53 protein-coding genes and 2 pseudogenes (2 of these 55 running past the window's edge) are annotated in these 57,671 nt (G+C 45.4%); 42 read left to right on the forward strand and 13 right to left on the reverse strand.

Going from position 1 to position 57,671, the window contains the following annotated elements:
* Both WA325_RS14025 and WA325_RS14030 read left to right on the forward strand, forming a co-directional pair.
* On the forward strand, positions 1 to 114 hold the final stretch of the coding sequence (locus tag WA325_RS14025) for an ABC transporter permease (protein ID WP_105955400.1). It extends 1,047 nt beyond the left edge of the window; the window shows 114 of its 1,161 coding nt (coding positions 1,048-1,161); its start codon lies beyond the left edge, outside the window; its stop codon occupies positions 112 to 114.
* A gap of 135 nt (positions 115 to 249) precedes the next feature.
* Complete coding sequence (locus tag WA325_RS14030) at positions 250 to 1,182, forward strand: aldo/keto reductase (protein ID WP_336183817.1); 933 nt, start codon at positions 250 to 252, stop codon at positions 1,180 to 1,182.
* Positions 1,183 to 1,219: 37 nt separating this feature from the next.
* Here the strand turns inward: WA325_RS14030 and WA325_RS14035 are convergent, their stop codons facing one another.
* Together WA325_RS14035 and WA325_RS14040 are read right to left on the reverse strand one after the other, a co-directional pair.
* Positions 1,220 to 2,284 (reverse strand): DUF4352 domain-containing protein, encoded by a 1,065-nt coding sequence (locus tag WA325_RS14035; RefSeq protein ID WP_105955398.1) that lies wholly within the window; start codon positions 2,282 to 2,284, stop codon positions 1,220 to 1,222.
* A gap of 23 nt (positions 2,285 to 2,307) precedes the next feature.
* Positions 2,308 to 2,438, reverse strand: a pseudogene (locus WA325_RS14040) (hypothetical protein).
* A 164-nt stretch (positions 2,439 to 2,602) separates the two neighbouring features.
* On the opposite strand from WA325_RS14040, the gene WA325_RS14045 reads away from it, so the two are divergent.
* Positions 2,603 to 4,021 carry a YcdB/YcdC domain-containing protein gene (locus WA325_RS14045; protein ID WP_202852468.1) on the forward strand — a complete coding sequence of 473 codons (1,419 nt, stop codon included), beginning with the start codon at positions 2,603 to 2,605 and terminating at the stop codon, positions 4,019 to 4,021.
* Between the two features lie 185 nt (positions 4,022 to 4,206).
* A complete protein-coding gene (locus WA325_RS14050; protein ID WP_105955397.1) occupies positions 4,207 to 5,568 on the forward strand; it encodes a YcdB/YcdC domain-containing protein in 1,362 nt (453 codons plus the stop codon).
* A 5-nt stretch (positions 5,569 to 5,573) separates the two neighbouring features.
* Here WA325_RS14050 and WA325_RS14055 read toward each other — a convergent pair whose 3' ends face one another.
* Entirely contained in the window at positions 5,574 to 6,077 is a 504-nt protein-coding gene (locus tag WA325_RS14055; protein ID WP_336183818.1) for a M15 family metallopeptidase, read from the reverse strand.
* A 120-nt stretch (positions 6,078 to 6,197) separates the two neighbouring features.
* Here WA325_RS14055 and WA325_RS14060 point away from each other — a divergent pair, with 120 nt between their 5' ends.
* The 6 genes from WA325_RS14060 to znuB all read left to right on the forward strand — a co-directional run bounded on the left by WA325_RS14060 (position 6,198) and on the right by znuB (position 12,641).
* Positions 6,198 to 7,319 (forward strand): Rap family tetratricopeptide repeat protein, encoded by a 1,122-nt coding sequence (locus WA325_RS14060; RefSeq protein ID WP_336183819.1) that lies wholly within the window; start codon positions 6,198 to 6,200, stop codon positions 7,317 to 7,319.
* Between the two features lie 110 nt (positions 7,320 to 7,429).
* On the forward strand, positions 7,430 to 8,206 hold the full coding sequence (locus WA325_RS14065) for an SDR family oxidoreductase (protein WP_227599061.1): 777 nt from the start codon (positions 7,430 to 7,432) through the stop codon (positions 8,204 to 8,206).
* 26 nt (positions 8,207 to 8,232) lie between these two features.
* Complete coding sequence (locus WA325_RS14070; RefSeq protein WP_336183820.1) at positions 8,233 to 9,921, forward strand: glycoside hydrolase family 13 protein; 1,689 nt, start codon at positions 8,233 to 8,235, stop codon at positions 9,919 to 9,921.
* 192 nt (positions 9,922 to 10,113) lie between these two features.
* Positions 10,114 to 11,088: a metal ABC transporter substrate-binding protein gene (locus tag WA325_RS14075; protein ID WP_185848323.1), complete on the forward strand. Its 975-nt coding sequence runs from the start codon at positions 10,114 to 10,116 to the stop codon at positions 11,086 to 11,088.
* Between the two features lie 57 nt (positions 11,089 to 11,145).
* Positions 11,146 to 11,841, forward strand: coding sequence for a zinc ABC transporter ATP-binding protein ZnuC (gene znuC, locus WA325_RS14080; RefSeq protein WP_024120122.1), 696 nt, complete (start codon positions 11,146 to 11,148; stop codon positions 11,839 to 11,841).
* Positions 11,799 to 12,641 (forward strand): zinc ABC transporter permease ZnuB, encoded by an 843-nt coding sequence (gene znuB, locus WA325_RS14085; protein WP_044162037.1) that lies wholly within the window; start codon positions 11,799 to 11,801, stop codon positions 12,639 to 12,641. Before znuC ends, znuB begins: the two co-directional genes overlap by 43 nt.
* A gap of 40 nt (positions 12,642 to 12,681) precedes the next feature.
* On the opposite strand, the gene WA325_RS14090 is transcribed toward znuB, so the two are convergent.
* Positions 12,682 to 13,677 carry an LLM class flavin-dependent oxidoreductase gene (locus WA325_RS14090; RefSeq protein WP_248337567.1) on the reverse strand — a complete coding sequence of 332 codons (996 nt, stop codon included), beginning with the start codon at positions 13,675 to 13,677 and terminating at the stop codon, positions 12,682 to 12,684.
* 287 nt (positions 13,678 to 13,964) lie between these two features.
* On the opposite strand from WA325_RS14090, the gene WA325_RS14095 reads away from it, so the two are divergent.
* The 11 genes from WA325_RS14095 (at position 13,965) to niaP (ending at position 25,119) form a co-directional block, all read left to right on the forward strand.
* A complete protein-coding gene (locus WA325_RS14095) occupies positions 13,965 to 14,564 on the forward strand; it encodes a TerD family protein (RefSeq protein WP_010332925.1) in 600 nt (199 codons plus the stop codon).
* Between the two features lie 22 nt (positions 14,565 to 14,586).
* Entirely contained in the window at positions 14,587 to 15,168 is a 582-nt protein-coding gene (locus WA325_RS14100) for a TerD family protein (RefSeq protein ID WP_010332926.1), read from the forward strand.
* A 35-nt stretch (positions 15,169 to 15,203) separates the two neighbouring features.
* The gene (locus tag WA325_RS14105; protein ID WP_010332927.1) at positions 15,204 to 15,782 is read left to right on the forward strand and encodes a TerD family protein; all 579 of its coding nucleotides are present in this window, start codon (positions 15,204 to 15,206) and stop codon (positions 15,780 to 15,782) included.
* A 51-nt stretch (positions 15,783 to 15,833) separates the two neighbouring features.
* Positions 15,834 to 16,607: a TerC family protein gene (locus WA325_RS14110; RefSeq protein ID WP_024120125.1), complete on the forward strand. Its 774-nt coding sequence runs from the start codon at positions 15,834 to 15,836 to the stop codon at positions 16,605 to 16,607.
* Between the two features lie 62 nt (positions 16,608 to 16,669).
* On the forward strand, positions 16,670 to 17,830 hold the full coding sequence (locus WA325_RS14115; protein ID WP_336183873.1) for an HpcH/HpaI aldolase/citrate lyase family protein: 1,161 nt from the start codon (positions 16,670 to 16,672) through the stop codon (positions 17,828 to 17,830).
* Entirely contained in the window at positions 17,820 to 19,130 is a 1,311-nt protein-coding gene (locus WA325_RS14120) for a phosphoribosyltransferase family protein (RefSeq protein WP_248337703.1), read from the forward strand. The genes WA325_RS14115 and WA325_RS14120 overlap by 11 nt, the downstream gene beginning before the upstream one ends.
* Positions 19,131 to 19,136: 6 nt before the next feature.
* Positions 19,137 to 20,246, forward strand: coding sequence for a cysteine protease StiP family protein (locus tag WA325_RS14125; protein WP_202852422.1), 1,110 nt, complete (start codon positions 19,137 to 19,139; stop codon positions 20,244 to 20,246).
* Complete coding sequence (locus WA325_RS14130) at positions 20,243 to 21,043, forward strand: HAD family hydrolase (protein WP_105955389.1); 801 nt, start codon at positions 20,243 to 20,245, stop codon at positions 21,041 to 21,043. The genes WA325_RS14125 and WA325_RS14130 overlap by 4 nt, the downstream gene beginning before the upstream one ends.
* Positions 21,044 to 21,074: 31 nt before the next feature.
* Complete coding sequence (locus WA325_RS14135; RefSeq protein ID WP_336183825.1) at positions 21,075 to 22,688, forward strand: YceG family protein; 1,614 nt, start codon at positions 21,075 to 21,077, stop codon at positions 22,686 to 22,688.
* A gap of 15 nt (positions 22,689 to 22,703) precedes the next feature.
* Positions 22,704 to 23,795: a toxic anion resistance protein gene (locus tag WA325_RS14140; protein ID WP_010332934.1), complete on the forward strand. Its 1,092-nt coding sequence runs from the start codon at positions 22,704 to 22,706 to the stop codon at positions 23,793 to 23,795.
* A 121-nt stretch (positions 23,796 to 23,916) separates the two neighbouring features.
* Positions 23,917 to 25,119: a niacin permease NiaP gene (gene niaP / locus WA325_RS14145; protein ID WP_336183826.1), complete on the forward strand. Its 1,203-nt coding sequence runs from the start codon at positions 23,917 to 23,919 to the stop codon at positions 25,117 to 25,119.
* Positions 25,120 to 25,132: 13 nt separating this feature from the next.
* Here the strand turns inward: niaP and WA325_RS14150 are convergent, their stop codons facing one another.
* Positions 25,133 to 26,314 carry an MFS transporter gene (locus tag WA325_RS14150; protein WP_305934657.1) on the reverse strand — a complete coding sequence of 394 codons (1,182 nt, stop codon included), beginning with the start codon at positions 26,312 to 26,314 and terminating at the stop codon, positions 25,133 to 25,135.
* A gap of 66 nt (positions 26,315 to 26,380) precedes the next feature.
* On the reverse strand, positions 26,381 to 26,683 hold the full coding sequence (locus WA325_RS14155) for an ArsR/SmtB family transcription factor (RefSeq protein ID WP_081638228.1): 303 nt from the start codon (positions 26,681 to 26,683) through the stop codon (positions 26,381 to 26,383).
* A gap of 290 nt (positions 26,684 to 26,973) precedes the next feature.
* Here WA325_RS14155 and opuAA point away from each other — a divergent pair, with 290 nt between their 5' ends.
* Genes opuAA through WA325_RS14170 form a run of 3 tightly spaced genes read left to right on the forward strand, consistent with a single transcriptional unit; the run spans position 26,974 to position 29,961 of the window.
* On the forward strand, positions 26,974 to 28,230 hold the full coding sequence (opuAA, locus tag WA325_RS14160) for a glycine/proline betaine ABC transporter ATP-binding protein OpuAA (RefSeq protein ID WP_105955385.1): 1,257 nt from the start codon (positions 26,974 to 26,976) through the stop codon (positions 28,228 to 28,230).
* 1 nt (position 28,231) lies between these two features.
* Complete coding sequence (opuAB, locus tag WA325_RS14165; RefSeq protein WP_202852426.1) at positions 28,232 to 29,080, forward strand: glycine/proline betaine ABC transporter permease subunit OpuAB; 849 nt, start codon at positions 28,232 to 28,234, stop codon at positions 29,078 to 29,080.
* On the forward strand, positions 29,080 to 29,961 hold the full coding sequence (locus WA325_RS14170) for a glycine betaine ABC transporter substrate-binding protein (RefSeq protein ID WP_305934656.1): 882 nt from the start codon (positions 29,080 to 29,082) through the stop codon (positions 29,959 to 29,961). Before opuAB ends, WA325_RS14170 begins: the two co-directional genes overlap by 1 nt.
* Positions 29,962 to 29,998: 37 nt before the next feature.
* Here WA325_RS14170 and WA325_RS14175 read toward each other — a convergent pair whose 3' ends face one another.
* Positions 29,999 to 31,150, reverse strand: coding sequence for a M20 peptidase aminoacylase family protein (locus WA325_RS14175; RefSeq protein ID WP_105955382.1), 1,152 nt, complete (start codon positions 31,148 to 31,150; stop codon positions 29,999 to 30,001).
* Positions 31,151 to 31,276: 126 nt separating this feature from the next.
* Between WA325_RS14175 and WA325_RS14180 the strand changes: the two genes are divergently transcribed.
* The 5 genes from WA325_RS14180 to WA325_RS14200 all read left to right on the forward strand — a co-directional run bounded on the left by WA325_RS14180 (position 31,277) and on the right by WA325_RS14200 (position 38,375).
* On the forward strand, positions 31,277 to 32,710 hold the full coding sequence (locus WA325_RS14180) for a YfcC family protein (RefSeq protein WP_105955381.1): 1,434 nt from the start codon (positions 31,277 to 31,279) through the stop codon (positions 32,708 to 32,710).
* A 128-nt stretch (positions 32,711 to 32,838) separates the two neighbouring features.
* Positions 32,839 to 33,330, forward strand: a complete 492-nt coding sequence (locus WA325_RS14185) for a DUF6773 family protein (protein ID WP_024120139.1) — start codon at positions 32,839 to 32,841, stop codon at positions 33,328 to 33,330.
* 265 nt (positions 33,331 to 33,595) lie between these two features.
* On the forward strand, positions 33,596 to 35,575 hold the full coding sequence (amyE, locus tag WA325_RS14190) for an alpha-amylase (RefSeq protein WP_336183829.1): 1,980 nt from the start codon (positions 33,596 to 33,598) through the stop codon (positions 35,573 to 35,575).
* Between the two features lie 176 nt (positions 35,576 to 35,751).
* A complete protein-coding gene (locus WA325_RS14195) occupies positions 35,752 to 36,717 on the forward strand; it encodes an L-lactate dehydrogenase (protein WP_336183830.1) in 966 nt (321 codons plus the stop codon).
* Between the two features lie 32 nt (positions 36,718 to 36,749).
* The gene (locus WA325_RS14200; protein WP_336183831.1) at positions 36,750 to 38,375 is read left to right on the forward strand and encodes an L-lactate permease; all 1,626 of its coding nucleotides are present in this window, start codon (positions 36,750 to 36,752) and stop codon (positions 38,373 to 38,375) included.
* Between the two features lie 41 nt (positions 38,376 to 38,416).
* Here WA325_RS14200 and bmr3 read toward each other — a convergent pair whose 3' ends face one another.
* On the reverse strand, positions 38,417 to 39,955 hold the full coding sequence (bmr3, locus tag WA325_RS14205; RefSeq protein ID WP_105955378.1) for a multidrug efflux MFS transporter Bmr3: 1,539 nt from the start codon (positions 39,953 to 39,955) through the stop codon (positions 38,417 to 38,419).
* A 112-nt stretch (positions 39,956 to 40,067) separates the two neighbouring features.
* Here bmr3 and WA325_RS14210 point away from each other — a divergent pair, with 112 nt between their 5' ends.
* From WA325_RS14210 to WA325_RS14220, 3 genes are all read left to right on the forward strand, one after another.
* The gene (locus WA325_RS14210) at positions 40,068 to 40,532 is read left to right on the forward strand and encodes a MarR family transcriptional regulator (RefSeq protein ID WP_336183832.1); all 465 of its coding nucleotides are present in this window, start codon (positions 40,068 to 40,070) and stop codon (positions 40,530 to 40,532) included.
* 74 nt (positions 40,533 to 40,606) lie between these two features.
* Positions 40,607 to 41,236: a LysE family translocator gene (locus WA325_RS14215; RefSeq protein WP_105955376.1), complete on the forward strand. Its 630-nt coding sequence runs from the start codon at positions 40,607 to 40,609 to the stop codon at positions 41,234 to 41,236.
* A 69-nt stretch (positions 41,237 to 41,305) separates the two neighbouring features.
* Entirely contained in the window at positions 41,306 to 42,067 is a 762-nt protein-coding gene (locus tag WA325_RS14220) for a YqcI/YcgG family protein (RefSeq protein ID WP_105992140.1), read from the forward strand.
* 1 nt (position 42,068) lies between these two features.
* Here WA325_RS14220 and WA325_RS14225 read toward each other — a convergent pair whose 3' ends face one another.
* On the reverse strand, positions 42,069 to 43,409 hold the full coding sequence (locus tag WA325_RS14225) for an amino acid permease (protein ID WP_105992139.1): 1,341 nt from the start codon (positions 43,407 to 43,409) through the stop codon (positions 42,069 to 42,071).
* Between the two features lie 129 nt (positions 43,410 to 43,538).
* Here WA325_RS14225 and WA325_RS14230 point away from each other — a divergent pair, with 129 nt between their 5' ends.
* Positions 43,539 to 44,135 (forward strand): DUF1989 domain-containing protein, encoded by a 597-nt coding sequence (locus WA325_RS14230; protein ID WP_044161986.1) that lies wholly within the window; start codon positions 43,539 to 43,541, stop codon positions 44,133 to 44,135.
* A gap of 133 nt (positions 44,136 to 44,268) precedes the next feature.
* A complete protein-coding gene (gene nadE / locus WA325_RS14235) occupies positions 44,269 to 45,087 on the forward strand; it encodes an ammonia-dependent NAD(+) synthetase (RefSeq protein ID WP_336183834.1) in 819 nt (272 codons plus the stop codon).
* Between the two features lie 78 nt (positions 45,088 to 45,165).
* On the opposite strand, the pseudogene WA325_RS14240 reads toward nadE, so the two are convergent.
* Together WA325_RS14240 and WA325_RS14245 are read right to left on the reverse strand one after the other, a co-directional pair.
* Positions 45,166 to 45,710 (reverse strand): annotated as a pseudogene (locus WA325_RS14240) (tunicamycin resistance protein).
* A 54-nt stretch (positions 45,711 to 45,764) separates the two neighbouring features.
* Complete coding sequence (locus WA325_RS14245) at positions 45,765 to 46,553, reverse strand: sugar phosphate isomerase/epimerase family protein (protein ID WP_336183835.1); 789 nt, start codon at positions 46,551 to 46,553, stop codon at positions 45,765 to 45,767.
* Positions 46,554 to 46,946: 393 nt separating this feature from the next.
* On the opposite strand from WA325_RS14245, the gene WA325_RS14250 reads away from it, so the two are divergent.
* Positions 46,947 to 47,507: a shikimate kinase gene (locus WA325_RS14250; RefSeq protein WP_024120152.1), complete on the forward strand. Its 561-nt coding sequence runs from the start codon at positions 46,947 to 46,949 to the stop codon at positions 47,505 to 47,507.
* Between the two features lie 28 nt (positions 47,508 to 47,535).
* On the opposite strand, the gene WA325_RS14255 is transcribed toward WA325_RS14250, so the two are convergent.
* Positions 47,536 to 48,297 carry a class I SAM-dependent methyltransferase gene (locus WA325_RS14255; protein ID WP_095714444.1) on the reverse strand — a complete coding sequence of 254 codons (762 nt, stop codon included), beginning with the start codon at positions 48,295 to 48,297 and terminating at the stop codon, positions 47,536 to 47,538.
* 115 nt (positions 48,298 to 48,412) lie between these two features.
* On the opposite strand from WA325_RS14255, the gene WA325_RS14260 reads away from it, so the two are divergent.
* The 7 genes from WA325_RS14260 (at position 48,413) to putR (ending at position 56,939) form a co-directional block, all read left to right on the forward strand.
* Positions 48,413 to 49,363: a LysR family transcriptional regulator gene (locus WA325_RS14260; RefSeq protein ID WP_336183836.1), complete on the forward strand. Its 951-nt coding sequence runs from the start codon at positions 48,413 to 48,415 to the stop codon at positions 49,361 to 49,363.
* Positions 49,364 to 49,520: 157 nt separating this feature from the next.
* Positions 49,521 to 50,477 carry a cephalosporin C deacetylase gene (cah, locus tag WA325_RS14265; RefSeq protein ID WP_336183837.1) on the forward strand — a complete coding sequence of 319 codons (957 nt, stop codon included), beginning with the start codon at positions 49,521 to 49,523 and terminating at the stop codon, positions 50,475 to 50,477.
* An 81-nt stretch (positions 50,478 to 50,558) separates the two neighbouring features.
* Entirely contained in the window at positions 50,559 to 51,341 is a 783-nt protein-coding gene (locus WA325_RS14270; RefSeq protein ID WP_024120156.1) for a nucleotidyltransferase domain-containing protein, read from the forward strand.
* Positions 51,342 to 51,529: 188 nt separating this feature from the next.
* A complete protein-coding gene (gene putB / locus WA325_RS14275; protein WP_081638229.1) occupies positions 51,530 to 52,441 on the forward strand; it encodes a proline dehydrogenase PutB in 912 nt (303 codons plus the stop codon).
* 16 nt (positions 52,442 to 52,457) lie between these two features.
* Complete coding sequence (pruA, locus tag WA325_RS14280; protein ID WP_044161972.1) at positions 52,458 to 54,005, forward strand: L-glutamate gamma-semialdehyde dehydrogenase; 1,548 nt, start codon at positions 52,458 to 52,460, stop codon at positions 54,003 to 54,005.
* 91 nt (positions 54,006 to 54,096) lie between these two features.
* Positions 54,097 to 55,551, forward strand: a complete 1,455-nt coding sequence (gene putP / locus WA325_RS14285; protein WP_442895284.1) for a sodium/proline symporter PutP — start codon at positions 54,097 to 54,099, stop codon at positions 55,549 to 55,551.
* Positions 55,552 to 55,703: 152 nt separating this feature from the next.
* A complete protein-coding gene (gene putR / locus WA325_RS14290; protein WP_336183839.1) occupies positions 55,704 to 56,939 on the forward strand; it encodes a proline utilization transcriptional regulator PutR in 1,236 nt (411 codons plus the stop codon).
* A gap of 36 nt (positions 56,940 to 56,975) precedes the next feature.
* Here putR and WA325_RS14295 read toward each other — a convergent pair whose 3' ends face one another.
* On the reverse strand, positions 56,976 to 57,671 hold the 3' portion of the coding sequence (locus tag WA325_RS14295; protein ID WP_248337540.1) for a TIGR03943 family putative permease subunit. 162 nt of this gene lie beyond the right edge of the window; the window shows 696 of its 858 coding nt (coding positions 163-858); its start codon lies off the right edge, out of view; the stop codon is at positions 56,976 to 56,978.

Consider the following 57,671-nt stretch of genomic DNA (forward strand, 5'->3'; position numbering starts at 1 on the left):
ATAAATCCGGCTGCCATTCTATACACGTGCGGAACCATCGTCGTGCTCATCGTCATTTTCTTTTTACTGGCCAGAGCCTGCTTCTTAAAAGACAAATGGGTTCTGCCAAAATAAACTTGCAAAAGGAGAAATACACTTTCTCCTTTTTGTGTATGCTGAAAAAAGAAGGAAAATAGAAAAAGGATATCTAATACAGAAAGTGGAACCTGCGCTATTTTTCATCAAATCATTTCGGAAGGAGAAGGGACAATGGATCAAACACGTGCACTTGGGCAAACGAATTTACAGGTGAAACGGATCGGATTCGGCGCAAATGCGGTCGGCGGGCATAATCTGTTTCCGAATCTGAATGATGAAACTGGCAAGGACTTGGTTCGCACGGCATTGGACGGCGGCGTGAACTTTATCGATACCGCCTTTATATATGGATTGGGGCGATCCGAAGAATTAATCGGTGAGGTTGTTCAGGAACGCGGTGTCCGGGACCAGCTCATTATCGCCTCTAAAGGAGCCCATAAAGAAGTAAACGGCAGCATTGAATTTGATAACAGCAAGGATTTTCTTCGCGGCGAGGTGGAAAAGAGCCTGAAGCGGCTGAAGACAGATTACATCGATCTGTATTATGTTCATTTTCCGGATGGCAAGACACCTCTTGCGGAAGTCGCGGGCACGCTGAAGGAACTGAAGGATGAAGGGAAAATCAAAGCGATCGGGGCTTCGAATCTCAATTATCAGCAATTGCAGGAATTTAATGCGGACGGCTACTTGGAGGTCTTTCAGTCAGAATACTCTTTAATTCAGCGTGAGGCTGAGAAGGAGCTGCTCCCATACTGTGAAAAACACGGGATTTCCTTTATTCCGTACTTCCCGCTCGCATCCGGGCTGCTGACCGGAAAGTTTACAAAAGATGATACCTTTGACGACACTCGAAAGGACAAGCCGCAATTCCAGGGAGACACCTTTATTCAAAACCTGAAAAAAGTGGACAAGCTCAAAGCGGCAGCTGAGGAAAAGAATGCGGAAACGGCTCATGTCGCCTTGGCTTGGCTGTTAACGAGACCGGCTGTAGACGCCATCATTCCAGGTGCTAAGCGCCCGGAACAGCTGAAGGCTAACCTGAAAACCTTAGATGTTGAACTGACGGATGATGAAGCAGATTTCATCAGCAGGATTTTTAAATAAAAAAGGAAATAGCCACAGGGCTATTTCCTTTTGGTGTTTATTCTTTAATGAATGCTTCAACTAATTCTGCTGCTCTGTAATCGTCCATATCAAGCTGCCACTGGTCGATGTCATTTTTCTTCATTTTCACTTCAACCGTTTTTTCACTTGAAGCCGGGCCAAGCTTTTTGAACTCTTCTGGATAGACTTGAAGTGCATATTTTACAGCATCTTCATAGCTCGCACCTGAATTCTTGCTGTAGTAGTCTTTCATTCTGTCCTCGATGCGGTCGGAGAGAGAAGAAGCGTCGACTGGTTTAATTGTAGCTTCTACAATGGCTTCATCTTTTGAGATTGAAGTAGTTTTCGCTTGAATCGATGAGTTTTTGCTTAATCCCGCTTTAATACCGTTCACGATATTATCAAGCGCTTTGCTGTCCGCATATGTGCTTGAAAGGCCTGAAGCTGAGAGATAGCCGTCTTTTGCTGACTCGTTAAAGTCGTTTACAATCTCATTTTTGTTAGCGCCGGTGATTTTTTCGAAATCTTTGTTATCTTTACCGAAAAGAAGGACATCTATATATGCCGATAAAGCTTTCGCAGAGTCTTGGAGCTGATCTGCTGTCGCAAGGATTTTTTTGTCTTTTCCATCAATGTTGAATGTAACTGATTTTGGCTTCTTATCACCGTAAGATTCCGGCGTATAATTCAGCTCGTATTTTTCGCCTTTATCTACAACGAAGAAAAGATTTCCTTCAACAGATTTGTCAGTGTTAATCGTGCTGCCCTGCAGCTTTTCGTTATAGTCTTCAGGATCTGTGTCAGACATTTTGGTATCACCCTGGTACAAAGTGAAATCCATATTGTCTACATTAAGCGGTTCTTTCCCTGTGTTTTTCACAGCGACATTTACCTTTAACACGAGCTGATCATCTGAAGTTGACTTATCATACTGAGACGGAAGTGTATAAGAGACATCTTTGATCTTAACTTGAGCTATATCTGCGCTTTTTTCTGTTTCTGAATTTTTCTTCTCCGCGCTTGTTTTACTTCCGGAACAAGCAGCTGTAAACAGCATCAACAGGAGAACAAGGAAAACAGCGTACGTTTTTTTCTGAAACATTCATTTTTCCTCCTCAAATGGTTTTAGGAAAGGGGAGTCTTTTGTCTTTGAGAATTGGATCTTTTTGAATGGATTGACATCATGCAGCCAAAAAAATCGGTTCTTTTCTCACGGTTTTACCCAGATTTCTGGAAACTCCGTCCTTCTTTGCGATTGATGACCTATAAAAAGTTGCAACGGAATTAATTTTAAGATTATTAGCTTTTATATTGAATAGGTTCATCATACTATTTTTGGTGAAAAATGTTCTGGTAAAACTGGAAAACACAGAAATTTGTGTATATTAGACTATTACTTTATGATCATTCGGAGGGTGACATTCGAACGAAGAAGGGGGCCGCCTTGGTGAAAAAAGAGGAATTGAAACAAAAAGCACTGGAAATCGGCCGTGTGCCGACACACTTAAAGCTGGAAATTGAAGATTATGGTGATGAACAGAAAAGGTCGTATTTTTGCTGGATAGATCCGCAGGATGAACACAAAGGGATCATCGTAGAGCTTGGACCGGACGGACAGCTGGAAGGGCTTTCTCGTGATGTTGAGCTTGAAAGCGATGAGAAGCTGTCCGAAGACCAAATAGAGGATATCTTGATTCAGTTCGTGAACTCTCATTATCCTGAAGCTCCGTCTGCGTTTGTCCGTGAAGAAAATGATGAGGCGTATGATGATAAAGTAAGGTTTTCATATGTTCAAATGGAAGACGGGCTGCCGCTTCCTATGAGCGGATTTATGGCTGATGTCTCCTTATCAGGGGAGGTGGTGTATTTTCGGTATTACGGGAAAGCGTGCAATATAATCAAGCCGGAACAGGTCGCAGATGAAAAAGAAGCACTGGCTTATTTCAAGAAAGATGTAGATGTCACTCTCCTGTTTGAGATCCTTCATCGCTCTGTCTACAAAAACGGAGACGATCAGCCGCATTTGGTGTATGAGTTTGAAAACGCGGGCATTGCTGTGCCTGCAGATGTAAGTGAAAAAAAAGAAGTATTGGATGATGATTACGTGGAGTCAGAAGGCTTTCCTCTTCCCTTATTCGAAGGTATTCACGAAAATGCAGACCTTGGCAGCATGATCGGCTTGAACAGCGGACTGGTAAAAGTAAGGGAAGCAGATATAGGAAATGGAAGAATCGGGATCGTCTGGCGGAAACCGGATGTTCCTGTGTATCATCCGGCGGATAAAAGCATGGACAGCTGGTTAAGAGGACGGATTCACCAAGTGCTGAAAACCATCCATAACAAAGAAACCGGAAAACTCGAAGGTGTTATGTCGTTTATAGACGAAAAAGGGCCGAATACCGTAAGCGAGGAAGAGTGCGAAAAAATCGCCATTCGTTTTCTGTTCGCGTTATTCCCGAATGCTGATCAATATTTTAAGATCAAATACGATAAACAGGGTGAAGAAGGTTCGTCAGCCGGCTTTACGTTTGACGTGCACTGTAACGGAGTTCAGCTTCGGTTTGGGCAGGTGAGAATCTGCGTCAGCCGCCAGACTGGGCGCATTACCGTTTATATGGGACCGGACATTGACCCTGAAGTGCTCCAAGCTGTTGACCCAGTTCCCTCCATTTCACCGGAACAAGCCAAGTCTATCTTTTGGCGCCATTTTAAAGTCGAGCTTGGCTGGGAGAGAGAATACGAAGAAGATGAAGAAAACAGCTATCGTCTCGTCTACAAGCCGGTATATCCGAGATTGATTGATGCCCATACTGGTGAGGCTGTCATAAGTGCATTGTAAAACAGTCAAAAGTCACACATTTTCGGCATGTGTACTGGCTGATGTATGAAAAAAGTAATAGAAAGAATGTGGAAATCCAGTTTCCTTAATAGAAAAGGACCTTTCTTCACTTTCAAAGAAGAAGGGTCTTTTTATATAATAAACAAGGTTCTCTTTGTCGTAGACTCTTTGAAAGGATGACTTCATTGGTAAACAAACAGCTGAAAAAGAAGGCGCAAGAGATCGGAAATGTACCGCCGCATTATGAGCTTGAGATCGAAGATTATGCTCAAAAACAAAAGAAGAAGGGGCATGCATACTTCATTTGGAAGGACCCCGAAGATCCGGAAAAGCAAATTATCGTGGAACTCTCGAACGACGGCGCTCTGCTCACATTTTCAACAGCCGCCGGCCTCGAGCAGGACAAAAAGCTCCCAGATGCCGAGCTGAAGCTGACAGCTCTTCAGTTTGCCGCAGCCCACCATCCGGCCACATTTATGAAATTTCATTTTCAAGCCAAGGAAGAACGAGGGCATCACATCCGGTTTGTTTATACAAAAAAACAGCTGGGCCTCTCGCTTCCTAATTCAGGATTTTTAATAGATATCACCCGCAGCGGACAGATTGTCCATTTTTTATATTACGGAGAAGGGAACAAAGCCGACATCCCAAAGGAATTCGTAGAGAAAGAGAAGGTCATTTCCCATTACGTCAATACCATGTCTTTACGGCTCATGTATGACGTCATTGATGATGAACAGTCGCCCAGACTCGTCTATGAACCGATTTTGCCCGGTTACAGCTATCCAGCGGATGTAGATGAAATCGTGCCTGACCAGCATATATCGGATGAAAGAACGGAAAACGGGGCGCCTCTCCCGCTGCTTGAAAAAAAAGAAGAAACCGATATATATGGAATGCTGGGATTTACCCCTGATATGAAAAAAGTCGGTGAAAAGGACTTCGGAGAGGAACTTGGAAGCACTTGGCGCAAAGGCAGTGCGCCGGAGCGAAAGGATTTAAGCATAGGAAGCTATTTTGCAACGAGAAATAAAAATACAATCAAAATGAAGACTGATAAAAAAACAGGAAAATTAAAAGCAGCTATTTCTTTTATGGAACAGCAGGGTTCTGCACATTACTCAATGGAAGAATGCCAAGAGACAGCGCTTCAGTTTTTGTACGCACTCTATCCGAGAGCTGATGAGTTTTTCAGAGTGAATCCAATCCGAATCGACGAAAGAGGCAGGGTCCGCAATCATTTTTCTGTCTGGTATAAAGGAATACCGCTGCGGTTCGGCGCTGCCCGCATCATCGTCAACCCGGAAACCGGAAAAGTTGACGCTTTTATGGCTCCGGATATAGACCCAGAGCAATTAGAAACAATCAACCACAAACCGGATGTTTCAGCTGACGAAGCGAGAGAAGCATTTTTATCAGCGTTTGATGTGAAGCTGGAGTGGCAGCCTGATTTTTCAGCAGGCAGCCATCAGCATTATAAGCTTGTGTATAAGCCGATTTATCCTTCATATATTGATGCGCATAAAAGAAAAAAGAAGAGGCTGTGAGGTGTCTAGTCAGGAATCATCTGCAAGTGAGGGTAATCCTTGAACCGTTCCCAATCCCCGCCCCACTCAAATCCGAGTTTTTTAGCGATGGTGACGACCTCCAGCCAATCTGATTTCCCGTTTTGATTGCCGTCGTAATCCATATCCCATAAGATGCTTCCATCCTTTTTCTGAAGAGCAAAATCAATCGCCAAACCATAGTTATGATACGAATCCCCTCCTTTTGCATAGGTGACAATATTCCCTTTTTTTGTACGTCCTTGCTTATATAATTCGTCTTGTTCCTTGAAGGATCTGAATCCTTCGGTAATCACGATGGAGATGCCTTTATTCGCAGCGGCAGCCTTGAGGGTATCGGCATTCTGCTTCACAATCGGATCAAGAGCAGACGGAACAGGCCTGTCCTGCAGGGCGGTTTGAGCGTGCCATGCGTGCCGCACATATGAAAAACAAAGGTCCGCCACAAACAGGAGGCATAAGATGAAGGATGTTTTTGCTATTAATTTCATATCGGTCTCACTTTCTCATGAGGTGCTGAATGTTATGTTTTAAGCCATTGACTCTCTCTAAAAGAGAATAGCTATGATAAAATATAACATAAATAGTAGCAGGAGGAAGGAGGCAGAACAATGAGAGCAAAGATTCCATCTGAAGAAGTGGCGGTAAAACTAAACGAATGGTACAAACACATTCGTGCGTTTGAAGCAGATAAAGCAGAAGCGTTAAAGCAGGAGATCGAGTACGAATTAGAAGACATGGAAGAAAATCAGGATTTGCTATTATATTTTTCTTTGATGGAATTTCGGCATCGGATCATGCTGGACAAGCTGATGCCGGTGAAAGACAGCGACACCGAGCCTCCGTTCTCTGACATGCTGAACGAAATTGAAAGCAATCAGCAAAAACTGACGGGCTTATTAGAATATTATTTTTACTATTTCAGAGGGATGTACGAATTTAAGCAGAAAAATTTCATTTTAGCCATCGATCATTATAAGCACGCCGAGGAAAAGCTGGAGTATGTGGAAGATGAGATTGAAAAAGCTGAATTTCTTTTTAAAGTCGCAGAAGTGTATTATCACATCAAACAAACGTATTTTTCGATGAATTATGCAAGCCAGGCGCTTGATATCTATACGAAATACGAACTGTACGGCCGCCGCCGTGTGCAGTGTGAATTTATCATTGCCGGAAATTTGACGGATGTCTACCATCATGAAAAGGCGCTCAAGCACTTGTGCAGCGCTTTGGATCATGCAAGGCAGCTTGAGGAAGCATATATGATTGCCGCCGCTCATTATAACGTAGGCCACTGTAAGTACAGCTTGGGAGATCTTAGCGAAGCGGAGGGCTTTTTCAAGAAGGCCGCCGCCATTTTTGAAGAGCACAAATTTCAGCAGACCGTTCAAGCTGTATTTTCACTGACACATATCTACTGTAAAGAAGAAAAATATGAGAAAGCAATAGAGACGTATCAACACGGGGTAAAATGCGCGGCAGAATGGGCGGATGACATGTACTTAACAAAATTCCGCCTTATTCACGAGCTTTATCTTGGCAGCGGCGACAGGAAGGTACTCGAAGAATGCTTTGACCTTCTCGAATCCCGCCAGCTTCTCGCTGATGCAGAGGAGCTGCTGCTGGACGCGGCAGAACGCTTCAATCAGCAGCAAAATTACGAGTCCGCCGCTTTCTTTTACCGCAGGCTGATGGACATAAAAAAGACACTTGCCGAGCAGCGCTTCCAATAAGAGATGGCAGAGAACCGAAAAGGTTCTCTGCTTTTTTTATGCTGTTTTCAACCCGGAAAAATGGGGTATTTTCCAGATACACAATGGAAAATCAGAGGAGGACATCATTTATGTATAAAGATTTAATTGGAAAAACAGCCATCGTAACAGGCTCTTCAAAAGGAATCGGGAAAGCCATTGCGGAACGCTTTGGCCACGAGAAAATGAATGTGGTGGTGAATTATCACAATGACCCGTCAGGAGCCGATGAAACAGTGGACATCATTAAGCAAAATGGAGGGAAAGCCGTCGCAGTCGAAGCGGACGTGTCAAAGGAAGAAGGGATTCAGGCGCTGATGGATGCCGCTTTAGAACACTTTGGCACGCTTGATGTAATGGTGAATAATTCAGGCTTCAACGGTACAGAAGCCATGCCGCATGAGATGAACCTTGAAGATTGGCAAAGGGTCATTGATGTAAACGTAACGGGAACCTTTATGGGGGCAAAAGCCGCGCTCAATCACATGATGAAGAACAATATCAAAGGCAATGTGCTCAATATCTCAAGTGTTCATCAGCAGATTCCGCGCCCAGTTAATGTTCAATACTCAACTTCTAAAGGCGGCATCAAGATGATGACAGAAACGCTGGCGCTTAACTATGCAGACAAGGGAATTCGCGTCAACGCGATAGCACCGGGCACCATCGCCACAGAGTCCAACGTCGACACGAAAAAAGAAGAAAACAGACAAAAACAATTGAAAAAAATTCCGATGAAAGCCTTCGGTAAACCGGAAGAGGTGGCTGCTGCAGCGGCTTGGCTCGTATCGGGAGAAGCGAGTTACGTCACCGGCACAACACTGTTTGTAGACGGCGGAATGACACTTTATCCGTCTCAGCTCGAGTAGAAAGAAAAAAACAGGGGGCGTGCGGGATGAAAAAAGACTGGTGGAAGGATGCAGTCGTCTATCAAATATATCCAAGAAGTTTTCAGGACAGTAATGGAGATGGGATCGGGGATTTGCGGGGAATGATTTCCCGGCTGGACTACATAAAGGAGCTTGGGGCAGATGTGATTTGGATATGTCCCATCTACCCTTCTCCAAATGTTGATTACGGTTATGATGTGACTGACCATAAGACGATTATGGAGTCTTACGGCACGATGGAGGATTTTCATGATCTGCTTGACGAGGTGCACCAGCGCGGCTTAAAGCTTGTCATGGATTTTGTCCTAAATCACACCTCAGTCGAGCATCCGTGGTTTAAAGAAGCGGAGCTGGACAAAAACAGCAAGTACCGCAGTTATTACTTTTGGCGCCCCGGAACCGAAGATGGCCCGTCGACAGACTGGGTGTCAGACTACGGACGTCCGGTTTGGCAATATGAGGAGCACACTGGCGAATATTATCTGCACATGAATGCCGTCAAACAAGCTGATTTAAACTGGGAAAACCCTGACGTTCGCCAAGCGGTATATGACATGATGAAGTTTTGGCTCGATAAAGGGGTCGACGGCTTGCGTATAGACCAGCTTCATCTGATCTCAAAGAAAGAGTTCCTTCCTTCATATGAGGACTACGTCAATCAGTGTGCAGAACCGAAACCCTTCCAGCCGAACGGCGAACGCATCCATGACTATTTAAAAGAGATGACAGACGAAGTATTTTCACAATACGATGTCATGTCGGTCGGCGAGGTTGGCTCTGTCACACCGGAGGAAGGCTTGACATATACAGGAACTGATAAGCATGAACTGAATATGATTTTTCACTTTCAGCATATGGAGCTTGACCAGCAGCCGGGAAAAGAACATTGGGATCTGAAGCCCTTGGAGCTTTCTGATTTAAAATCTGTATTAACAAAGTGGCAGAAGACGCTTGAACATAAAGGCTGGAATACTCTGTTTTGGTGCAACCACGACCAGCCGCGGATCGTTTCCCGTTTCGGAGATGAAGGGAGATATCGCAAAGAATCTGCGAAAATGCTTGCCACTGTCCTTTATTTTATGAAAGGCACGCCGTATATTTATCAAGGAGAAGAAATCGGCATGACAAACGCGCCGTTTACGAGAATTGAGGACTACAAAGATATCCAAACGATTAATATGTATCATAAACGGGTGTTTGAGAACGGCTATGATCCTGAAGAAGTGATGACTTCTATCTTGGCCAAAAGCCGGGATCACGCCCGGACGCCGATGCAATGGAGCAGCGGAAAGAATGCCGGATTCACGGACGGAACGCCATGGCTGAAGGTCAATCCGAACTATACATCCATCAATGCCGAGGAAGCGGAGGCCGACCCCGATTCCATTTTAGCCTATTACAAAAAGGTGATCAGCCTGAGAAAGCAGTATGCAGATCTCATAAAAGGAAGCTACGATCTCTTGCTCCCTGATGATCCGCAGCTGTTTGTATACGTCAGAGAGAACGGCCGGCAGAAGCTTTTGGCGGTGAATAATTTTTCAAAAGAGCAGGCTGTATTCCAATGGCCGGAGTGCTGTAGCAAGGATCAGGCGTCCCTTTTACTCAGCAATTATAAAAACAACGGTGATACTGCTGATGAAATGGTGTTTCAGCCTTACGAGAGCAGAGTATATCTTTTGAACACAAGAGAATAAGAAGTCAGCCCGGCGCAGTTTGCCGGGTTTTTCAGTACATATATCCGCGCTGCACGCGGGAAGAATAAAAACATAGCGTCAACATAAAATTAATCTTGCAAAACGTAATGACTTCGGTTTATTATTATTAAGGATTACAAAATCGTTATCATTTTGATTTAAAGTCATTGTGAAAAAGAGGGGATATTCGTTATGTTTAAAAAATGGAGCGGTTTGTTTGTGATTGCAGCGTGCTTCTTATTGGTTGCGGCATGCGGCAACTCATCAACAAAAGGGTCAGCGGATTCAAAGAGTGATAAACTGCACATTGTCACGACGTTCTACCCGATGTATGAATTTACGAAACAAATTGTGAAAGATAAGGGCGATGTGGATCTTTTAATTCCGTCTTCTGTCGAACCGCACGACTGGGAGCCGACGCCGAAGGATATTGCAAGCATTCAGGACGCAGATTTGTTCGTTTATAATAGCGAATACATGGAAACTTGGGTTCCTTCAACTGAAAAAAGCATGGGCCAAGATCATGCGGTTTTCGTAAATGCGAGCAAGGGCATTGATTTAATGGAGGGCTCTGAAGAAGAACACGAACATGAACACGAGCATGAACACGGAGATCACGAAGAGCATGAACACAGCCATGAAATGGACCCTCATGTATGGCTCAGCCCTGTTTTAGCGCAAAAGGAAGTTGAAAATATTACTGCGCAAATCGTGAAGCAAGACCCGGATAACAAAGAATACTATGAGAAAAATAGTAAAGAATATATTGCAAAACTGCAGGATCTTGATAAACTATATCGTACAACCGTAAAAAAAGCGGCGAAGAAAGAATTTATCACACAGCACACAGCTTTTGGCTATTTGGCAAAAGAATACGGCCTGACTCAGGTTCCGATTGCAGGGCTTTCTCCTGAACAAGAGCCGAGTGCAGCTGACTTAGCAAAACTGAAAACGTATGCCAAAGAGCATGACGTGAACATTATATATTTTGAAGAAATTGCATCCTCCAAGGTTGCAGATACACTGGCCAGTGAAATCGGCGCGAAAACAGAAGTGCTGAATACGCTGGAAGGCTTAAGCAAAGAAGAACAGGATAAAGGTATAGGGTACATCGACATCATGAAGCAAAACCTCGATGCCTTGAAAGATTCACTATTGGATAAATAAAAAGATAGTGTGCGCCGGAGGGTGCACACTATTTCTTTGTGAGAAAGGAAGATTGACATGAATCTCGTCTCATTGAAAGATATCGTTTTTGGCTATTCCCACACGCCTGTGTTGGATAAAGTATCTCTTGATATTGAAAGCGGCGAGTTTGTCGGCATCACAGGTCCAAACGGCGCTTCTAAATCAACGCTGATAAAAGTGATGCTCGGCATGCTGAAACCGTGGGAAGGCAAGGTAACAATCAGTAAAAAGAATGCAGAAGGAAAACGTCTGACTATAGGGTATGTCCCGCAGCAAATCTCTTCATTTAATGCAGGTTTTCCGAGCACCGTGCTTGAGCTTGTCCAATCCGGCCGGTACACAAAAGGGAAATGGTTTAAACGTTTGAATGAAGAAGATCATATCGAAGTAGAAAAAGCCCTGAAAATGGTGGAAATGTGGGAGCTTCGCCATCGGAAAATCGGGGACTTGTCGGGCGGCCAGAAACAGAAAATCTGTATTGCCAGAATGCTTGCCAGCAATCCCGATCTCTTAATGCTGGACGAACCGACGACAGCGGTTGATTATGACAGCAGAAAAGGGTTTTACGAATTCATGCACCACTTGGTGAAAAATCATAACCGCACAGTTGTGATGGTCACTCATGAACAAAATGAAGTACAGCAATTTTTAGATAAAGTGATTCGATTAGAGAGAGGAGAAAAAGGCGGATGGAAATGTTTGACTTGGAATTCATGCGACGAGCTTTTCTAGCAGGCGGTATGATCGCCATCATGGCTCCGATTTTAGGGGTATATCTTGTGCTTAGAAGGCAGGCCTTAATGGCTGACACACTCTCGCATATTTCACTGTCGGGTGTTGCCATCGGCTTTTTCCTCAGTACCAATATTACCGCGGCGAGCATAGTCGTTGTGACCGTCGGCGCGGTCGGAATTGAATACATGCGGCGGGCATATCGGACATATTCGGAAGTATCCATTGCCATCTTAATGGCGGCGGGTTTGTCCTTCGCGATGTTTTTAATCAGCCTTTCGAAAGGCGCCGCCAATATGAGCATTGATCAGTACTTATTCGGGTCGCTCGTAACGGTTAACCAGCAGCAGGTCTATATTATCGGCATCATTACATTGTTGATCCTGCTTTATTTTATCGTGCTGAAAAGGCCGCTCTATCTGCTGACATTTGATGAAGCAACAGCCAAAACGTCCGGAATCAATACAAACATTCTGTCGATGTCATTCAGCATTGTCACTGGTCTAGCGATCTCAGTTATTATTCCGATTATCGGCGTACTGCTCGTATCGGCACTGCTCGTATTGCCGGCAGCTTTCGCCATTAGAATCGCAAAAGGCTTTAACATGGTATTTATGTCAGCCATACTCATTTCCTTATTCAGTGTATTTATGGGACTGACATCATCTTATCAGCTCGGCACACCGCCAGGTCCTTCCATTACCCTGCTGTTAATTGTTCTGCTCCTGATCGGATTTGCAGTTCAGGGGATATGGACGTTTATCAAAAAAGAAACCCAGCGTAAAAAAGGGCGCAGGTAAAAATAAAAAGCAGTTTTCCCTTTGGGAAAAACTGCTTTTTTTATAGAAATAAACCTGCAAGACGTTCATATGATTCTTTTTTCGCCTCAAAATCAAACACATTGCAAAGAACCATGATTTCATTTGCTTCATAGCGGTCCGCCAGCTCTAGAAGCTGCTGTTTTACAGTGCTTGGAGAACCGATGACCATGCGCTTTCTGTTTTCTCGTATTTGGTTTTTGTCTGATTCAGTATAGTGGTATGCTTTCGCTTCCTCAATGCTTGGCACCCTGCTGTCCAAGCCTTTCCCGACGCGAAGAAGCCACAAATCCTGGCTTAACGCGAGCTCCTCTGCCTCTTCATCTGTTTTTGCGCAAATGACAAAGATCGTAAACAGTGCGGCCGGAGATGTGAAATGGGCTGATGGCTGAAAGTTTTCACGATAGATGCGAAACGCGCTTTCCCCTCGTTCAGGGCTGATAAAATGTCCAAACACATATCCGATTCCCTGATGGGCCGCTCGCCTTGCGCTGTTCTCCCCTAATCCAAGCACCCAAAGCTCCGGTGCTGTGTCAATAAGAGGAGCCGCTTTGATCCCGGCATACGGATGCCCGGCGGGAAGCAAATCGGTCAGAAAATAAGAGACATCCTGAAGCTGTCTGTTAAAATCGGTTAAGCTTTTTTTGATGCCGTCGGTTAGTGCGAGCCGGGTTTTCGTCGTTCCGCCCGGCGAACGCCCGAGGCCAAGGTCAATCCGGTTCGGATACAAGGCCTCAAGCTGGCGAAAGGTCTCGGCCACCTTAAACGGGCTGTACTGAGGCAGAAGCACACCGCCAGACCCGACACGAATCTTGTTTGTGTGAGCCGCGATGCGGGCGATCATAATTTCCGGTGCCGTGCTTGCCAGTCCTTTCGTGCTGTGGTGTTCGGCAAACCAATAACGCTTATAGCCCCATTCTTCACTTCGTCCGGCCAGCTCGACCGAATGCTGAAGGGTTGTCACGGGGCTTTCTCCTTTAGAAACAGGTGCCTGATCAAGTATGCTTAAATGAATCAAAAGGCCGCTTCCTTTCCGTTGCTTTTTAGAATGTGATACAAGAATAGGCAAAATGACTCGCTCACGTCAAATGGTTTGTTTAAGATCCGCCATTCATATGATTTGAAAAACATATATCAAATATGGGAGATTTTTTTCGAGGATTTTCGTCAATTATTCTTAACTTTTACGAAACTTTGATATAATAAAAAACGTATATATTAATAATTTACGGCATACTCAAGTTACGTTTGTACGTAAAAATAAATGTGACTATATTCACATTTCGATGATTAGGAGTGAATCGTGTGGCAATTTCTTTAGAAAAAGGTCAGCGAATTGATTTAACAAAAGGAAAAGCGGGTCTGTCAAAATTGATGGTCGGTCTCGGCTGGGACCCGGTTTCATCAGGCGGCGGCTTTTTTGGAAAGCTGCTCGGCGGAGGCGGACCAAATATTGACTGTGACGCATCAGTGCTGATGCTGGAAAACGGCAAATTCACTGATAAGAAAAATGTCATTTATTTTGGAAACCTGAAAAGCCGCTGCGGCAGTGTCAAGCACACAGGTGACAACCTGACAGGCGACGGAGCGGGCGATGATGAGCAGATTTTAATTGATTTGGCGAAAGTGCCTGCCAACATTAATAAGCTTGTATTTGTTGTGAATATTTATGATTGCGTGAGAAGAAAACAGGATTTCGGCATGATTCAAAATGCTTTTATCCGTGTTGTTGATCAATCGAATCATGAAGAAATGCTCAAATACAATTTGAAAGACAATTATGCCGGCAGAACAAGCCTAATTACGGCTGAAATCTACCGCCAGGACGGCGAGTGGAAATTCGCGGCGGTCGGCGAAGGCACAAACGATACGAGATTAGAAGATATTGTCAACCGGTACGTATAAAAGAAAAAGGAGTGGATGAAACATGGCAATTTCATTGGCAAAAGGACAAAAAGTAGATTTAACAAAAACAAATCCGGGTCTTTCAAAGGTTGTTGTCGGTTTAGGCTGGGATACGAATAAGTATGACGGCGGACATGACTTTGACCTTGACTCAAGTGTATTTCTTTTAGATGCGTCTGGAAAATGCGCATCTCAAAATGATTTTATTTTCTATAACCAGCTTGAAGGCGGAAACGGTTCAGTCGTTCATTCAGGCGATAACCTGACAGGTCTTGGCGAGGGTGATGACGAGAATGTAAAAGTCAATCTCAGCGCCGTACCTGCGAATATCGACAAAATCTCATTTGTTATCACGATTCACGAAGCGGAAGCGCGCAGCCAAAACTTTGGACAAGTGTCAAACGCGTTTGTACGCATTGTCAATGAAGAAACAAATGAAGAGCTTATTCGTTACGATCTTGCGGAAGATTTCTCTATTGAAACGGCAATTATCGCTGGAGAGCTTTACAGACACAACGGCGAATGGAAATTCTCTGCTATCGGCTCAGGCTACCAAGGCGGTCTTGCCCGCATCGCAACAGACTACGGCTTGCAAGTCGGTTAAGACATATTACGAAGAGCAGAAAGGAGAGAGGCAGTATGGCCATTCAATTAGCAAAAGGACAGCGTGTTGACTTAACGAAAACAAACCCGGGACTCACAAAAGCGGTGATCGGTTTAGGCTGGGATACAAATAAGTACTCAGGCGGACACGATTTTGACCTGGATGCTTCAGCCTTTTTAGTGGATGCGCATGATAACTGTGTGAATGATCTCGATTTCGTCTTCTATAATAACCTTGAGCATCCGAGCGGCGGTGTCATCCATACGGGTGACAACCGCACCGGTGAAGGCGACGGAGATGATGAGCAGATCATCGTTGATTTTTCAAAAATCCCTGCTCACATTGAGAAAATCGGCATCACAGTTACAATTCATGACGCGGAAGCACGCAGCCAAAACTTTGGACAAGTGTCAAACGCGTTTGTACGCGTTGCAGATGAAGAGACTCAAAATGAGCTTCTTCGCTTCGATTTGGGAGAAGATTTCTCCATTGAAACAGCCGTTGTCGTATGTGAGCTGTACAGACACGGAAACGAGTGGAAGTTCAATGCGATCGGCAGCGGTTTTTCCGGCGGCCTTGCTTCATTATGCCGGAACTACGGTTTGCAGGTGTAAGCGAGTGACAAATAAAGCAGTCACCGTTTTCAATTAATAGGAGGAAAAAACTTGGAATTTTTACATCACATCATGTCTACGTATGCTTCATTTTTCGATTGGAAAATGTGGGGGGAAGTTCTGACTGACCCGGTTTCTTGGGGTCTGATCGGTTCCCTTGTTGTACTGGAAGGCCTTTTATCGGCCGATAATGCGTTAGTTCTTGCGGTTATGGTGAAACATCTTCCGGAAAAACAGCGTAAAAAAGCGTTAACGTATGGTTTATTCGGAGCGTACATTTTCCGATTTATATTCATCGGACTCGGTATGCTTCTCATTAAATTCTGGTGGATCAAAGTGCTTGGCGCGCTTTACCTGGCTTGGCTCGTCATTAAGCACTTCTGGATCGGCGAAAAAGAAGAGGAAGCAGACGGTATTAAGAAAAACTCTTGGATGGTCCGTACATTCGGTATCTTCTGGGCAACTGTTATTTCAGTTGAACTGATGGACCTTGCCTTTTCTGTGGACAGCATCTTGGCCGCGTTTGCGGTATCTGAAAAAGTATGGGTTCTTTTGATCGGCGGTATGCTGGGTATTTTAATGATGCGTACAGTCGCAAAAGTATTCCTTGTGCTGATCGATAAAATCCCTGAGCTTGAAAACACAGCATTCGTGTTAATCGGAATTATCGCTCTGAAAATGGCAGGGAGCGCTTTCCATTATGAAATGCCGCATTCTGTCTTCTTCATTATCATTATCGCTGCATTTGCGGTAACATTTATCATTCACTATATCAACAAACAAAAGCAGGTGCGCGAACAAACAGCTGCGTCAAAAGAAGAATAAAACAAAACAAGGAGGGAGTTTCATATCCTTCCTTTTTTGTTACAGAAAAGAGGGTGACTGGTTTGCGGTATTTCCACTATTTATCAGCGCGTCAAGAAGAGCATGTCTTTTATCAAGTGCCGAAACAGGTCACGAAAGAGGCGCCTAAAAAATGGCTTGAACAAGCGCTGGGAGCCCTATTATATATGCCTGCAACCCGCCACGACATAGCCGCTATGATTACTGAACAAAAATACGAGGATCTAACGTCCGTTGTTTTCTGCTTAGAGGATGCGATTGGGGATCATGAAGTCGAGCAGGCTGAACATAATCTCAACATTCAGCTTGAGCGCATAGAACAGGCGATTCAGCAAAACAAAATAGAACCGGAAAATCTTCCGCTCATGTTTGTAAGGGTGCGTTCTCCGCAGCAGCTGCAGGAGCTGGCGGGCCGCTTGAAGCGCTTTCTTCATTTGTTAACTGGTTTTGTGTTTCCGAAATGTTCAGGAGTGAACGCCCGTGACTATGCAGAAACGCTGGAAAACATCTCTCGCGATATGAGAGCGCCGATTTATGGAATGCCGATTTTAGAAACGCCCGATTTGCTTTCTAAAGAGACGCGGCCGGAGGCTTTCGGAGAGCTGAGTGCGGTTCTGCATCAATATCAGGACTTGATTTTAAATGTGCGAATCGGTGCGACTGATTTGTGCGGGTTATACGGCATCCGGAGAAAGCCGGGGCAAACCATCTATGATATTCGCCTGATTTCCGATTTTATGGCGGATGTCATCAATTATTTCGGCCGGACGTTTGTCGTTTCTGGACCGGTCTGGGAATATTTCCAGACAGCGCAAAAGCCTCACCTTCTGTCAGCACACCAGCCTTCTGAGCTGAATGAGCATGTCAAAGGTTTGGTGAAGGAAACAGAGCTTGATATCGCTAACGGGATTCACGGAAAAACAGTCATTCACCCGTCTCAGCTTAAAGCGGTAAACAGCCTGTATGTTGTATCAAAGGAAGACTATATGGATGCGTTAAGCATTATTCATCACGGAAACGGTTCAATCGGTGTGATGAAAAGCCATTTTTCCAACAAAATGAATGAGATGAAGCCCCATATGAAATGGGCTGAGAACATCATAATAAAATCAGAAATCTATGGGGTGTATCATGAAAACCGATCTTTCTCCGATTTGCTCAACGAACAGCAAAACACTTCAAATATTGGACAATATGGCGGTTGATCTGTCGGTCACTGACAATCCGCTTTCTATTCCGGAGCAAGTCTTATTTGAAATGGCGGCGCGGGTGAACAAAAAAAGGGGTTTTTTATTTGTCAGCAAAGTGCTGGGAAAGCATATTCCAGTTCATCCGCTGAAGCCGCTTTTGGCGTCAGGGCTGCTTGCTTTGGAGTACGCTGAACGAAAAACGGGCCGTGAGCTGAAGGAGAAGGCCGACATTCTGAACGGGTTTCTTTCAGGAACGGACAGCGGGCTTCGGGCTGCTTATCGAACATTGCAAAAGCAGCGTATTGCACTAGAGGAGGCGCCGCTTGTGATCGGGTTTGCGGAAACGGCGACAGCCCTTGGACACGCGGTTTATGACTGCATTGAGAATGCGTCGTATGTCCATACAACACGTGAACTGATACGAAACAACGAGCCTTCCATTACATTTGTCGAGGAGCACTCCCATGCGACCGATCAGCTGTGCTATGCGGAACCTCATATGATCAACAACGATTGCCCGGTGATTCTCGTGGATGATGAAATCACGACAGGAAAAACCGCACTGCATATCATTCGGGATATACAATCGAAGTTCCCCCGCAAAGAATACGCTGTTTTGTCTTTATTGGATTGGCGCACTGAGGAGCACAAACAAGCTTATGCTGAAGCGGAACGGGAATTAGGGGTTACCATATCAACAACAGCTTTACTGTCTGGGCGCATTTCCTTTAAGGGAGAGCTTTTGTCAGAGTCCTCCTACGATTACAGACCAAAGCCGCAGGAATCAGCAATACACAGAACAGACATCGACTTGTCCGGCTTCTTTGCATCCTTACCCTATCAGCCGGCCACATTCGCAGACGAGCATTTTTATGTGAAGGAAACAGGGCGGTTTGGCTTAAAGGCGAGTGACAGGCAGGCGGTTCACGAGGCCTGCCGCCTAGCTGCGCAGCATGTGGAACAGTATCGGAAGGGGAGAAGAACGCTTGTGCTCGGAACGGGAGAGCTGATGTACATTCCTATGAAAATCGCAGCGCATCTTCAGGGCTCCATTTCCTATCACTCTACTACCCGCAGCCCGATTCACCCTGTTGTCAAAGCGGGCTATGCTGTGCAAAACGGTTATTCATTTATGAATCCCGAAGATGATGCGGTTCGCCATTTTATCTATAACCTCCCCGCCGGAGCGTATGACGAGGTCTTTTTCTGTCTTGAAAAGACCGTTTCGGATGAGGCGTTACAGCCGATTTTTCATATATTCAAAGAAAAAGAAGTGCCGCATATCCACATTGTAACTTTTTCAGGAAAGGCGTGATCTGAATTGACCGAGATAATTGACCAGATTGGGAGCTATCCGAAGGAGGATGTCACCTTTCTATTAAAAGATTTGTCCGCCGTTTCGATTGAAAAAAGCACGGAAGAACGGGAACGCTCGATCCAAAGCGGCACCCATTACTCAGAGATGCTGCCGATCGAATATAAGCCGACAGATGAATATATGAAACTGTTTTATGCCTCGCTTGAAGACAGTAAACAGAAGGTTGCGTCAGCGGCCGGAGCTGTAGCGGAGCAGCTTTTCGCCAAACACGGTGAGCATATGGTTTTGTGCAGTCTGGCAAGGGCGGGCACGCCGATCGGTGTATTGATCAAACGGTACATCAAGATGAAGTATCACGTCTCAGTTTCGCACTACAGCATATCGATTATTCGGGACAGGGGAATTGATAAAAACGCCTTGCAGTATATGCTGAAGCATCATCCAGACGGAAAAATCGCCTTTATCGACGGCTGGACAGGCAAAGGCGCTATTACTAAAGAACTGAATCGATCCATCGAACAGTTTAACCAGCGCTGGAATACGAGACTTTCCTCAGAAATTGCGGTGCTTGCCGATCCGGGTGATTGCGCGGACATCTACGGAACGAAGGAGGATTTTCTGATTCCGAGTGCCTGCTTGAACTCTACGGTCTCGGGTCTTGTCAGCCGCACGGTCTTAAATGAAAAATGGATCGGGCCGGATGATTTTCACGGGGCGAAATATTACCGTGAGCTGAGCGAAGAGGATGTTTCTGTATTCTATATTGAAACGATAGCCGAGCAATTTCCGTCTATTTTTAAAGAAGCAGAACGTCTGGCGATTGACTTGCAGCGCGCACGTATGAAACCGGCTTGGGACGGCTTGGCTTCCATTGAGACGATCCGAAAGCAATTTGGCATCAGCAATACGAACCTGATTAAACCTGGTGTCGGAGAAACGACCCGTGTGCTTCTTCGCAGAGTGCCTTGGAAAATACTGATTCAGCCTGGCGCTGAAGAAACGCTGAAACATATTCTTTTACTGGCAAAGGATCGGGGAGTGCCTGTAGAAGAATACGAGAACATGTCTTACAGCTGCTGCGGGCTGATTCGTCCGGCGGAGAAAAGCCTATGAACGCGTTTGCCAGCGATTTAGACAGAACATTAATTTATTCAAGGCGCATGATCGGCACGCCCGATAAGGAAGCCGGGATTGAGCTGATTGAAACATTAAATGGGCGGGAGCTTTCCTATATTTCCTCAGCCGTAAAAGAGCACTTAAATCAGATTCAGAAGGATCACTATTTTATCCCCGTCACCACGCGTACAAACGAACAGTATAAGAGAATCGTATGTTTCCAGCAGGACATTGTGCCGGAATATGCGGTGACAACAAATGGCGGGTGCATCTTAAAAGACGGCGAGCCTCTGAAAGAGTGGGACGAGCTGATGAAAGAGGAGCTGGCGTCGTGTCTGCCGATCGAGGCCATGCTGAGGGAAATCGCAGGTCTCTCTTTATCAGAGGCGGTAAAAAGAACCCGAATCGCCCATCACTATTTCGTGTATCTCATTTTACATGAGGAAAAAATACCGTATATCGATATATCCGCTGTGAAAGAGTGGGGCGCCGATAAGGGCTGGCAAGTATCTCTGCAGGGGCGGAAGCTTTACTTTATTCCCAATCCGCTTAATAAGTGGAAAGCAGTTGAATACCTGAAATCCAGGCTCTCTCTTGTTGAAATCTATACGGCTGGAGACTCGCTGCTTGATCTTGAACTGATCCGGGAAGCCGATTTTGGCATCGCACCCGCGCACGGCGAGGTATTGAGTCACGATCCGGAACTACGCAAAACGATTGCAAGCGGCATGCTGGCGGGTGAAGAAATCACAGCGTCAGTTTTATCGCAAATATCCAAATTAAAACACGTGTAATATACACAAACAAACCAGAAAGGAGGATATGATGAGACAAGAAGAGCTAATCATTCATAAAGCTGTTCCGGCCGATGGGGATTGGAAAAGCATGCTGTTTCAGCCATTGCCGGAGCGGGATCACTATGAGAATGAACAAGGTCTTGCTTTTTCGAGGCTTGCCGGGCAAATCCTGGGCACGCCCATTGATGAGACCGACTACTTTAACGAGCTGTATGAACTTTCTGTAAACGATCATATTTATGTCCTGAGCGAAACGCTTGATAAAACCATTGCACCCGAAACCTTTCAGGCGCTTCAGCATATTCATTCCATCAACCAGAAGGAAAAAGGCCTTTCGGTCAGCCGCTTTGTCGCCTTTCTGGACGGGGAACAGCTGATTGCGAAGCATTCCAATCCTTTGCTGCACCGCCATTTAAGAAAAGCACTGATGACGCTTTTACATACTTTTGCCGAAAATCATGAGCAGGGGCTGAATCATCCTGATTTTCGCAGAGTGCTTCTTGATGTTTCAAAGTTTTCCTTGAACCACCTGAATCCTTGGCTGGAAAAAGCCGATATAGAGCGGGAGATGCCGAAGGTGGTCTGGTATGGAGACGCGACGAAAAGCCAGCTGTATTTCTTATATTATTTGATGCTTGTCGGCTGTGATGTTCTATTGTTCCATCCGGCGGGAACCGATCAGCTGACGCTCGTTGACCCTAAGCAGGAGCTAAGCTTCACGGAAAAGCTTCCGGATGTCTCAGACCTTCAGCCATTCCCGAAAGAAAAACCTGACCGTAAATCAACAGTGGCGTATCGATCGACAAAGGAAATTGAACATGTGCTGAATCACGAGGAATCCATGCTGTACAAGCCTTGGCAGTTCAGAGACCACACACCGGTTTCCGTGACGCTGAAAACGACCTATGATGAACTGTTTTTAATTGCGAAAGAACGTGCGTTTATTCGCCCGAATTTCAAAGCCGATAAACATTCGATCGATATTCCGAATGTGTTTGCCAAAATTATGGGTGTGTCGAAGGACAATAAAGAATATTGGAACAGACTTCATACAATGGCGGATTATCCGGAAACGGAAATGGTTCGAAGCTTTCCGTTAACAGAAGAAATCAAATCAAACTATCAATTTCATTACAGCCACGCGCTTGATCATGAAGGAAACATCGATCCGGACAAGCTGATCGCAAGCCATGTGTGGCAGTACAAACAGCTTCCGGCAGGCATTCAGACCGCGATCGCCAAAACGATCTCGAGAATGTGCAGACACCCGCGGCTGAAGGCATTGCATCAGGAACAGGTCAAGGATGTTCAGATCTATTTGTTTAAGCAAACAACAAACCTTCCTGCTAACCTGCTGAAATTGATTCAAATGTTCGACTATGCGCAGACTGTTCCGAAACTGGTGCTGTATCATACGGAAATGAACGGTGAGCTCACACGATCAGACGCCGCAGCCCTGCTGTTTTTGAATGAAATCGGCATTGATATCGTCATTTATAATCCTCCCGGACATCAAGACATTGAGCATTATATTGAAGAGGATCAGTATGATATCCACTGGCTGGACGACATGGTGTTTCAGCAGGACTATAAAGAGCCTTCGCTCGTGAAAAGGCTGTTCAGAACGATTACCCAAAAGTAAGGAGAGAAGAAAAGCATGACAACAGAAAATCAAAATCCGCTTGTTCTCGATAAAAACGAAGAAATTTCTCAGCAAAAGGCAGACGATATCCGCCTGCAGCTCCGCCAGGAACCAGAGGTGCAGCGCCTCGCCCAGCAAATTGACGTGAAAAACCAAATGGAGCTGCTGGAGTATGGAAAGGAGCCGGCTGTTGAAATTTCCAAGTTCTCTGACCGCATCTTGGGAATGATGAAAACAACAAGCGTGACAGACTCAGGCACAATGCTGACTCAGCTTGGAAAAATCATGGACCGCTTTGACAAAAATGATTTTGACGAGCCCAAGGGACTGATGGCCAAAATCTTCAAACGCGGCGGCAGCATGATTGAGAAAATCTTTAAAAAGTACCAGACGCTCGGCGGAGAAATTGAAAAAATCAACGTTGAGATTTCTAAATATAAAGATGAGATGACAAAAACAAACTACACGCTCGATGAAATGTATGAAAACAATATCAACTACTACATGGAGCTTGAAAAATACGTTGTTGCCGGTCAAATGAAGCTGGAAGAGATGCAGTCAATCCTTCCTTCATATGAAGAAAAAGCGGCAAGCGGAAACCAGCTTGCGCAAATGCAGCTCGATACGCTGCGCAACGGCATTCAGGCGCTTGAGGAGCGCGTGTATGATCTTGATATGGCGCGAATGGTGGCGCTTCAAACCGCACCGCAGATCCGACTGCTCCAGCGCGGTAATGCTAAGCTGATCGGGAAAATTAACTCCGCTTTTATCATTACGATTCCGATTTTCAAAAACGGCATTATTCAGGCCGTTACAGTGAAACGCCAAAAGCTTGTGGCTGACTCTATGAGCGAGCTTGACCGCCGGACAAATGAGATGCTGAAACGCAATGCGGAGAACATCTCGAACCAGAGTGTTGAAATTGCCAGAATGGCCGGCAGACCAAGCATTGATATAGAAACGATCGAATCCTCCTGGAACACAATTGTCAGCGGCATGCAGGAAACAAAACAAATCGAAGAAGAAAACAAACGCCTTCGGGAAGAGGGCGCAAGACGAATTGCCCAGCTGCAGGATAATATTAAAAAAGCAGCATTACAGCAATAAAAAGACCCCCGCTTGTGAATCATAAGCGGGGTTTTTGATTGACATCAATTAGGTAATGACAATGTGTAAAGACAGGTGTAAACTTAAACGGTAATCATTTTGCATATCAGAGGTGTTGGCTATGGGAAAACAACAGCCTATATCCCAGCGTAAGCTGCTGGGTGTCGCCGGTTTAGGGTGGCTGTTTGATGCAATGGATGTCGGAATATTATCGTTTATTATCGCCGCGCTCCACGTGGAGTGGAATCTTTCGCCTGAAGAAATGAAATGGATCGGAAGCGTAAATTCCATCGGCATGGCTGTGGGTGCGTTTTTGTTTGGATTGCTGGCTGATCGAATCGGCCGCAAAAAAGTATTTATCATGACCCTTTTATGTTTTTCAATCGGAAGCGGTATATCAGCTTTCGTCACAAGCTTATCGGCATTTCTTATTCTGCGGTTTGTAATTGGGATGGGACTTGGCGGCGAACTGCCTGTCGCTTCAACGCTTGTTTCGGAAGCGGTTGTGCCTGAAAAACGGGGCCGGGTCATTGTGCTTCTCGAAAGCTTTTGGGCTGTGGGCTGGCTGGCAGCGGCGCTTATTTCTTATTTTGTCATTCCAAGCTTCGGCTGGCAGGCGGCTTTGCTTTTAACCGCACTGTCGGCATTTTATGCGCTGTACTTGCGGACAGGATTGCCTGATTCGCCAAAGTACGAATCGCTTTCTATGAAAAAGAAATCGGTGTGGGAGAACGTGAAAAGCGTTTGGGAGAAACAGTATATACGGCCGACGGTAATGCTGTCGATCGTCTGGTTCTGCGTTGTCTTTTCTTATTATGGGATGTTTTTGTGGCTGCCGAGTGTGATGCTGTTAAAAGGGTTCAGCATGATTCAAAGCTTTGAATATGTTCTGCTGATGACGCTCGCTCAGCTTCCGGGCTATTTTTCGGCTGCGTGGCTGATCGAAAAGGCGGGCCGGAAATGGATACTGGTCATTTATTTGATCGGAACAGCGGGAAGCGCGTATTTCTTCGGAACGGCAGATTCCTTAGGTCTGCTGCTGACGGCTGGAATGCTGTTGTCCTTCTTTAATCTTGGCGCGTGGGGCGTGCTGTATGCCTATACACCGGAGCAATACCCAACATCGATTCGCGCGACAGGTTCAGGAACCACAGCGGCGTTTGGAAGGATCGGCGGCATTTTCGGCCCGCTGCTCGTCGGAACACTCGCCGCCCGCCATATTTCGTTTTCAGTGATTTTTTCAATCTTTTGCATTGCCATTTTACTGGCGGTCGCGTGTATTTTGATTATGGGAAAAGAAACGAAACAAACTGAGCTTGAATAACAAAAGCACCTCATCATGAGGTGCTTTTTACATGGAAACCGGCAGCTTGCGGTTTGTTTTTTCTGCTTGTTTGGTAAAGGGCCATAGACAGGACAAATAAAATCGCCGTAAATGCCGTGACAGCCCCAAAGTGATGCGTGTTTTGATATAAAAGTCCGGCAAGGCATGTGCCGACAGTGGTCCCTGCATACATAGCCGCATTGGAAAGAGATGCAATCGTTCCGCGCGCGTTAGGTGAAATGGATTGGAATATCCCCATCATTAACGGAAAAATGATCCCCGCTATAAAGAAAGTCAGAAAAAAGCTGGTTTCTACAATAAATAAGTTAGGAAAGAAAGGAAGGGAAAAATAGAGCGCGCCCATCAGCAGCATGCCGCTGATTAATGTCTTACACGTGCCGAGCTTTGATGCAACTTTGCTTCCTATAAGGCTTCCAAGCATATTTCCAAGCCCAAGTACAAGCATCGCGGCGCCGATTTGGGATACGGTTAGATGATAATCTGCAGAAAGCCAGGTGCCGAGAAAGCTGAACGTGGCGAAATTTCCTGTTTGAAAGAGAAAATAAGCAAGCAGGATCATCGATGTTTTTGGCAGTGAAAACAGCTCACGATAAGGGCTGACTACAGATGAACGGTGTGCTGCCGCTTCTGCAGGACGAATATCTGGCATAGCCGCTGCCAAAATGAACAGGAGAACCAGCGAGCCTGCTGACAGAACGAAAAAGGGCGTGTGCCAAGTGAAGGAAGCCAAAAATCCGCCGATCGGAAGCCCAAGCATTTGTGAAGCAGCTAATCCTGCTGTTGCAATCCCCATGCTTTTTAACACTTTTGAGGGATGGACGATGACAGGGATGGATGCCCAAATTTGAGGCGTCACAAACGCGGCGCTGACACCGGCGGCAAAACGGAATGCACACATGGCGGCAAAGGAGGGAGCGATGCCGCATAAAAACGTGGAAAGGATAAAGCCCGCAAGCCCCGACAGCATCACTGTTTTCCGATTAAAGCGGTCAGAGATCGGACCGGCTGCCAAAGCAAACAGCGCATAACCGAGCGCATAAGCACTGACCATCCAGCCTGACAAATCAGTGGAGACATGGAATTGGTCCTGCAAAAGCGGGAGAAGCGGTGAGAGCAAAAAGGTATCTGTGCCGATGACAAACATTACACTGAAAAAAAGCCAAATAAGTTTCACTTTTAACACTCCTATAGTTTCATAATTATGAAACTATGAAACAGATATGTATATAGAAAACCCTTCTTAGAGGGTCTCCAGAAAGCCAGGCAGGTATGTTTGAAATGTGTCTTCACGCAGCCTGACATATTTTGTCCGTGAATCTTTTCGCGTTGCAGTCAATCCCGCTTCACGCAGCGTTTTGAAATGATAAGATGCTGTGGTTTTGACAATATTGCATTTTTCACCTACTTCGCCGCAGCTGAGTTCTTTTCCGCTGTAATAAAGCGTACGAATAATGGCAAGCCTGGATTCGTCAGACAATGCTTTGAATATGTGAGCTCTGATATGGTCTTCTGATTGTTTCATAGTCATGAAACTATAATACATTACATAGAGATGAAAAAGCAACTTATTTTTCCAGTAAAGGAGCTTGAAGTCATAAGAGGAAGAAGGATTTTCGGTTCAATAAAAGCGTTTTCAAATAAAAAAAGGCTTAAATTTACCCGTAAAATACAATAATAAAGGAGGATTACCGAGTATTTAGAAGCATAAATAAGGTCTTGGGGTCACAAGGATGTTTATCATGAAATGGTACAGAATAAAAGAGAATATGCGGTTTGTGTGTGTTGTTACATAAATGGTACGGTAATAAAGATTGCTTAATATGGAGGGAAAATATGAGTGTAGATGAGAAACCGATTAAGATAAAAGTCGAGAAAGTCTCTAAGATTTTTGGGAAACAAACCAAGAAAGCAGTTCAAATGCTTGCCGACGGAAAAAATAAAAAAGAGATCCTGAAAGCAACCGGATCAACCGTTGGGGTTAACCAAGCAGATTTTGATGTATATGATGGTGAGATATTTGTCATCATGGGTCTATCAGGGAGCGGTAAATCAACTTTAGTACGGCTGTTAAACCGGCTTATTGAACCGACTGCCGGAAAAATTTACATTGATGGTGACATGATAACAAATATGTCTAAAGACCAGCTCCGGGAAGTCCGCCGGAAAAAAATCAGTATGGTCTTCCAAAAGTTCGCTCTGTTCCCGCACAGAACGATACTTGAAAACACAGAATACGGACTGGAGCTTCAAGGTGTAGACAAACAGGAGCGCCAGCAAAAAGCGCTTGAGTCGCTTAAACTTGTCGGACTTGAAGGATTTGAACACCAATACCCTGATCAGCTTTCGGGCGGAATGCAGCAGCGTGTCGGCCTTGCCCGCGCTTTGACGAATAATCCGGACATCCTTCTGATGGACGAAGCATTCAGTGCGCTTGATCCATTAATCCGTAAAGATATGCAGGATGAGCTTCTGGATCTGCATGATAATGTCGGAAAAACGATTATTTTTATTACGCACGACTTGGACGAAGCGCTTCGCATCGGCGACAGAATCGCTCTGATGAAGGACGGAAATATCGTTCAGATCGGCACGCCGGAAGAAATCCTCATGAATCCGTCCAACGAATATGTTGAGAAATTCGTTGAGGACGTTGATTTGTCTAAAGTATTAACTGCCGGCCACATTATGAAACGCGCTGAAACGGTGCGGATTGATAAAGGGCCTCGCGTTGCGTTAACACTGATGAAAAACCTAGGGATTTCATCTATTTATGCAGTCGATAAACAGAAACAATTGTTAGGTGTCATTTACGCAGCTGATGCGAAAAAAGCAGCCGAGTCTGATTTATCCCTTCAGGATATCTTGAATACGGAATTTACGACTGTACCAGAGAATACGTATCTGACTGAGATTTTTGACGTTGTGTCTGACGCGAATATTCCAATTGCGGTTGTAGATGAAAAGCAAAGAATGAAAGGGATTGTCGTAAGAGGCGCGCTGATTGGCGCACTTGCGGGCAATAACGATTATATCAATGTTGAAGGCACTGATGAGCAACCACAAGATCCTTCTGTACAGGAGGTGAAGTAAATTGGATAGACTGCCTAGAATACCTTTAGCAGATATGATTGACCGTTTTGTTGACTGGATTACGATAACGTTCGGCGGGTTCCTCGACGGAATCGCAAATGGCTTGGCCGTTTTTGTAAACGGGATTGTAAGCGGGCTTGGATTTATACCTTCTATTTTGTTAACGATTATTTTCGCAGCTCTTGCATGGTGGATCAGTACGAGAGGAATTGCGCTGTTCACTTTAATTGGGTTTCTCGTAATTGATTATTTAGGATATTGGGACCCAATGCTGCAAACGTTAGCACTGGTTGTCACATCCGTCATTATTTCGATTGTGGTCGGTGTGCCGATCGGAATTTGGGCTTCTCAGAAAGAAACGGTTCGCCGTATCGTAACGCCTATCCTTGATTTAATGCAGACAATGCCTGCTTTCGTATATCTTTTGCCGGCAATTTTCTTCTTTAATATCGGTGTTGTGCCGGGTGTCGTTGCGTCTGTTATCTTCGCAATGCCGCCGACAATCCGTATGACGGTTCTCGGTATTAAACAAGTGCCTGCGGATCTGATTGAAGCAACTGAAGCGTTTGGTTCTACAACAGCTCAGCGTTTGTTTAAGGTTCAGCTTCCGCTTGCAACAAAAACCATTCTTGCCGGGATCAACCAAAGTATCATGCTTGCATTATCAATGGTTGTTATCGCAGCAATGGTCGGTGCGCCGGGACTAGGTTCAGAAGTATACAGCGCCGTTACACAGCTGAAAACAGGGGTCGGTGTAGAAGCTGGTATCGCTATCGTTATCGTTGCGATTACGCTCGACCGTATTACACAAAATATTAAAGTGAAGAAGAAAAGCAGGGGGAATGCCTGATGTTTAAAAAAATCATCGGTATCGGTGTTTCCGCCATGCTGGCACTCTCACTTGCGGCTTGCGGACAAGAAAACGACGAAAATGCATCCGCGGCTGAACAGGTGAATAAGACGATCATCGGGATTGACCCCGGTTCAGGTATTATGAGCCTGACTGATCAAGCGTTGAAGGATTATAACCTGGACGACTGGACACTGATTTCATCGTCAAGCGCTGCAATGACTGCTACGCTCAAAAAGTCATACGACCGTAAGAAACCAATTATTATCACAGGATGGACACCGCATTGGATGTTCTCCAGATATAAATTAAAATATCTCGATGATCCGAAAAAAACTTACGGCAGTGCTGAGGAGATTCATACGATCACCAGAAAAGGCTTCAGTAAAGAACAGCCGAATGCCGTTAAGCTTCTGAGCCAGTTTAAATGGACGCAAGACGACATGGGTGAAGTGATGATCAAGGTGGAAGAAGGCGAGAAACCTTCCAAAGCCGCTGCTGAGTATGTGAAGAAGCACAAGGATCAAATCGCGGAGTGGACCAAAGGCGTGCAAAAGGTCAAGGGAGACAAAATCAACCTTGCCTATGTGGCGTGGGACAGTGAGATTGCAAGTACAAACGTTGTGGGCAAAGTGTTAGAAGACTTGGGCTATGACGTGAAACTCACTCAGGTAGAAGCTGGTCCGATGTGGACGGCGATTGCGACGGGAAGCGCGGACGCATCCCTTTCCGCATGGCTGCCGAATACCCATAAACCATACGCTGTCAAATATAAAGGCAAATATGATGATGTAGGCGTCAGTATCACTGGCGTGAAGATGGGTCTTGTTGTGCCTGAATATATGAAAAACGTCAACTCAATTGAAGATCTGAAGAAATAATGAAGAAAGCAGCCTGTTCGCAGGCTGCTTTTTTGATTTAAGAAGCATTGGCTGATGCGAGTGTATCTGCTTTTTGGAACGTTTTTAATACGGCGTTTGCTAAAATGTGAATCCCGGTAAACATCGCGTTTCTGTCAAAGGTCATATGCGGGTGATGGAGTCCTGGCTGAAGTCCGCAGCCGAGGCCAAGCATGGTCGTTTTAAGGTTCGGCACTTTCACGGCATAAAAATGAAAGTCTTCGCCGCCGGTTGTAACAAGAGGTTCATCGAGCTGATCAGCTCCGATAACGTCTGTGATCGCTTCAGCCATAATGCCTTCAGCTTCTTTATTTTGTGTTGCCGCTGGGAGGCTGTGTTCCTTGTGAAGTTCAATTTTCGCTTCGAATGCCGCGGCAGCCGCTTCGCAGGCTCTTTCAGTTTCGGCGATCAGCGTCTCCATGGCTTCATTTGTTTGTGCCCGCAGGTCAAGGCTGAAGGTCGCTTTTCCGGGAATGATGTTGGAGCTGTCGCCGCCGGCTTGAAGCTTTGTCATTTTGACAGTGTGCGGGATTTTCGGATCGATGTGAATCAGCCCCAGCTTATGGACGAGAAATGCCGCGATTTCGATGCTGTTTTTGCCAAGATGCGGACGTGCGCCATGAGCTTCCTCTCCGATGATTGTGCCTTCGATGTGCTGGCTTGACCCGTGCAGAATGGATGGGGCGCAGCGTCCGTTTTGGGTTTCCTGAATTGGACGGACGTGGACGCCATACAAATAGTCGACGTCATCAAGCACGCCTTCCTCTATCATTTTCAGAGCGCCTCCGCCTTTTTCTTCTGCTGGCTGAAAGATAAAACGTATCGTTCCGCTCGGAAGCTGCGGCTGTTTTTTCAGCAGCATTAACGTACCTAAAGCCATTGTCATATGCGAATCATGCCCGCAGGAATGATTGGCGCGAAATGTGCCGTTGACCTCCTGCCATAATGCATCAATGTCAGCGCGGACAGCTACAACAGGCGAACCCGAACCTATTTCGCCGACAACTCCGGTACAATCTGAAAACGTGCGCGTGCGGCACCCTGCATCTTCGAGTTTTTGTTTAAGAAATTCAGTTGTCTCATATTCTTTCCAGCTGACTTCAGGATTGGCGTGAAGATGTTCAAAGATGTCCATTACGGTTTGTTTCATTTCTTCTGAGAGTTTTTGCATGGGGAGAAAAACCTCCTTCATTCCTTTTTTATATTGAAACAGGTAGATAGGCTGTTTATAATATAGCACATATTTATATTTTTCAGAATAATAGATATTTTCTAAAAAGAGGGGATGGATCGAAATATGAGTATGCCAGCAGCCGAAACACAGCCAAAGAAAAAACGCACCGCCTTTAACATGCCTGACGCCTATGTCCTCTTATTTATCATCGCTTTCATTTGCGCCGTTGCTTCATATATTGTGCCGGCGGGAGAATTTGACCGTGTGACGAAGGGGGAGGTTACCACTGCGGTGCCGGGAAGCTATCATTCAATTGAACAGTCTCCGGTCAGCCTGATCAGCTTTTTCACTTCTCTTCAGGATGGAATGGTCGGATCAGCGCCTATTATTTTTCTGATTTTATTCACAGGCGGCACGATCGCTATTTTAGAAAAAACAGGTGCCATCAACGGACTGATTTACAATGTCATCAGCAAGTTCCGCACAAAGCAATTATTATTTATTTGTATTGTCGGTGCGTTGTTTTCTATTCTTGGAACGACTGGAATTGTCGTGAATTCAGTGATCGGATTCATCCCCATCGGCCTTATTGTCGCACGCTCCTTAAAATGGGATGCGGTCGCGGGTGCGGCTGTTATTTATATTGGCTGCTATGCCGGGTTTAACTCTACCATTTTATCACCGTCTCCGCTTGGCTTATCGCAATCGATTGCGGAGCTGCCTCTGTTTTCGGGGATCGGCCTTCGTGTGGTCATATACTTATGCTTTTTGGTGTCTTCTATCATTTATATCTATTGGTATACAAGAAAATTAAAGAAATCAAAGGATGCCAGTGTGTTAGGCACAAACTGGTTCCCGGCGGCAGGATTGAGCGATGCGGATCAAGAAGAAGATAAGTCTGTGCCGTTTACCGTTCGCCATAAGCTGATTTTGGGAGTGGCGGGTTTGTCGCTGATCGGATTTTTGTACGGCGCATTGAAGCTCGGCTGGTCAGATTCCCAAATGGCTGCGACGTTTATTTTTATTTCTGTCCTTGCCGGATTCATTGGAGGACTTGCGGCAAACGATATTGCCAAAACTTTTATTACCGGCTGTCAGAGCCTTGTATACGGTGCGCTGATTGTCGGGATGGCGCGGAGCATTTCTGTCATTCTTGAAAATGGGAAGCTGCTGGATACAGTCGTCAATGCTTTGGCTTCGGTTTTGGACGGGTTCAGTCCGATGGCCGGCGCAATCGGCATGTATATCGCCAGCGCCCTGCTTCATTTTCTCATCTCTTCAGGATCAGGCGAAGCGGTTGTGTTCATTCCGATTCTGGCGCCGCTCGCTGATTTGATGGGCATCACGAGACAGGTCGCGGTGGAAGCGGTTATGCTTGGAGAAGGGGTCGTCAACTGTGTGAACCCGACGTCCGGCGTTTTGATGGCAGTGCTTGCCGCCAGCGGAATTCCGTACGTCAAGTGGCTTCGGTTTATGCTGCCGCTCGCTCTGATTTGGTTCTTAATCGGGCTTGTGTTTATTTGTATCGGTGTCCTGATCAATTGGGGGCCGTTTTAAACATTGCTGCCCGCCGGCTTGTACGGCGGGCTTTTCATTTATTCGTTGCAGAAGCGCAGGCTGTTATTGTAACATGTAAGCCATAAGCCATTCGTAAAAGTGCGGGAGGAAGGTCCGGGAGGAAGGTCATGAATAATCTGCATAACAGACTTTCAGGCGTGAATGGGAAAAATAAGAGAGTAAAAGAAAAAGAACAAAAGATCTGGTCGGATATCGGCAAGTTAGCCGGGGCGTTTGCGCTCCTGGATGTGATCATCCGCGGCATTATGTTTGAATTTCCGTTTAAAGAATGGGTCTCGAGCCTTGTGTTTTTGTTCATTATCATCTTATATTACTGCATCAGGGCATCAGCTTCTGGAATGCTGATGCCGAGAATAGACACCGAGGAAGAACTGCATAAACGGGTGAAGCAGCAGTTCATAGAATCAATAGCTGTCGCCTTTGCGGTAGTGGTGCTTACGATGTATGACAGGGGAGTTCCCCATACATTCTTCGCTTGGCTGAAAATGTTTCTCCTATTTATCGTCTGCGGCGGCGTTCTGTTTCTGCTTCGATTCGGAATCGTGAAGCTGTCTTACAGAAGAACGGTAAAAAAGGAGTTTAAGAAGAAATCATCATAGAGATGGTTTCTTTTTTTGTTCATAAATCAGACAATATCTCCACTTGCTGTTTAAGAATGTAAAACGGCTCGAGATGTCTGTTTGGGAAATGACTCTATCAAGTTGTTTTGATAGATAGAGTATGATAATTTAAAATGTAAGCGTTAACAAAATTCTCCAGTCTGCACATTCGTCTGAAAGGAGGAAGTGGAAGGATTGAGTAAGAGGGATTTCTGACTCCGCAGTAAGTCTTCAGAAATGAAAAATGAAATAAGGAGTGTCCAGAATGTCTAAAAAACGATTAAATACCTCTTTACTGCCGTTATTCGCTGGATTATTATTGCTGTTTCATTTGATTCTGGCAGGGCCGGTGGCTGTAAATGCAGAGACCGCGAACCAATCAAATGAATATACAGCGCCATCAATAAAAAGCGGGACCATTCTTCATGCTTGGAATTGGTCGTTCAACACCTTGAAAAATAATATGAAGGATATCCATGATGCAGGATATACCGCTATTCAGACGTCTCCTATTAATCAAGTAAAGGAAGGAAATAATGGAGATAAAAGCATGGGGAACTGGTACTGGCTTTACCAGCCGACCTCTTACCAGATTGGCAACAGATACTTGGGTTCCGAGGAAGAGTTTAAAGAAATGTGTGCGGCGGCTGAAGAATATGGCGTGAAGGTTATTGTCGATGCCGTCATCAATCACACAACCAGTGACTATGCTGCGATTTCAAATGAAATTAAAAGTATTTCAAATTGGACGCATGGAAACACACAAATTAAAAATTGGTCCGATCGAAGGGATGTCACGCAGAATTCATTGCTGGGGCTTTATGATTGGAATACGCAGAATACACAAGTACAGTCCTATCTGAAACGTTTCTTAGAAAGAGCATTGAATGATGGGGCAGACGGATTTCGCTATGATGCCGCCAAGCATATAGAGCTTCCCGATGATGGGAATTACGGCAGCCAATTTTGGCCGAATATCACGAATACATCTGCCGAGTTCCAATACGGAGAAATCCTGCAAGACAGTGCCTCCAGAGATGCAGCATATGCGAATTATATGAATGTGACAGCATCTAACTATGGACATTCCATAAGGTCCGCTTTAAAGAATCGTAATCTGAGCGTGTCGAATATTTCCCATTATGCATCTGATGTGTCAGCCGACAAGTTAGTCACGTGGGTGGAATCGCATGATACGTATGCAAATGATGATGAGGAGTCAACATGGATGAGCGATGACGATATCCGCTTAGGCTGGGCAGTGATTGCTTCTCGCTCAAGCAGTACGCCTCTCTTTTTTTCAAGACCTGAGGGTGGCGGAAATGGTGTGAGATTCCCGGGGAAAACCCAAATAGGCGATCGCGGGAGTGCTTTATTTGAGGATCAGGCTATCGTTGCGGTCAATACGTTTCACAATGTAATGGCTGGACAGCCTGAGGAGCTATCGAATCCGAATGGAAACAATCAAATATTTATGAATCAGCGCGGCTCCAAAGGTGTTGTGTTGGCAAATGCAGGTTCCTCTTCTGTCAGCATAAATGCTTCAACGAAATTACCTGATGGCAGCTATGATAATAAAGCCGGGACCGGTTCATTTCAAGTCAGGGACGGTAAACTGACAGGCACGATTAATGCCAGATCTGTGGCTGTTCTTTATCCTGACGATATTGCAAATGCGCCTCAAGTCTTTCTTGAGAATTACAAAACAGGGGTGACACATTTTTTCAATGATCAGCTGACGATCACCCTGCGTGCAAATGCGAATACGACAAAAGCCGTTTATCAAATGAATAATGGGCAAGAGATTGCGTTTAAGGATGGAGACCAATTAACGATCGGAAAAGGAGACCCGTTTGGAAAAACATACAACATCACGTTAACAGGAACGAACAGTGATGGCGTAACGAGGTCTCAGGAATACAGCTTTGTAAAAAGAGATCCGTCTTCAGCCAAAACCATCGGATATCAAAATCCAAATCATTGGGGCCATGTAAATGCTTATATCTATAAACATGATGGAGGCCGGGCAATCGAATTGACCGGGTCTTGGCCAGGTAAAGCAATGACTAAGAATGCAGATGGAATTTACACGCTGACGCTGCCTGCGGATACGGATACAACGAACACCAAAGTGATTTTTAATAATGGCAGTGCCCAAGTGCCCGGCCAGAATCAGCCTGGCTTTGATTATGTGCAAAATGGTTTATATAACAACTCTGGATTAAGCGGTTCTCTTCCTCAGTGAGGGCAAGCGATCAGCGGAAAAATCCCAAAAGAAACCATCATAGATGGTTTCTTTTTTGTTCATAAATCAGACAAATCTTTTCTCTTGCAAAAGTTTGTGAAATGTTGCACAATATAAATGTGAAATACTTCACAAACAAACACCAAAGATAAACAAACACTGGAGGATGAGGATAAATGATGAATGAACGTGTAAATAAAGTAGCTTTAATCGGAGCGGGTTTTGTTGGAAGCAGTTATGCATTTGCGTTAATTAACCAAGGGATCACAGATGAACTTGTGGTCATTGATTTAAATAAAGAAAAAGCAATGGGCGATGTAATGGATTTAAACCACGGAAAGGCGTTTGCGCCGCATCCGGTCAAAACATCTTTCGGAACATATGAAGACTGCAAGGATGCTGATATTGTCTGCATCTGCGCCGGAGCAAACCAAAAGCCTGGTGAGACACGCCTTGAATTAGTAGAAAAGAACTTAAAGATCTTCAAAGGAATCGTCAGTGAAGTCATGGCGAGCGGATTTGACGGCATTTTCTTAATCGCGACAAATCCGGTTGATATTCTGACGTATGCAACATGGAAATTCAGCGGACTGCCAAAAGAGCGAGTGATCGGAAGCGGCACAACACTTGATTCTGCGAGATTCCGTTACATGCTGAGCGAATACTTCGGTGCAGCAGCACACAATGTGCACGCTCATATTATCGGCGAACACGGCGATACTGAGCTTCCTGTCTGGAGCCACGCGAATATCGGCGGAGTGCCGGTCAGTGAACTGGTTGAGAAAAACGAAGCATACAAACAAGAAGAGCTTGAACAGATCGTGGATGACGTGAAAAACGCCGCTTATCATATCATTGAGAAAAAAGGCGCGACGTATTATGGCGTTGCGATGAGCCTTGCGCGAATCACAAAAGCGATTCTCCATAATGAAAACAGCATTTTAACAGTCAGCACATATTTAAACGGACAATACGGAGCAGATGACGTGTACATCGGAGTGCCGGCTGTCGTCAACCGCGGCGGAATCGCTGGCATCACTGAGCTGAACTTAAATGAGAAAGAAAAAGAGCAGTTTAACCACAGCGCCAATGTGCTCAAAAACATTTTGAAACCGCATTTTGCAGAACAAAACATCAACTAGAACGCAACTATAGAGTAAAGGGCTGATTGTCAATGTGGGAGCAGTTGTATGATCCGTTTGGAAACGAGTATGTGAGCGCACTGGTTGCGCTCACACCGATTCTCTTTTTTCTCTTAGCTTTAACCGTTTTTAAGATGAAAGGCATTCTTGCGGCATTTCTGACCCTAGTTGCCAGCTTTTTGGTTGCCGTATTGGCATTTCACATGCCGGTTGAAAAAGCCGTTTCTTCTGTTTTATTAGGCATTGGAAGCGGTTTGTGGCCGATCGGCTACATTGTCCTGATGGCAGTGTGGCTCTATAAAATCGCTGTGAAAACCGGGAAGTTTACCATTATTCGTTCCAGCATTGCCGGCATTTCGCCTGACCAAAGATTACAGCTATTATTAATCGGTTTTTGTTTTAACGCATTTTTGGAAGGCGCGGCCGGCTTTGGTGTTCCGATTGCAATTAGTGCGGCGCTGCTCGTCGAACTTGGCTTTAAACCGTTAAAGGCGGCGGCGCTCTGCTTGATTGCGAATGCTGCCTCTGGAGCCTTTGGCGCGATCGGGATACCGGTGATTACAGGCGCGCAAATTGGAGACTTGTCTTCTCTTGAGCTGTCTCGGGCATTGATCTGGACACTGCCGATGATTACTTTTCTGATTCCGTTTTTACTCGTGTTCTTATTAGACCGGATGAAGGGAATCAAACAAACCTGGCCTGCCTTGTTGGTTGTCAGCGGTATATATACAGCGGTTCAGACGCTGACAATGGCTGTGCTCGGACCGGAATTAGCTAACATTTTGGCGGCGCTGTTCAGTATGGGCGGGCTTGCGCTTTTCCTGCGCAAGTGGCAGCCAAAACAGATTTACCGTGAGCAGGGAGCCGAAGAAACTGGTGAGAAAAAGAGATACAGCACCGCAGACATTGCCAAAGCGTGGTCTCCTTTCTACATTTTAACTGCGGCGATCACCATCTGGAGCCTTCCTGCATTCAAAGCGCTTTTCCAAGAAGGCGGGCTCTTCTATCAGACAACGCTTTTGTTCAAGATGCCTTTTCTGCATCAGCAAATTATGAAAATGCCGCCCATTGCCCCATCTACCATGCCGCTTGATGCGATTTTTAAAGTCGATTTGTTATCGGCGACAGGTACAGCGATTTTAGCCGCAGTCATCGTTACAGGACTGTTCAGCAAAAATTTCTCTTATCGGGATGGCTTCAGTTGCTTGAAGGAGACAGGGAAAGAACTGTGGATGCCGATAGTCACGATCTGCTTTGTGATGGCGTTTGCCAATCTGGCCAACTTCGCGGGGCTCAGCTCTTCCATCGGGCTGGCACTGGCGAAAACAGGCGATTTGTTCCCGTTTGTGAGTCCTGTTCTCGGCTGGATCGGCGTGTTCATTACTGGCTCAGTTGTCAGCAATAACGCTCTGTTCGGGCATTTGCAGGTTGTCACCGGAGCACAGATCGGTGCCGGATCTGATTTGCTGTTAGCCGCAAATACGGCGGGCGGGGTGATGGCGAAGCTCGTTTCTCCGCAATCTATCGCCATTGCCGCTGCCGCGGTCGGCCAGACAGGGAAGGAATCAAAGCTGTTTAAACGGACAGTGATGTATAGTCTGATTCTGCTATTGATCATCTGCATATGGACGTTTATTCTTGCAAGATTAGGTGTTTAATAGAAAAAAAGCAGTACACTCGAGGTGTACTGCTTTTTGTATTAATTTGCTTTCTTCGTCATTTCCTCAGTTGTTTTGACTCTTGTTTTTCCCATGAACAAAACGGTGATCGCTGCGAGAACAATTGGAATCAAAGCAAGTAAAAAGACATATGTGATGCTTGATGACATGGCGTCGATGATCCGGTTCAGAATCGCATCAGGGATCTGTGATCGTGTGCCGGCTTGGAAAATCGCCTGTGGATCACCGATATTCTGCGGAGCGCCTGAGCCGGCGGAGCCTTTCATCCCGCTGAAGGCATCGCTGAGCTGGTTAGTGAACACGTTTGTCTGAACCGTGCCGAAAATCGTGACCCCGAGCGTCATGCCGAATGATCGTAAAAATGAATTCGTGGAGTTGGCCGTTCCCCGAAAACGAGGTTCAAGATCATTCATGGATGCTGCCGGGAGCAGCGAGAAGTTAAAGCCTACGCCGAAGCCTGAAATCATCATAAAGACAGTCAGCCATACGCGCGCTGTGTCCGGCGTCATATTGGAAAGCAGCAGCATGCCGATAAAGAAAGATATGACGGAAATCAGCATCAGATTGCGGAAGCTTGCCTTCGTTTGGAAGATTCCGCCGATCATACTTCCGATCACTGATCCGATCATCATCGGTGTCAGAATGAAGCCTGCGCTTGTCGCTGAGCTGCCGTATACCGCCTGTACGAAAATCGGAATAAATACTGCTAAAATAATGAATGTTCCGCCATAAAGAAAAGCGAGAATCTGCGCTGTGGCAAACAAGCGATTCTTAAACATCCAGAAGGAGATAATCGGTTCTTCCGCTTTTCGCTCCACAATAAAAAAGGCAATAAAGAAAACAGCGAAAATGATAAACAGGCCAATGATTTGAATCGAATTCCAGTCGTATGTTTTGCCGCCGAGCTCAAGCGCAAACATCAGGCACACAATGGATACGACTAAAGTAATCGCGCCGCCCCAATCAATTTTCTGCTTTTTATGCTCCAGCGATTCTTTGTAATAGCGAATGATGAAAAACAATGACAGTGCACCGATAGGGACGTTGATGTAAAACACCCAGTGCCAGCTGATAGAGTCTGTGATAATAGCGCCTAACAGCGGGCCGAGAACACTTGATAATCCAAATACAGCGCCGAACATGCCCGACATTTTTCCGCGTTTTTCCGGCGGAAACAAATCAAAGATAATCGTGAAGGCAATCGGCAGGAGCGCTCCGCCTCCAATCCCCTGAATGGCCCGGTAGATGATCAGCTGGTTCATTGTTTGTGCGATTCCGCATAATGCCGACCCGATTAAGAAAAAGATAAGTCCAAACAGGAAAAAACGTTTTCGGCCGTACATGTCGGAAAGCTTGCCGTAAATCGGCATTCCAGCCATCACCGCTACCATGTAGGATGCAGTTACCCATGCAAATTTATCAAAGCTTCCAAGATCAGCCACGATGCTGCCCATCGCTGTGGCAACAATTGTATTGTCCATCGCGGACATTAAGATGCCCAGCAAAAGACCGAGAACCACAAATTTAGTGGAAGGATTTTTTGCGGCTGTTGTATCCATTTAATCTGCCTCCTCTACCTTTTCTAAGTAAGGTTTGATATCATGATAATAGTTTGATTATTAATTATCTCGATTATCAAGATAAATTTGATTTTATAGGGAGGACTGTCAGTTGTCAACAAGAGATTCCAGAAGTGAGTTGGAAAAGACTGCCGTTCAGCTTTTTCGGAAATTGGGCACAAGAACGGTTCTGTTTCATCAGGCAGCCGCTCAGGCTCTCGGTCTGTTTCCCACCGATTTGAAATCAGCTGACATCTTAAATGAAGCGGGGCCAATGACGGCCGGCGAACTGGGAAAAAAGACGGGACTCAGCACGGGTTCCGTTACGGCGCTTGTTGACCGCCTCGAAAAAGCGGGGTATGTGACGCGCGAAAAGGATCCGCACGACCGCAGAAGAGTGATTATCGTGCCTTTAACCGCTTCTAAACAGCATGTGAAGGATTTGTTCCGTTCACTGTCAGAGTCGACGATGGATCTGTGCCGCGAGTATACGGAGGAGGAATTGGAACTGATTTTCGGTTTTATCGGCAAAGCCTCCGATATTATAGAGGAAGAGCTTGACCGCTTGAAACAATAGGTGATTTTTGTGCATAGCTTGGCCCGTTCCCGAATAAATTGTACAAGTTGAGTAAGAGAGGGGAGTACGGGTCGGTGAACATTTTTTTGAGTTATATTGTGCTGGGGCTGTCCTTGTCTGCGCCTGTAGGACCTGTCAATGCGGCGCAAATTGATAAAGGCATTAAAAACGGGTTTTGGCATGCATGGATTTTTGGTTTAGGCGCCATGACAGCGGACGGACTGTACATGCTTTTTATCTATTTCGGGCTGTCGCAGTTTTTGACCGCTCCATTCGTGAAAACATTTTTGTGGCTCTTCGGCTTTTTTGTTCTGACCTATACCGGAATTGAAACACTGAAAAATGTTAGAGAACCGATGGATGTACGAAGCTCGCGGGGAAAACCGTCTTACAGGAAAACGTTCACTTCGGGTTTCCTTATTTCACTGTCAAATCCTTTGAGCATCCTTTTTTGGCTTGGGATTTACGGAAGCATACTTGCGAAAACAGCAGAGGCCTACAATATGAATCAGCTTCTGATCTATAGCTCCGGCATCATGATCGGCATATTAATCTGGGATTTTTGCATGGCTATTACAGCCAGCATGTTCAGAAATCTGCTTCATGAAAAGCTCTTGAGAGGATTAACCGGAATTGCAGGTATATCCCTTCTTGTATTTGGCTTTTACTTCGGTTATCAGGGCATCAAACAGTTATTGGGCTGATTCATGAAGGACAGTCACCCGCCGCCTCCGGTTTTAATATAGTATTCAGACGATACTGGAGGTGGATCAATGGTGAAGGGGATTTACACCAAAAGTTTTCTGGAACGTATGCAAGAAGAGCTTCCTGAATGGCAAAGAATCGCTTTTGAGCTGCTGGCAGAAACTGTGGCGGATGACGCGGATACGTTTCCATGCATTCCCGGACGCCAGGCGTTTCTGACTGATCAGCTTCGCATTGCTTTTGCCGGAGATCCGCGGGAAAATCGGACAGCGGAGGAACTGGCTCCATTGCTTGCGGAGTACGGCAGGATATCGCGGGACACTGGAAAATATGCATCCCTCGTTGTGTTGTTTGATACACCGGAGGATTTGGCTGAGCACTATTCAATTGAAGCATACGAAGAGCTGTTTTGGAGCTTTTTAAATAGACTGAATCATCAAGACAAAAAAGAGTGGCCGGAAGACATTCCGGCCGATCCCGAGCATTATAAATGGGAGTTTTGTTTTGACGGCGAGCCGTACTTTATTCTGTGCGCTACACCGGGGCATGAGGCGAGAAGAAGCCGGAGCTTTCCCTATTTTATGATCACGTTTCAGCCAAGATGGGTGTTTGATGACTTAAATGGATCAACCGCATTTGGACGCAACATGAGCAGGCTGATCCGATCCCGGTTAAAAGCCTACGATCAAGCCCCGGTTCATCCGCATTTAGGCTGGTATGGAGGAAAGGATAACCGTGAATGGAAACAGTATTTCCTCCGTGACGACGAACAACAGGTATCAAAGTGCCCGTTTTCTTATTTAAAAAACATGTTCAACAAAATGAAATAAATCACGGGCTGGCAGGGCGGTCTTTATGTCCCTGCTTTTTTTGATAAATCATGGTAACGATGGCAATGACCACGAGAAAACCTATGCTCACAAAAAAACCGGGCCGGCTTGATTTTTCAAACAGTGTACCGGATACAGCTGCTGCAATCAGAACCATGGCTAAATAAATTTGCGTTTTTCCCAATCCTTCAGGATCAGTCAGCTTTTTGCTGGAGAACAGGATAAACAGCCAAGTGTATAAAAGCATAAGTCCCGCAGCAGTCGTCATGTGCTCATAAATGTTTTTGGGCAGCACTAAAGACAGAATGATGGATAGGACAAGTCCCGCAAACGTCAATCCCAGTGCCGGCCAGCATATTTTTTTGCCTTCCTTTAAGGTAAAGCATTTTGGCGCGTCACCGTCATCTGCCATCGTACAAAGCAATGTCGTAACGGCAAAAAGCGAAGCAACGAGGGTCGAGAATCCGGCGATGATGAAAATGCCATTAAATATATCAAGGATGATCTCAAGGTTATATCCTTTTAATGACGTAATGAACGGGCTGTCCTGCTCAGTAAACCTGTGCAATGGAACAAGCAGCAAGGCCAGTCCAATCGAAATGATATAAATAATCGCCAGCGTCGCCAGCATCAGTTTTCCTGATTTAGACGCCTCCTCTGGTTTTTTTAAGTGAACCGCCATCAGCCCCATGACTTCAATTCCGCCAAATGCGTAAAACGCGTAGATTAAGCCTGTCCACAGCCCCATGGCACCGTATGGGAAAAACTCACTCGTCTTATTTGGAACCTGTACATCGGGCCTTCCGCCGGACAGGATGCCGCATAATGCAAGAATGGCAATGACAATGAACATAAAAATAGCGGCTGTTTTGATGACGGCCAGTACGTTTTCAGTCTTCTCAAAAACAGACAGCCCGGTAAAAATAATGAGAAGCCCCAGTACAGCATAGATGGAGGCAAATACCCACAGCGGCACTTGAGGAAACCAATGCTTCGTAAATAACGAAATGGCTGTCAGCTGGCTTCCGGTAATCAGCATTTCAGATGACCAGTACACCCAGCCGTTGCTGAAGCCGGCCCACCTGCCAAACGCTTTTCGCGCATACGCACAAAACGAGCCTTTTTCAGGCTGCTTTGCCGACAGCTTGGCAAGCTGCTCGAATACAAAATACGTGCCGATCGCTCCAATTAGAAATGAAAGCAGAACGGAAAATCCGCTTTTCACAATTGCGATGCTGGAACCGAGAAAAAATCCTGTTCCGATTGTGCATCCTATCCCGATTAATGAAAGCTGCCACCAAGCCAGATTTCCTTTTTCTTGGTCTTTTTTTGTTTGACTCATTTACATTCAACCCCTTTTATCTAAGGTTAGATTGCAACCCGCGCAAGGCTTATATGCATCGGATTTTTGCCTCTTTTTACATGGAGGCGATGGTAAACGTTCATACTAATAGAAAAAGGAGCGAAGCGGATGACACAGCAATATATTGTTCAGCCGAAGAAAGGGCTCGGCCTGAAGCTGAAAAAGGGACAGATTTTGAAGGTGGTTGATGTAGAGGGGCAGCAGGTTGCTGATTTTGTGGCGTACCACGCAAAGGATTTTTATGAGCATCTTGATCAGGGAGCGACTATTGATGCCAATCATTCCATTCATGTGAAGGTCAACGATCATATTTACTCTAATTTGTATAAACCGATGCTGACGCTCATTGAGGATACAGTCGGCAAGCATGACTTGCTTCTGCCGGCCTGCCGTCCTGATATGAACAGGCTGTTATACGGAAAACAAAAGGACGAGTTCCAGGATACGTGTTATGACAATATGAACAGGGCGCTTGAGCAGTTCGGCGTGCCGAAGCCGCATATGCATTATCCGTTTGCGATTTTTATGAATACCGTTCTGGATGAGAAGGGGAATCTGTCTGTGGAAACGCCGCTGTCAAATGCCGGGGATTACGTCAGACTCAGAGCGGAGATGGATTTGGTTGTCGCGTTTTCTTCCTGCCCGATTGAAAAAGGAAAGTGCAATGGCGACAGTGTGACGTCCATACGGGTTGAAGTCAGCTGATCTCTCTTATTCACTATGAAATAAGACCTGTGCTATAGTTAATATGGATACATAACAGTCATGATTCATTTTCATTGATTCGGGGAAATGAACAGTAAGAAACAAGCGAAAATGTACAGGAGGAATGATTGGGATGAGCATGCAGGAAAAGATTATGCGTGAATTACATGTGAAGCCCTCAATTGACCCAAAGCAAGAAATTGAGGACAGAGTCAATTTTTTAAAACAATATGTAAAGAAAACCGGCGCTAAAGGACTTGTGCTTGGCATCAGCGGGGGACAGGATTCAACACTTGCGGGAAGACTTGCTCAGCTTGCGGTGGAAAGCATTCGCGAGGAGGGCGGAGATGCTCAATTTATCGCGGTCCGTCTTCCGCACGGCACACAGCAGGATGAAGATGATGCTCAGCTCGCTCTGAAATTCATCAAGCCGGATAAATCATGGAAATTTGACATTCAATCAACAGTCAGCGCTTTTGCGGACCAATATCAGCAAGAGACAGGCGATAAGCTGACAGACTTTAATAAAGGAAACGTAAAAGCGAGAACGAGAATGATTGCTCAATACGCGATCGGCGGCCAAGAAGGCCTTCTTGTGATTGGAACAGACCATGCGGCCGAAGCCGTGACTGGTTTCTTTACGAAATACGGTGACGGAGGCGCAGATCTCCTGCCGCTGACAGGTTTAACAAAGCGTCAGGGAAGAAGCCTGCTGAAAGAGCTGGATGCACCGGAACGCTTATACTTAAAAGAACCGACTGCCGATCTGCTGGATGAAAAGCCGCAGCAGTCCGATGAAACTGAGCTTGGCATTTCCTATGATGAGATTGATGATTATCTCGAAGGAAAAGAAGTATCGGCGAAGGCGTCAGAAGCGCTGGAGAAACGCTACCGCGTGACGGAGCATAAGCGCCAGGTCCCAGCTTCTATGTTTGATGACTGGTGGAAATAATATGAGCCCACTCTTGGAGTGGGCTTTTTATTTATTGATCCATTTGCATGTATCAGGGACCTGTTTTCAAAACGTCTTTTATTTGATGCGGATATGATTCAGCTTCACCATCAATCTGTCAGTGAATCTTCGCAGGCTGCCTCTCGAATCAGGCTCAAGCGGCAGATTTGCTTGGGCAGCGATCGTTTCTGCGACCTGCTGAATAGACATTTGGTCTGTATGGAGATGTTCTGTGAAGAGGCTATCAGACAGGCTGTTGATGCAGCGGTCGATTTGTTTTGCGGCCCAGGAGTTTTTTCCTTCCGCTCTTGTGCGCAGGCGATTCAGCAATGTTTCCTTTGAAGCCAGCAGGGTAAAGTGGTGAATGGTCCGGCCATCCTGTCTCAGCCTGCCGATAATGTCATCGAAGTATTGATCGTTCGTAATGGTCATGGGCACAATGATGCTGCCCTGATATGTATCTGACAAATAGGAAAGCATGCTGTAATTGAATTCCCGCCACAGAGGGTAGCTTTGAAAGTCGTCTTTAGCGATATCCGGCGGTACGGTTTCAGCCTTCTGTGCAGTTCAAACGCTGTTTGTGTTTTTCCGGAACCGAAAGCCCCATTTATCCAAATGATCATCATGATATCCCCCTTTTTGTTTATGATACAAAAAAAGACCCTTCGATCGAAGAGTCAGCGGGAAAAAACAGACGTATATTCGCGGAGCGATTCCTTTATATGCGTAAAGGCATGTTCTCCAAAATACTCAAGAGAAACAAAACCATCATATTGTCTGTTCATCAGCTCTTTTAAAAATGCTTTTTGATCGAGATCTCCTTGAAAAATCGGAGTTGGCTCGCTCAGATACCAGTTATCAAAGTTCCAGCGGTAGTTTTTCAAATGGATATGGCTGATCGTATGAAAGGTTTTTTCTAAAGCGGGCAGCAGGTCAATTCGGTTCACGTGCAGATTTGACCCGTCAAAAATCGTTCGGAGTCTCGGATGGCCGACATCCTTCAAAAATGTTAAAGCAGCTTCAGGTGTATCGGCATACGTATCGTAGTGAATTTCCAGACCGATATTCACCTCATAGCCGTCTGCCATTTGGGAAGCCTGCTGGAATTGTTCAACCGCACGCAGCCATTTTTCCGGTGACGTTCTGTTTGACGCCTGATTGCCGGCAAATACGCGAATAAGCGGGCTGTGAAGCTGTCTCGCCGCCCGAAGTCCTTTTCTCACTGCTTCTTTTGTTTCTTCTTCTCCTTGTGTCACAAAATCGGTGTATAAGCTGACCACGGGCACCTTCAATTTATGCTGCTGCAGCAGGGTATAAAGGCCGTCCAGCGGCCCGAAGTCCTGTTCATATTGTTCGATGTGGCCGTACCACAAATCAATCCCGTCAAAGGACTGCTCCTTCGCAAAGGAAATGACGTCCATTACATTTTGCTTTTTACATCCGGTTGTACAAAAGCTTATTTTCATCTCACATCCCTCCCGTCATCTTTTTCCCTGATGAAAAACGGATAAACGCAGAGAGAGGAAGGGCGTTTAATCATTTAATGCTTTTTTGCGTCGAAGTATTAAATTATTTCTGAAAATGTTGTACAATGAATGTCATCCGGACAAGAAGGTTATTGAACGCAAAAAAGAAACGGAGCCGACTGCTCAAAAACACGTTTCGTCATGTTACATCTTTTATTCTGCATCACGGCTATTAACATATTGACTGCGGAGCGGTTCTGTTAGTTTATTGTAGGGAAGCTTGACCGGATGACGATGAAATAGAGGTTGCCCGAGCCGGTACCTATATAAATATTCGCAAAATCAGCATATAATGAAGATAAACTTTCATTCCTTAGGAGGATTTCGCCGAAGATGAACGCTAAACGAGCCATCCCAGTAAGAGAAAGAAATATCGTCCTGATTGGATTCATGGGTGTAGGAAAAACGACAATCGGCCAATTGGTCGCTAAGAAATTATATAGAGATTTTATCGATATTGACCAAGAAATCGAAAAGGATTTCAACATGTCGATCCCTGAGATGTTTGAAAAAAAAGGTGAGGACTTTTTCCGTAAAACAGAAAAAGAATATATCCTGAATCTATGCCACCATACAAGATTTAAAATTGTCTCACTTGGCGGAGGCTCTTTTAAACAAGAGGAAATCAGAAAGTGCTGTCTCGAACATTGTCTGGTGCTTCACCTCGATCTGTCTTGGGAGAACTGGAAGCAGCGCGCGGATTTGCTGATCGAAAGCCGTCCGGTGCTGCATAACCGGTCAATGGATGAAATGGAGCAGCTGTTTAACGAGAGAAAAGTCATCTATGACAAGCACAATTCAAAAGTGGAAACAGACAACCTTGCTCCTGAAGAGATTGCAGATTACATTGTGGAGACGTTAAAAATCGGTTGGGATCTTTATCAGCCAATGTAAAAGCCGTGCGGTATGCACGGCTTTTTTTTTATCGCTTCACGCCTTGGATCAATATTGCTTTTAAGCAAAAGGATTCAGGCTTTCCGTTTTGATTCAATTCGAGGCAAAAGGTGTCACGGGCTTCGTCAGACGCGTTGTTCAAATGGCTGATGATACGCTGTTCCCGATCGGCGGGGGTTCCGCCTCTTTTGATCCAGCTGTTGTATTCAATCGGCAAATTCCACTTTTGGATTTCTTCATAGCCGAGCTGGTTGGCCGTAAACATTGACTGCCATTCCGATAATGAACTTTCGCGTACATGAGAAGGATCTCTGAGCCGGTTCAAATGATTGACAAACTCATCAAGATCAGGAGCTTCAGGCGCGTAGTGATCGACCAGGAAAAACCGCCCGTTCTTTTTCAGCACGCGTGCAACTTCACTGACGGCTTGATGAACATTGGAAAAGTGGTGAGCCGCATATCGGCAGGTGATGACATCAAATGAATCGTCAGGGAAAGGAAGCTCCTCTGCCGTTCCTTTCTGAAAGTGTACATTGCCAGCGCCTTTTTCTTTCGCAAAAGATGAAGCAACGTCAACCATTTCTTGCGTCGCATCAATGCCGATGCATTCTTGGACGTAAGGGGCAAAAGCCAGCGCTGTATGGCCCGCTCCCGCTCCGACATCAAGCACTCGCTGCTCTGCGCGGCATTCCGCAGTTTTGATCAGCATCGCTAAATCTTCACCCTCAGCAAATACCTTCTCATCACGGTACATCTCAGCATTTTTCGAAAACGGAGTTTCGTTTGGCAAGTGAACCAGCTCCTTCAATTTTGGTGGTGATATGGATTATGTTAGCAATGTCTGTTATGATTCGTCCAAGATATAAAAATGATGAATTCGATAGTTTCAACCTATGGAGGCTGAAATGGATATTAAAGTGATGGAATATGCTGCGGAAATTGCCCGCCGCCAGAGCTTTACAAAAGCGGCGGAGCACCTTCATATCGCCCAGCCTTCTCTCAGCCAGCAAATCAAAAAGCTGGAGATGGAACTTGGGCTTACTCTTTTTCACAGGTCACACGGCTCTGTTACGCTGACACCGCACGGCCGCCGTTTTATTGAAAAGGCTGAGGACATCATTCGATCAAGGGATGACTTGCTGCGGGAGATGCAGGAGCGTTCTCAAGGACTGGGACACAAGCTTTCGATCGGGATTCCCGCTGTAACAGGGAGATATATTTTTCCTCCGCTGCTGAAGCAGTTTTTGGCGCGTTATCCCCATGTGGAGGTTCAGCTTATCGAAAAAGACCCGGCTGCCTTAGAGGAGATGACGGCAAAGGGAGAGGTTGATCTTTCTGTTTTATCCTTGCCGATCGAGGATGAGAGTCTCTCCATCGAACCCTTGCTGACGGAGCCGATCGTTCTTGCCGTACCAAAGGAAAAACAAAGGTGGATGCCGACCGACATGACTGCATTGATTGATAAAGCGCTGGAAAGAGAGGGGAGCCGGCCGCCGTGTGTGCCGCTTGAGATGGCAAAGCACGTTCCTTTTATTTTGCTGAAGGAGGGCTACGGTTTTCGCCGGACGGTACTTGACCTATGTGCGGAAAGCGGCTTTAAGCCACACGCGGCGTTTAAAACGAGCCACATCGAAACCGCGCAATCCCTTGTGGCAAACGGTTTGGGGGTAACACTGGCGCCAAATATGGTCAAAAGAGACAAAGACCCGGGTGTCATCTATTTATCTCTTCAATCCGCGCCTTCACGCACTCTGGTTTTTGTATTTTTAAAGAACCGCTATGTCAGTCTGACCGCTCAGGCCTTTATGGAACTGAGCCGGGAATCGGTTAAACAAACGTTTGATCAAGAAGAGTGAATATGGTGTTCAAGGATAGAAGGATATTCATCACAAGATCAAATGCACGTCGAGGGATTGAATCAGAAAACAGATGTTAAAAAATTTAGAAAATAGATTCAAAACGTGATAGTATAGAATAAACTAAATCTTATTAAACAAAGGAGAATAATCGGAAATGCAACTATTCGATATGCCGCTCGACCAATTGCAAACGTATAAGCCTGACAAAACTGCCCAAAAAGATTTTTTTGAGTTTTGGAAATCCTCTTTGAATGAGCTTGCCAAAGTTCCAGCAGTTCCTGACTTACAGCCGGTTGATTATCCTGCTGATGGGGTGAAGGTATACCGCCTCACATATAAAAGTTTTGGGAATGCCAGCATTGCCGGGTGGTATGCGGTGCCTGACAAAGAAGGCCCGCATCCGGCGATCGTGAAATATCACGGCTACAATGCAAGCTATGACGGAGAAATTCATGAAATGGTCAATTGGGCGCTGCACGGATACGCTGCGTTCGGCATGCTTGTCCGCGGCCAGCAGGGCAGCGAGGACACCAGTATTTCTCCGCACGGACACGCATTGGGCTGGATGACGAAAGGAATTCTTGATAAAGATACATACTACTACCGGGGAGTTTATTTGGACGCCGTCCGCGCGCTTGAAGTCATCAGCAGCTTTGATGAAGTCGACGAAACGAGAATCGGCGTGACGGGCGGAAGCCAGGGCGGAGGCTTAACCATTGCGGCCGCGGCTCTGTCAGATATTCCGAAAGCCGCTGTTGCTGATTATCCTTATTTAAGCAATTTCGATCGGGCCATCGATGTGGCGCTTGAACAGCCGTATCTCGAAATCAATTCCTTCTTCAGAAGAAATGGCAGCCCGGAAACAGAAGAGCGGGCCATGAATACACTAACGTATTTCGATATTATGAATCTGGCTGACAGGGTGAAGGTGCCTGTACTGATGTCGATCGGGCTGATTGACAAGGTTACGCCGCCTTCTACTGTGTTTGCGGCCTATAACCATCTGGAGACAGAAAAAGAGCTGAAGGTGTACCGCTACTTTGGGCATGAGTATATCCCTGCCTTTCAAACGGAAAAGCTTGCCTTCTTTAAGCAGCATCTTAAAGGCTGACAGACGTGAAGAGCCGCCGCATCATCGGGCGGTTTTTTTCTGCAAACAGCCGGAATGAAAAAAGACGGGAGACGAATATATATGAAACAAAGAATCATTGATGAACTAAAACGAATTGAGCAGGAATACAGCGTTAAAATCGTGTATGCCGTTGAATCAGGGAGCCGTGCTTGGGGATTCCCATCGCAAGATAGCGATTATGATGTCCGCTTTATTTATGTGCCGAAAAAAGAGTGGTATTTTTCAATTGAGCAGGAGCGGGATGTCATTGAAGAGCCGATCCACGATTTGCTGGATATCAGCGGCTGGGAACTGAGAAAAACGCTGCGTCTTTTCAAAAAATCAAACCCTCCGCTGCTTGAGTGGCTGTCCTCAGACATTGTGTATTACGAAGCTTTTACGACCGCAGAGCAGCTGAGAAAGCTGCGAAGCACAGCGTTTAAGCCTGAAGCCAGTGTGTATCACTATATCAATATGGCAAAAAGAAACGTCAAGGATTACCTGCAAGGGCAAGAGGTGAAAATCAAAAAGTATTTTTACGTGCTGCGGCCGATACTGGCGTGCAAGTGGATTGAAAAGCACGGAACCATTCCGCCGATGGATTTTACTGTCTTGATGAATGAACTGATTACAGAACCCGAACTGAGAGCAGAGATGGAAACCTTGCTTGAGCGCAAAAGAAAAGGTGAAGAACTGGATCTTGAAGCAAGAATTCATGTAATTCACCAATTCATTGAAACGGAAATTGAAAGGATTATGGAAGCGGCTAAAACGCTGAAAATCATCAAAAAAGATATCACGCCTGAGTTGAATCGTCTGCTTTTGAATACTGTTGAAGAAGTGTGGAATGATGGAGGAAGCTGAGGGTTACTGTCGCTTCCTCTCTCCATTTTTCGACAGGAAGTCCCCCGACTTTCTAACTATCTGATTGTGAGAAACCCACAAAAATAATCAGAATCTTTGTATTTTGAGAATATTGTGAACGACGGTTTTGTCCATTTACAATAAACTCATACAAATACTTCTTAGATTGCGGGGTGTTGAGGTTGGAAGTGATCACAAGAGATTTTTTCTTATTTTTATCCAAAAGCGGCTTTCTCAATAAGATGGCGAGAAACTGGGGAAGCCGGGTGGCAGCGGGTAAAATTATCGGCGGGAATGATTTTAACAGTTCAATCCCGACCATTCGACAGCTTAACAGCCAAGGCTTGTCAGTTACTGTCGATCATTTAGGCGAGTTTGTGAACAGCGCCGAGGTCGCAAGGGAACGCACGGAAGAATGCATCCAAACCATTGAGACCATTGCGGATCAGCAGCTGAACTCACACGTTTCTTTAAAGATGACGTCTTTAGGTCTCGATATAGATATGGATCTGGTGTATGAAAATATGACGAAAATCGTCCAGACGGCCGAGAAGCATAAAGTCATGGTCACCATAGACATGGAAGACGAGGTCAGATGCCAGAAAACGCTTGATATTTTCAAGGATTTCAGAAGGAAATACGAGTATGTAAGCACGGTGTTACAGGCCTATCTGTACCGGACGGAAAACGATATTGACGATTTGGATTCTTTGAAACCGTTCCTTCGTCTTGTAAAAGGAGCATATAAGGAATCAGAGAAAGTGGCTTTTCCGGAAAAAAGCGATGTCGATGAGAACTACAAAAAAATCATCCGAAAGCAGCTCTTAAATGGTCACTACACAGCGATCGCGACACATGACGATAAAATGATCGATTATACAAAGCAGCTTGCCAGGGAAAACGGCATTTCCAATGACATGTTTGAATTCCAGATGCTGTACGGCATGCGGTCGCAAACCCAGCTCAGCCTCGTAAAAGAAGGTTATAACATGAGAGTCTACCTGCCTTACGGAGAGGATTGGTACGGCTACTTTATGAGACGCCTGGCAGAACGTCCGTCAAACATTGCATTTGCTTTCAAAGGAATGACGAAGAAGTAAAAAAGGAGAGATTACAATGACAACACCTTACAAACATGAACCATTCACAAATTTCCAAGACCAAAACAACGTAGAAGCGTTTAAAAAAGCGCTTGCGACAGTAAACGAATATTTAGGAAAAGACTATCCGCTTGTCATCAACGGTGAAAGAGTGGAAACAGAAGCGAAGATCGTTTCAATTAACCCGGCTAATAAAGAAGAGGTAGTCGGCAGAGTCTCAAAAGCTTCTCAAGAGCACGCCGAGCAAGCAATTGAAGCTGCGGCTAAAGCCTTTGAAGAGTGGAGATACACGTCTCCGGAAGAAAGAGCGGCTGTCCTGTTCCGCGCGGCTGCCAAAGTCCGCAACAGAAAGCATGAATTCTCCGCTTTGCTCGTAAAAGAAGCAGGGAAGCCTTGGAACGAGGCAGATGCCGATACGGCTGAAGCGATTGACTTCATGGAATATTATGCACGCCAAATGATTGAATTGGCAAAAGGGAAACCGGTCAACAGCCGTGAAGGCGAGAAAAACCAATATGTATACACGCCGACTGGCGTAACAGTCGTTATTCCGCCTTGGAACTTCTTGTTCGCGATTATGGCGGGAACAACAGTAGCACCGATCGTTACCGGTAACACAGTTGTTCTTAAACCTGCGAGCGCAACGCCTGTCATTGCTGCGAAATTCGTTGAGGTTCTTGAAGAATCCGGTCTGCCAAAAGGCGTTGTCAACTTTGTTCCTGGAAGCGGAGCGGAAGTCGGTGACTACCTTGTTGACCATCCAAAAACAAGCCTTATCACGTTTACGGGATCAAGAGAAGTCGGTACGAGAATCTTCGAACGTGCGGCAAAAGTTCAGCCAGGCCAGCAGCATTTAAAGCGTGTTATCGCTGAAATGGGCGGTAAGGATACAGTTGTAGTGGATGAGGATGCGGACATTGAATTAGCGGCTCAATCCATCTTCACATCTGCATTCGGCTTTGCGGGCCAAAAATGTTCTGCGGGTTCACGTGCTGTTGTCCATGAAAAAGTGTATGATCAAGTATTAGAGCGCGTTATTGAAATTACAGAATCTAAAGTAACGGCAAGCCCTGACAGCGCAGATGTTTACATGGGACCTGTCATTGACCAGGGTTCTTATGATAAAATTATGAGTTATATTGAGATCGGAAAAGAGGAAGGCCGATTAGTAAGCGGCGGCACTGGTGATGATTCAAAAGGATTCTTCATCAAACCGACGATCTTCGCTGACCTTGAACCGAAAGCAAGACTCATGCAGGAAGAAATTTTCGGGCCTGTGGTCGCTTTCTCTAAAGTATCAAGCTTTGACGAAGCATTAGAAGTGGCCAACAATACTGAGTACGGTTTAACGGGAGCGGTGATTACAAACAACCGCAAGCACATTGAGCGTGCAAAACAAGAATTCCATGTTGGAAATCTGTACTTTAACCGCAACTGTACAGGAGCCATCGTCGGCTACCATCCGTTCGGCGGCTTCAAAATGTCCGGCACAGATTCAAAAGCCGGCGGTCCGGATTACCTGGCACTGCACATGCAGGCAAAAACAATCAGTGAAATGTTCTAAAGCGGGACTAAATGGGCATCCTCCCTGCGGGGGTGTCCATTTCATCCATATACTATAAAAAAGAGGAGGAAGTGCCATAGAAAACACACAGCTGATTATTTCAATTTGTATTTATATGGCGGGGATGCTGCTGATCGGCTACTTTGCCTACAAACGTACGTCAAACCTGACGGATTACATGCTGGGAGGACGTTCCTTAGGTCCGGCTGTAACCGCTCTCAGTGCGGGAGCTGCCGATATGAGCGGCTGGCTGCTGATGGGGCTTCCGGGCGCCATGTTTTCAACTGGACTAAGCGGCGTTTGGATTGTGTTCGGGCTTTGCCTTGGAGCATGGGCAAACTGGCTCTACGTCGCGCCGCGGCTGAGAACATATACAGAAAAAGCGGGGAATTCGATTACGATTCCCGGATTCCTTGAAAATCGTTTCGGAGATCAAACAAAGCTCCTCAGACTGTTTTCAGGAATTGTCATTTTAGTCTTTTTCACATTTTATGTATCGTCCGGAATGGTGTCCGGCGGCGTCTTGTTCAACAGCATCCTGGGAATGAATTATCACACCGGCTTGTGGGTGGTGACAGGTGTTGTTGTCGCGTACACCCTGTTTGGGGGCTTTCTGGCTGTCAGCTGGACAGATTTTGTTCAGGGGATCATTATGTTTGCAGCACTTATTCTCGTTCCTATCGTTACGTTTTTCCACACCGGGGGAATAGGTGATACAACTGCTGAGATCCGCTCTGTGGACCCTGATATGTTTAATATTTTTAAAGGAACCAGTGTTCTTGGCATCATTTCATTGTTTGCCTGGGGCTTGGGCTACTTTGGCCAGCCGCATATCATTGTGCGCTTTATGGCGATTACGTCTGTCAAAGAGATAAAAAGAGCGCGAAGAATCGGAATGGGATGGATGATTCTTTCGGCAGTCGGCGCAGTGCTGACAGGTTTGGGCGGAATCGCTTATTACCATCAGCGGGGCATGGCATTGAAGGACCCGGAGACGATTTTTATTCAATTAGGAAACATTTTGTTCCACCCAATTATCACAGGTTTTCTGATTTCTGCGATTTTAGCGGCCATCATGAGTACGATTTCTTCCCAGCTGCTTGTCACATCAAGCTCTTTGGTAGAGGATTTGTATAAGTCGATGTTCCGGCGCTCAGCTTCTGATAAAGAACTGGTGTTTTTAGGGCGTCTGGCTGTGCTGGCTGTTTCAATTGTCGCGTTAGTTCTGGCATGGGAGAAAAACAATACCATCCTTGGATTGGTCAGCTACGCGTGGGCGGGCTTCGGTGCATCTTTCGGGCCGGTTGTACTGCTCAGTCTGTTTTGGAAACGAATGACCAAATGGGGGGCACTCGCCGGCATGATTGTGGGAGCAGCAACTGTAATCATTTGGGCGAATGCCGGTCTTTCGGACTTTCTGTATGAAATCATACCTGGTTTTGCTGCGAGTCTATTATCTGTCTATATCGTCAGCGTATTGACGCAGGCTCCGTCACAAGATGTTACAGACCAGTTTAAAGACTACCAAGATACGATGTCACAATAAAGATCGAAAGGAGGAGGAAGGGGATATCCCTTTTTCCTCTTTTCTCCTTTTAAGACGCTGTTTTTTCTTTTGGAAACAAACGTATTTTTTTCTATACAAAAAGACCCCGTATGGATATGATTAAAGTAAAAAAAGTATAGGAGAAAAAAGGTATGGAAGAGCTTTTAGAGAGAGTTTTTTCATTTTCAGATGTTGATAAGCTGATTGACTTTATCAGCTATGAACTGCAAAAACCAGTGATACTGGAAAGCGCGGATTTCTTTTTGTTAGCCTACAATTCTTACTATATTAACCATTTTGATTCTGCGAACCAGCAGACTATTTTTTCAAAAAAATGTCCGGTTCAGATTTTTGAGAGGTTTTTGAAGGACGGGATCATTGAAAAGCTGAAAACAGAACCTGAGCCTTTTCGCGTCAATAAAATTGAGAGCATTGGGTTAAATCAGAGAGTAGTCGTGAGTGCGAAGCATAAAGAGGAAGTCATGGGCTACATCTGGATTCAGGAACTGGATCGTGATCTGACAGACGAAGAGCTCGACTTTTTGTACGAGACCTCCTTCCATGTCGGAAAAATTATTTATAAAGCGAACAAGCTGAAACAGGAAAAGGAAGAAAGAGCTGAGGACCTCATCAAACGGGCTATCTATCAGCAATTTATTTCTGAAAAGGAGCTCAGGCGCGAAGCTGAGAGAATCAACACCGTGCTGCCTTCTGTGTTTTCAGTTGTCATCCTGCACGCCGCGAATGGGGATGGGGAAGCGGTGGAAGATTTAAAGGAAAATATCAGGTCTTACCTGAATTTGCGGGATAAAGTCAGTCATGTCTTAACGATAGAATCCAATATTGTCATCGTCGTAGCGAGTTTTTCCCAAAAAAGCTCCGCCTCCTCAGCAGCTGCTGAATTCATTAACAAGCTGTTAACGCATTTTCACTTTCAAAAAATTCCTACCCCTATCTATATCGGTATCGGAAACGAATATGACCACATCTTAAAGCTCGGAAAAAGCTATACAGAAGCATTGGAAGTCATTAAAGCCGCAGAAATAACCGGCAACCAGGAAAACATTCCATATGAATATGAGAAGCTCGGTATTTATCGTTATCTAGAAAGCATTGAACAGAAAAATGACTTTTTGGAATACGAGAATAAGGATTTGGCTTTACTAAAAGCGAAAGACCAAGAAAGCAGCACCGAGCTGCTGAAGACGCTGGAAATCTATCTCCTCAACAACTGCAAAACAAAACCAGCCGCAGAACAGCTGTTTATTCACCAAAACACATTAAATTACCGCATCAAGCAGATTCTTGAGATGACCTCCATCGATTTAAGCGATTTCAGAACGCGATGCCAGCTCTATCTTGATTTGATGCTGATGAAAAAGAAATAAAAAAGAAACCAGTACTTGTACTGGTTTCGTCTTCAATTAAAATCCTCTGTAAACATACGGATCATCAGGTTTTTTAATGGTGTTCCAGTCCGTCACTTTCACGACAGGGAGGGTGGATTTGAATGGCTGATAGTATTCTGAGGACAAAGTGCCTTTGATATGAATCCATTCATCATCCTTAATATCCATGTCCTTCGGAAATTCCACAAGCATCCCGTAAACGCCGGAATCAGCGATACAGTGAATAATGCCAAACCGCAATACGAAGAGCTGGTTTTTGTTAATCGCGTTTCCTTTATACGCAAATCCATGAAACTCAATCGTCCGTCCGAGAAATTCACCCGGATAGTTATAAATGGTTTCCATTCCTTTTAAGAAATCGTCATCGGTCAGAGAAATATCTTTTTTACCAGAATATTTTTTATACAGCTGTTTCATCTGCTTGTCATAGCTGTCTTGAGCATAATAAAGGCTGGCATCAGGCCGCAGATACTGGGTTTGGGAGTAGTGGTCTCCGCTTTCCATGGCCTTAAACGAGAATCCTTTCGTTTTGACGATGGATGAGTCAAGCGTCGCAATCGGAAAAAAGATGCCTGACACCAAAGGGAAAATAAAAACAAGATAAATAAAATACCGCTGATAAAATGGTTTGTTTTGTTCATGGTCATGCTCATGATCATGGCCGCAGCCGCAATCATCGTCATGATGATGCCCGCCTTTTTCAGGCGATTT

The organism is Bacillus sp. 205(2023) (genome assembly GCF_037027485.1).
Classification (GTDB): Bacteria; Bacillota; Bacilli; order Bacillales; family Bacillaceae; genus Bacillus; species Bacillus halotolerans.

What these genes read in the sequence shown, in the direction of transcription:
- WA325_RS14075 (WP_185848323.1), top strand. Translation starts at nt 10,114, where the DNA reads ATGTTTAAAAAATGGAGCGGTTTGTTTGTGATTGCAGCGTGCTTCTTA.
- WA325_RS14030 (WP_336183817.1), top strand. Translation starts at nt 250, where the DNA reads ATGGATCAAACACGTGCACTTGGGCAAACGAATTTACAGGTGAAACGG.
- WA325_RS14170 (WP_305934656.1), top strand. Translation starts at nt 29,080, where the DNA reads ATGTTTAAAAAAATCATCGGTATCGGTGTTTCCGCCATGCTGGCACTC.
- WA325_RS14260 (WP_336183836.1), top strand. Translation starts at nt 48,413, where the DNA reads ATGGATATTAAAGTGATGGAATATGCTGCGGAAATTGCCCGCCGCCAG.
- amyE (WP_336183829.1), top strand. Translation starts at nt 33,596, where the DNA reads ATGTCTAAAAAACGATTAAATACCTCTTTACTGCCGTTATTCGCTGGA.
- WA325_RS14245 (WP_336183835.1), bottom strand. Translation starts at nt 46,553, where the DNA reads ATGAAAATAAGCTTTTGTACAACCGGATGTAAAAAGCAAAATGTAATG.
- WA325_RS14055 (WP_336183818.1), bottom strand. Translation starts at nt 6,077, where the DNA reads ATGAAATTAATAGCAAAAACATCCTTCATCTTATGCCTCCTGTTTGTG.
- WA325_RS14195 (WP_336183830.1), top strand. Translation starts at nt 35,752, where the DNA reads ATGATGAATGAACGTGTAAATAAAGTAGCTTTAATCGGAGCGGGTTTT.
- nadE (WP_336183834.1), top strand. Translation starts at nt 44,269, where the DNA reads ATGAGCATGCAGGAAAAGATTATGCGTGAATTACATGTGAAGCCCTCA.
- WA325_RS14225 (WP_105992139.1), bottom strand. Translation starts at nt 43,409, where the DNA reads ATGAGTCAAACAAAAAAAGACCAAGAAAAAGGAAATCTGGCTTGGTGG.
- WA325_RS14105 (WP_010332927.1), top strand. Translation starts at nt 15,204, where the DNA reads ATGGCCATTCAATTAGCAAAAGGACAGCGTGTTGACTTAACGAAAACA.
- WA325_RS14250 (WP_024120152.1), top strand. Translation starts at nt 46,947, where the DNA reads ATGAACGCTAAACGAGCCATCCCAGTAAGAGAAAGAAATATCGTCCTG.
- WA325_RS14220 (WP_105992140.1), top strand. Translation starts at nt 41,306, where the DNA reads ATGGTGAAGGGGATTTACACCAAAAGTTTTCTGGAACGTATGCAAGAA.
- niaP (WP_336183826.1), top strand. Translation starts at nt 23,917, where the DNA reads ATGGGAAAACAACAGCCTATATCCCAGCGTAAGCTGCTGGGTGTCGCC.
- pruA (WP_044161972.1), top strand. Translation starts at nt 52,458, where the DNA reads ATGACAACACCTTACAAACATGAACCATTCACAAATTTCCAAGACCAA.
- cah (WP_336183837.1), top strand. Translation starts at nt 49,521, where the DNA reads ATGCAACTATTCGATATGCCGCTCGACCAATTGCAAACGTATAAGCCT.
- znuB (WP_044162037.1), top strand. Translation starts at nt 11,799, where the DNA reads ATGGAAATGTTTGACTTGGAATTCATGCGACGAGCTTTTCTAGCAGGC.
- WA325_RS14175 (WP_105955382.1), bottom strand. Translation starts at nt 31,150, where the DNA reads ATGCAAAAACTCTCAGAAGAAATGAAACAAACCGTAATGGACATCTTT.
- WA325_RS14100 (WP_010332926.1), top strand. Translation starts at nt 14,587, where the DNA reads ATGGCAATTTCATTGGCAAAAGGACAAAAAGTAGATTTAACAAAAACA.
- putR (WP_336183839.1), top strand. Translation starts at nt 55,704, where the DNA reads ATGGAAGAGCTTTTAGAGAGAGTTTTTTCATTTTCAGATGTTGATAAG.
- WA325_RS14130 (WP_105955389.1), top strand. Translation starts at nt 20,243, where the DNA reads ATGAACGCGTTTGCCAGCGATTTAGACAGAACATTAATTTATTCAAGG.
- WA325_RS14185 (WP_024120139.1), top strand. Translation starts at nt 32,839, where the DNA reads ATGAATAATCTGCATAACAGACTTTCAGGCGTGAATGGGAAAAATAAG.
- WA325_RS14270 (WP_024120156.1), top strand. Translation starts at nt 50,559, where the DNA reads ATGAAACAAAGAATCATTGATGAACTAAAACGAATTGAGCAGGAATAC.
- WA325_RS14140 (WP_010332934.1), top strand. Translation starts at nt 22,704, where the DNA reads ATGACAACAGAAAATCAAAATCCGCTTGTTCTCGATAAAAACGAAGAA.
- WA325_RS14065 (WP_227599061.1), top strand. Translation starts at nt 7,430, where the DNA reads ATGTATAAAGATTTAATTGGAAAAACAGCCATCGTAACAGGCTCTTCA.
- znuC (WP_024120122.1), top strand. Translation starts at nt 11,146, where the DNA reads ATGAATCTCGTCTCATTGAAAGATATCGTTTTTGGCTATTCCCACACG.
- WA325_RS14200 (WP_336183831.1), top strand. Translation starts at nt 36,750, where the DNA reads ATGTGGGAGCAGTTGTATGATCCGTTTGGAAACGAGTATGTGAGCGCA.
- WA325_RS14120 (WP_248337703.1), top strand. Translation starts at nt 17,820, where the DNA reads ATGGCGGTTGATCTGTCGGTCACTGACAATCCGCTTTCTATTCCGGAG.
- WA325_RS14035 (WP_105955398.1), bottom strand. Translation starts at nt 2,284, where the DNA reads ATGTTTCAGAAAAAAACGTACGCTGTTTTCCTTGTTCTCCTGTTGATG.
- WA325_RS14155 (WP_081638228.1), bottom strand. Translation starts at nt 26,683, where the DNA reads ATGTATTATAGTTTCATGACTATGAAACAATCAGAAGACCATATCAGA.
- WA325_RS14230 (WP_044161986.1), top strand. Translation starts at nt 43,539, where the DNA reads ATGACACAGCAATATATTGTTCAGCCGAAGAAAGGGCTCGGCCTGAAG.
- WA325_RS14070 (WP_336183820.1), top strand. Translation starts at nt 8,233, where the DNA reads ATGAAAAAAGACTGGTGGAAGGATGCAGTCGTCTATCAAATATATCCA.
- WA325_RS14180 (WP_105955381.1), top strand. Translation starts at nt 31,277, where the DNA reads ATGAGTATGCCAGCAGCCGAAACACAGCCAAAGAAAAAACGCACCGCC.
- bmr3 (WP_105955378.1), bottom strand. Translation starts at nt 39,955, where the DNA reads ATGGATACAACAGCCGCAAAAAATCCTTCCACTAAATTTGTGGTTCTC.
- opuAA (WP_105955385.1), top strand. Translation starts at nt 26,974, where the DNA reads ATGAGTGTAGATGAGAAACCGATTAAGATAAAAGTCGAGAAAGTCTCT.
- WA325_RS14060 (WP_336183819.1), top strand. Translation starts at nt 6,198, where the DNA reads ATGAGAGCAAAGATTCCATCTGAAGAAGTGGCGGTAAAACTAAACGAA.
- WA325_RS14135 (WP_336183825.1), top strand. Translation starts at nt 21,075, where the DNA reads ATGAGACAAGAAGAGCTAATCATTCATAAAGCTGTTCCGGCCGATGGG.